53 protein-coding genes are annotated in these 56097 nt (G+C 53.4%); 24 read left to right on the forward strand and 29 right to left on the reverse strand.

Annotation, left to right across the window (positions count from 1 at the left end; translation table 11 throughout):
- Positions 1 to 34 precede the first annotated feature (34 nt).
- From J7J49_RS13630 to J7J49_RS13645, 4 genes are all read left to right on the forward strand, one after another.
- A complete protein-coding gene (locus tag J7J49_RS13630; protein WP_215093320.1) occupies positions 35 to 1516 on the forward strand; it encodes an ATP-binding protein in 1482 nt (493 codons plus the stop codon).
- 179 nt (positions 1517 to 1695) lie between these two features.
- Positions 1696 to 2400: a hypothetical protein gene (locus J7J49_RS13635; RefSeq protein ID WP_215093322.1), complete on the forward strand. Its 705-nt coding sequence runs from the start codon at positions 1696 to 1698 to the stop codon at positions 2398 to 2400.
- 985 nt (positions 2401 to 3385) lie between these two features.
- Positions 3386 to 4495, forward strand: coding sequence for a hypothetical protein (locus J7J49_RS13640; RefSeq protein ID WP_215093324.1), 1110 nt, complete (start codon positions 3386 to 3388; stop codon positions 4493 to 4495).
- A 104-nt stretch (positions 4496 to 4599) separates the two neighbouring features.
- Positions 4600 to 5088, forward strand: coding sequence for a CreA family protein (locus J7J49_RS13645; RefSeq protein WP_215093326.1), 489 nt, complete (start codon positions 4600 to 4602; stop codon positions 5086 to 5088).
- Positions 5089 to 5103: 15 nt separating this feature from the next.
- On the opposite strand, the gene J7J49_RS13650 is transcribed toward J7J49_RS13645, so the two are convergent.
- The 3 genes from J7J49_RS13650 to J7J49_RS13660 all read right to left on the reverse strand — a co-directional run bounded on the left by J7J49_RS13650 (position 5104) and on the right by J7J49_RS13660 (position 6677).
- On the reverse strand, positions 5104 to 5676 hold the full coding sequence (locus tag J7J49_RS13650) for a CAP domain-containing protein (protein WP_215093328.1): 573 nt from the start codon (positions 5674 to 5676) through the stop codon (positions 5104 to 5106).
- Positions 5657 to 6145 (reverse strand): pyridoxamine 5'-phosphate oxidase family protein, encoded by a 489-nt coding sequence (locus J7J49_RS13655; RefSeq protein WP_215093330.1) that lies wholly within the window; start codon positions 6143 to 6145, stop codon positions 5657 to 5659. The genes J7J49_RS13650 and J7J49_RS13655 overlap by 20 nt, the downstream gene beginning before the upstream one ends.
- A 142-nt stretch (positions 6146 to 6287) precedes the next feature.
- Entirely contained in the window at positions 6288 to 6677 is a 390-nt protein-coding gene (locus J7J49_RS13660) for a lysozyme inhibitor LprI family protein (protein ID WP_215093332.1), read from the reverse strand.
- A 141-nt stretch (positions 6678 to 6818) separates the two neighbouring features.
- Here J7J49_RS13660 and J7J49_RS13665 point away from each other — a divergent pair, with 141 nt between their 5' ends.
- The gene (locus tag J7J49_RS13665; protein ID WP_064236433.1) at positions 6819 to 7079 is read left to right on the forward strand and encodes a putative hemolysin; all 261 of its coding nucleotides are present in this window, start codon (positions 6819 to 6821) and stop codon (positions 7077 to 7079) included.
- A 37-nt stretch (positions 7080 to 7116) separates the two neighbouring features.
- Here J7J49_RS13665 and J7J49_RS13670 read toward each other — a convergent pair whose 3' ends face one another.
- From J7J49_RS13670 to J7J49_RS13705, 8 genes are all read right to left on the reverse strand, one after another.
- Positions 7117 to 7434, reverse strand: coding sequence for a hypothetical protein (locus J7J49_RS13670; RefSeq protein WP_215093334.1), 318 nt, complete (start codon positions 7432 to 7434; stop codon positions 7117 to 7119).
- 111 nt (positions 7435 to 7545) lie between these two features.
- Positions 7546 to 7833: an amphi-Trp domain-containing protein gene (locus tag J7J49_RS13675; RefSeq protein ID WP_215093337.1), complete on the reverse strand. Its 288-nt coding sequence runs from the start codon at positions 7831 to 7833 to the stop codon at positions 7546 to 7548.
- Complete coding sequence (locus J7J49_RS13680) at positions 7834 to 9165, reverse strand: metallophosphoesterase (RefSeq protein ID WP_251048310.1); 1332 nt, start codon at positions 9163 to 9165, stop codon at positions 7834 to 7836.
- A gap of 27 nt (positions 9166 to 9192) precedes the next feature.
- Positions 9193 to 9903, reverse strand: a complete 711-nt coding sequence (locus J7J49_RS13685) for a histidine phosphatase family protein (protein WP_215093341.1) — start codon at positions 9901 to 9903, stop codon at positions 9193 to 9195.
- A complete protein-coding gene (locus J7J49_RS13690) occupies positions 9903 to 11012 on the reverse strand; it encodes an HprK-related kinase B (protein ID WP_215093343.1) in 1110 nt (369 codons plus the stop codon). The genes J7J49_RS13685 and J7J49_RS13690 overlap by 1 nt, the downstream gene beginning before the upstream one ends.
- Positions 11009 to 11935 (reverse strand): GAK system ATP-grasp enzyme, encoded by a 927-nt coding sequence (locus tag J7J49_RS13695; protein WP_215093345.1) that lies wholly within the window; start codon positions 11933 to 11935, stop codon positions 11009 to 11011. Before J7J49_RS13695 ends, J7J49_RS13690 begins: the two co-directional genes overlap by 4 nt.
- Positions 11928 to 13454, reverse strand: coding sequence for an aminoglycoside phosphotransferase family protein (locus tag J7J49_RS22810; RefSeq protein WP_215093347.1), 1527 nt, complete (start codon positions 13452 to 13454; stop codon positions 11928 to 11930). Before J7J49_RS22810 ends, J7J49_RS13695 begins: the two co-directional genes overlap by 8 nt.
- A gap of 261 nt (positions 13455 to 13715) precedes the next feature.
- A complete protein-coding gene (locus J7J49_RS13705; protein ID WP_215093349.1) occupies positions 13716 to 13970 on the reverse strand; it encodes a transposase in 255 nt (84 codons plus the stop codon).
- Between J7J49_RS13705 and J7J49_RS22545 the strand changes: the two genes are divergently transcribed.
- From J7J49_RS22545 to J7J49_RS13725, 4 genes are all read left to right on the forward strand, one after another.
- The gene (locus tag J7J49_RS22545; protein ID WP_251048311.1) at positions 13917 to 15053 is read left to right on the forward strand and encodes an RNA-guided endonuclease InsQ/TnpB family protein; all 1137 of its coding nucleotides are present in this window, start codon (positions 13917 to 13919) and stop codon (positions 15051 to 15053) included. The genes J7J49_RS13705 and J7J49_RS22545 overlap by 54 nt on opposite strands.
- Before the next feature lie 10 nt (positions 15054 to 15063).
- Positions 15064 to 16320: a GAK system CofD-like protein gene (locus J7J49_RS13715; RefSeq protein WP_215093351.1), complete on the forward strand. Its 1257-nt coding sequence runs from the start codon at positions 15064 to 15066 to the stop codon at positions 16318 to 16320.
- Between the two features lie 34 nt (positions 16321 to 16354).
- On the forward strand, positions 16355 to 17335 hold the full coding sequence (locus J7J49_RS13720; protein WP_215093353.1) for a GlxA family transcriptional regulator: 981 nt from the start codon (positions 16355 to 16357) through the stop codon (positions 17333 to 17335).
- 107 nt (positions 17336 to 17442) lie between these two features.
- Entirely contained in the window at positions 17443 to 18441 is a 999-nt protein-coding gene (locus J7J49_RS13725) for an ABC transporter substrate-binding protein (RefSeq protein ID WP_251048312.1), read from the forward strand.
- 91 nt (positions 18442 to 18532) lie between these two features.
- Here the strand turns inward: J7J49_RS13725 and J7J49_RS13730 are convergent, their stop codons facing one another.
- The 8 genes from J7J49_RS13730 to J7J49_RS13765 form a co-directional block, all read right to left on the reverse strand.
- Entirely contained in the window at positions 18533 to 19351 is an 819-nt protein-coding gene (locus J7J49_RS13730; RefSeq protein WP_215093355.1) for an alpha/beta hydrolase, read from the reverse strand.
- 14 nt (positions 19352 to 19365) lie between these two features.
- Positions 19366 to 19821, reverse strand: coding sequence for a thioesterase family protein (locus J7J49_RS13735; protein WP_215093357.1), 456 nt, complete (start codon positions 19819 to 19821; stop codon positions 19366 to 19368).
- Positions 19821 to 20774 carry an L-carnitine dehydrogenase gene (locus tag J7J49_RS13740; protein ID WP_215093359.1) on the reverse strand — a complete coding sequence of 318 codons (954 nt, stop codon included), beginning with the start codon at positions 20772 to 20774 and terminating at the stop codon, positions 19821 to 19823. The genes J7J49_RS13735 and J7J49_RS13740 overlap by 1 nt, the downstream gene beginning before the upstream one ends.
- Positions 20771 to 21691 carry a beta-keto acid cleavage family enzyme gene (locus tag J7J49_RS13745; protein WP_215093361.1) on the reverse strand — a complete coding sequence of 307 codons (921 nt, stop codon included), beginning with the start codon at positions 21689 to 21691 and terminating at the stop codon, positions 20771 to 20773. The genes J7J49_RS13740 and J7J49_RS13745 overlap by 4 nt, the downstream gene beginning before the upstream one ends.
- Before the next feature lie 115 nt (positions 21692 to 21806).
- Positions 21807 to 23006 carry a lipocalin-like domain-containing protein gene (locus J7J49_RS13750; RefSeq protein ID WP_215093363.1) on the reverse strand — a complete coding sequence of 400 codons (1200 nt, stop codon included), beginning with the start codon at positions 23004 to 23006 and terminating at the stop codon, positions 21807 to 21809.
- Positions 23003 to 25504, reverse strand: a complete 2502-nt coding sequence (locus tag J7J49_RS13755) for an ABC transporter permease (RefSeq protein WP_215093365.1) — start codon at positions 25502 to 25504, stop codon at positions 23003 to 23005. Before J7J49_RS13755 ends, J7J49_RS13750 begins: the two co-directional genes overlap by 4 nt.
- Positions 25501 to 26166, reverse strand: coding sequence for an ABC transporter ATP-binding protein (locus tag J7J49_RS13760; protein WP_215093367.1), 666 nt, complete (start codon positions 26164 to 26166; stop codon positions 25501 to 25503). Before J7J49_RS13760 ends, J7J49_RS13755 begins: the two co-directional genes overlap by 4 nt.
- A gap of 80 nt (positions 26167 to 26246) precedes the next feature.
- Complete coding sequence (locus J7J49_RS13765; protein WP_215093369.1) at positions 26247 to 27806, reverse strand: sensor domain-containing diguanylate cyclase; 1560 nt, start codon at positions 27804 to 27806, stop codon at positions 26247 to 26249.
- A 369-nt stretch (positions 27807 to 28175) separates the two neighbouring features.
- On the opposite strand from J7J49_RS13765, the gene J7J49_RS13770 reads away from it, so the two are divergent.
- The 8 genes from J7J49_RS13770 to uxuA all read left to right on the forward strand — a co-directional run bounded on the left by J7J49_RS13770 (position 28176) and on the right by uxuA (position 36944).
- A complete protein-coding gene (locus tag J7J49_RS13770) occupies positions 28176 to 28931 on the forward strand; it encodes a GntR family transcriptional regulator (RefSeq protein WP_064236439.1) in 756 nt (251 codons plus the stop codon).
- Positions 28928 to 30139, forward strand: a complete 1212-nt coding sequence (gene manD / locus J7J49_RS13775; RefSeq protein ID WP_064236440.1) for a D-mannonate dehydratase ManD — start codon at positions 28928 to 28930, stop codon at positions 30137 to 30139. The genes J7J49_RS13770 and manD overlap by 4 nt, the downstream gene beginning before the upstream one ends.
- A gap of 64 nt (positions 30140 to 30203) precedes the next feature.
- Positions 30204 to 31226, forward strand: a complete 1023-nt coding sequence (locus tag J7J49_RS13780) for a Zn-dependent oxidoreductase (protein ID WP_215093371.1) — start codon at positions 30204 to 30206, stop codon at positions 31224 to 31226.
- Between the two features lie 106 nt (positions 31227 to 31332).
- The gene (locus tag J7J49_RS13785) at positions 31333 to 32301 is read left to right on the forward strand and encodes a TRAP transporter substrate-binding protein (RefSeq protein ID WP_215093373.1); all 969 of its coding nucleotides are present in this window, start codon (positions 31333 to 31335) and stop codon (positions 32299 to 32301) included.
- Positions 32302 to 32396: 95 nt separating this feature from the next.
- On the forward strand, positions 32397 to 32975 hold the full coding sequence (locus tag J7J49_RS13790; RefSeq protein WP_215093375.1) for a TRAP transporter small permease: 579 nt from the start codon (positions 32397 to 32399) through the stop codon (positions 32973 to 32975).
- Between the two features lie 2 nt (positions 32976 to 32977).
- Positions 32978 to 34258, forward strand: coding sequence for a TRAP transporter large permease (locus J7J49_RS13795; protein ID WP_215093377.1), 1281 nt, complete (start codon positions 32978 to 32980; stop codon positions 34256 to 34258).
- Between the two features lie 3 nt (positions 34259 to 34261).
- On the forward strand, positions 34262 to 35734 hold the full coding sequence (locus tag J7J49_RS13800; protein ID WP_215093379.1) for a mannitol dehydrogenase family protein: 1473 nt from the start codon (positions 34262 to 34264) through the stop codon (positions 35732 to 35734).
- Positions 35735 to 35765: 31 nt separating this feature from the next.
- On the forward strand, positions 35766 to 36944 hold the full coding sequence (gene uxuA / locus J7J49_RS13805) for a mannonate dehydratase (protein ID WP_215093385.1): 1179 nt from the start codon (positions 35766 to 35768) through the stop codon (positions 36942 to 36944).
- A 102-nt stretch (positions 36945 to 37046) separates the two neighbouring features.
- Here the strand turns inward: uxuA and J7J49_RS13810 are convergent, their stop codons facing one another.
- From J7J49_RS13810 to J7J49_RS13825, 4 genes are all read right to left on the reverse strand, one after another.
- Positions 37047 to 38546: a sodium:solute symporter family protein gene (locus J7J49_RS13810; RefSeq protein ID WP_215093387.1), complete on the reverse strand. Its 1500-nt coding sequence runs from the start codon at positions 38544 to 38546 to the stop codon at positions 37047 to 37049.
- A gap of 157 nt (positions 38547 to 38703) precedes the next feature.
- A complete protein-coding gene (locus J7J49_RS13815; protein WP_215093389.1) occupies positions 38704 to 39096 on the reverse strand; it encodes a RidA family protein in 393 nt (130 codons plus the stop codon).
- Positions 39093 to 40580 (reverse strand): N-acyl-D-amino-acid deacylase family protein, encoded by a 1488-nt coding sequence (locus J7J49_RS13820; protein WP_215093391.1) that lies wholly within the window; start codon positions 40578 to 40580, stop codon positions 39093 to 39095. Before J7J49_RS13820 ends, J7J49_RS13815 begins: the two co-directional genes overlap by 4 nt.
- A gap of 1 nt (position 40581) precedes the next feature.
- The gene (locus J7J49_RS13825; protein ID WP_215093393.1) at positions 40582 to 41445 is read right to left on the reverse strand and encodes a MurR/RpiR family transcriptional regulator; all 864 of its coding nucleotides are present in this window, start codon (positions 41443 to 41445) and stop codon (positions 40582 to 40584) included.
- Positions 41446 to 41559: 114 nt separating this feature from the next.
- Here J7J49_RS13825 and J7J49_RS13830 point away from each other — a divergent pair, with 114 nt between their 5' ends.
- A complete protein-coding gene (locus J7J49_RS13830; RefSeq protein WP_215093396.1) occupies positions 41560 to 42768 on the forward strand; it encodes an amino acid deaminase in 1209 nt (402 codons plus the stop codon).
- A 23-nt stretch (positions 42769 to 42791) separates the two neighbouring features.
- Here J7J49_RS13830 and J7J49_RS13835 read toward each other — a convergent pair whose 3' ends face one another.
- The 5 genes from J7J49_RS13835 to J7J49_RS13855 form a co-directional block, all read right to left on the reverse strand.
- Positions 42792 to 43481: an HAD family hydrolase gene (locus tag J7J49_RS13835; protein ID WP_215093398.1), complete on the reverse strand. Its 690-nt coding sequence runs from the start codon at positions 43479 to 43481 to the stop codon at positions 42792 to 42794.
- Entirely contained in the window at positions 43478 to 44452 is a 975-nt protein-coding gene (locus J7J49_RS13840; RefSeq protein ID WP_215093400.1) for a 2-hydroxyacid dehydrogenase, read from the reverse strand. The genes J7J49_RS13835 and J7J49_RS13840 overlap by 4 nt, the downstream gene beginning before the upstream one ends.
- A 105-nt stretch (positions 44453 to 44557) precedes the next feature.
- Positions 44558 to 45541: a sugar kinase gene (locus J7J49_RS13845; protein WP_215093403.1), complete on the reverse strand. Its 984-nt coding sequence runs from the start codon at positions 45539 to 45541 to the stop codon at positions 44558 to 44560.
- Positions 45542 to 45641: 100 nt separating this feature from the next.
- Positions 45642 to 46658, reverse strand: coding sequence for a LacI family DNA-binding transcriptional regulator (locus J7J49_RS13850; protein WP_215093405.1), 1017 nt, complete (start codon positions 46656 to 46658; stop codon positions 45642 to 45644).
- Positions 46659 to 46660: 2 nt separating this feature from the next.
- Complete coding sequence (locus J7J49_RS13855; RefSeq protein ID WP_215093407.1) at positions 46661 to 48391, reverse strand: PilZ domain-containing protein; 1731 nt, start codon at positions 48389 to 48391, stop codon at positions 46661 to 46663.
- A 292-nt stretch (positions 48392 to 48683) separates the two neighbouring features.
- Here J7J49_RS13855 and J7J49_RS13860 point away from each other — a divergent pair, with 292 nt between their 5' ends.
- The gene (locus J7J49_RS13860) at positions 48684 to 49523 is read left to right on the forward strand and encodes a methyltransferase domain-containing protein (protein ID WP_215093409.1); all 840 of its coding nucleotides are present in this window, start codon (positions 48684 to 48686) and stop codon (positions 49521 to 49523) included.
- Positions 49520 to 50524, forward strand: a complete 1005-nt coding sequence (locus J7J49_RS13865) for a methyltransferase (RefSeq protein WP_215093410.1) — start codon at positions 49520 to 49522, stop codon at positions 50522 to 50524. Before J7J49_RS13860 ends, J7J49_RS13865 begins: the two co-directional genes overlap by 4 nt.
- Before the next feature lie 23 nt (positions 50525 to 50547).
- Here the strand turns inward: J7J49_RS13865 and J7J49_RS13870 are convergent, their stop codons facing one another.
- On the reverse strand, positions 50548 to 51303 hold the full coding sequence (locus J7J49_RS13870) for a FadR/GntR family transcriptional regulator (protein ID WP_215093412.1): 756 nt from the start codon (positions 51301 to 51303) through the stop codon (positions 50548 to 50550).
- A gap of 279 nt (positions 51304 to 51582) precedes the next feature.
- On the opposite strand from J7J49_RS13870, the gene J7J49_RS13875 reads away from it, so the two are divergent.
- The 4 genes from J7J49_RS13875 (at position 51583) to J7J49_RS13890 (ending at position 55944) form a co-directional block, all read left to right on the forward strand.
- Entirely contained in the window at positions 51583 to 52323 is a 741-nt protein-coding gene (locus tag J7J49_RS13875; protein WP_064236460.1) for an SDR family oxidoreductase, read from the forward strand.
- Positions 52324 to 52345: 22 nt separating this feature from the next.
- Entirely contained in the window at positions 52346 to 53188 is an 843-nt protein-coding gene (locus J7J49_RS13880) for a fumarylacetoacetate hydrolase family protein (RefSeq protein WP_064236461.1), read from the forward strand.
- 78 nt (positions 53189 to 53266) lie between these two features.
- The gene (locus tag J7J49_RS13885) at positions 53267 to 54310 is read left to right on the forward strand and encodes a zinc-binding alcohol dehydrogenase family protein (RefSeq protein WP_215093414.1); all 1044 of its coding nucleotides are present in this window, start codon (positions 53267 to 53269) and stop codon (positions 54308 to 54310) included.
- Entirely contained in the window at positions 54307 to 55944 is a 1638-nt protein-coding gene (locus tag J7J49_RS13890; protein WP_215093416.1) for a UxaA family hydrolase, read from the forward strand. Before J7J49_RS13885 ends, J7J49_RS13890 begins: the two co-directional genes overlap by 4 nt.
- The last annotated feature ends 153 nt before the right edge of the window (positions 55945 to 56097 follow it).

The raw sequence follows: 56097 nt of genomic DNA on the forward strand, positions 1-56097 counted from the left end.
CACTTAGTTATTGAGCGCGCGAGGTGTGAAATATATGCCTATGATTAGAGATAAAGCCTCTTTGTTAAGTGAGCCAATGGTCGGAAGTATTTATGGGGCGGATATAAGCTCAAGTTTTTCTATTGGATCTATGCTTAAAGAAAATGTGCCAATTAATTTGCCGTGGTCAAGGTTGTTTAATAGTCATCTTGGGATATTTGGAAACACCGGGAGTGGTAAATCAAACACGTTAGCAAAGTTATATACTACTTTATTTAAAGAGAAGCACGTTTTTTTGAAGAATAAAAGCCAGTTTGTGATTATGGATTTTAATGGAGAATACACAGATGATCAGATTATAAAAGGGACGGAAAAAAGAGTAACCAAGCTTAATCAAAGAAGTGAAGGAGATAGATTTATGATTGAATCTTCTCACTTCTGGGATGCCGAGACGCTTAGTTTGCTATTTCAAGCAACTAATAACACGCAACAGCCTTTTATTAGAAGAGTGCTTAATGGGAGAGAACGTTATAAAAATGTACCTGGATCATTAAGAAATTATGTGATTAAAACTTTTGAGAAAGCGTTTAGCTCTGGTGAGCCGAAGCCTGATGCTTTAGAGTTAAGTCGAGAAATTGCAAAAATCATTAAATGTGAGCCATTACAAAATCTTTTAAAAGGCATGGTTTATAATTACCAGCATAAATACTTTAGAGATTCATCTTGGAGATATTATAATTCAAATGGAGACGGGTTTGATGCCTACATGAAGCCAATTATTAATTGTATCGATGTAGATGTGTTAGATGAATTTAGTGAGCTAATATTAAGGTTCTATTTGCAGTTATGTTCAGATGTTGTTTTAGGATATGCCCAGTATGAGCATATCCAGCCAGTGCTTTCAAGAGCAAAATCATCGATTTCTGGACTACGTAATGTTCTTAAAGTTGTAGAGGTTTCACCTCCTCCAGTACTTTTAGATGTAATTTCGTTCAAGAAATGTAAAAGTGATATTAAAAAAATACTACCACTGCTAATTGCTAAAAATTATTATGCTAATCATAAAGATTCTGAGAGCTTAGGAAGTCCACCCACGCGTACACTCCATATAATTATTGATGAGGCGCACAATATTCTTTCTGAACAATCTACTCGAGAACATGAGATCTGGAAAGATTATCGGCTTGAGTTGTTTGAGGAAATAATTAAAGAAGGAAGAAAATATGGTGTATTTTTAACGCTCGCCAGCCAGCGCCCAGCTGACATATCACCTACTATTATCTCTCAAATACACAATTTTTTTATTCATCGGCTGGTCAATGAAAGAGACCTTAATTTAATTGATAATACAATTAGCACCTTGGATTTGTCTTCAAAATCTCTCATACCGACGTTAGCGAAAGGTTGTTGTGTTGTGACTGGAACGGCTTTTGAATTACCGATGATACTAAAGGTTGATCCCCTCCTTAAAGAGCATCGCCCAAGCAGTGATGATGTTGATCTTGAAAAGCTGTGGGCACATCATCCATTGCTTTGAGAGGAAGTTATGACTCAACGAAATTTAATTTTAATGAATTCTCATGAATTAATTTTGATTGGTTTTTTTATGGTAATGGGTGTTGTTATTAATTGCGGCTGGGTTGCATATATGAAGCGTAATAGTGGATTTTTAATGTCATGCTTTTTTATTGATAGAAAGACATGGGATGACGCGAAATGAATGACATCTTGCAAGTAATCGGCTCTTTTGCATCAATACTTGGTGTCCCTTTAGCTGTTTATCTCTATTTAAAGAGTCAGGTTCAAAAGTATGCCCAAGTTAGGAGAGAAATTGTCAAGAGGCTATCTCATCAAATTGGCGAAGGGAGGACTGTGGGGTTGTTTGAGCTAAACGCTGTTATTGATTCACTTGTAAGAGAAAACAGGTTAAGAAAAGAATCTATTACTGGTAATTCAATAATAGAAGATTTAATAGCTGAAACGGTATCATCTCCTCTCCTAGATAGTGGTCGAAAGGAACAGCTTATATCGGAGTTGTCAAAGGTACATTCAATTGGAAAGATTTTTTATACTATACAAAGTGATGATTCTACCTTTGAAAAATTTATAGCGTATCTAAAAGCTGAAAATGGGGATACGGAAGAAGTAGAAAGGGTGCATAATAAAATATTAAGTGTCTCAAGGAGGACGCGTGAATCAACAAAAACACCAGAAATGTTTGCAGTGATCTCTGCAATAATCTCATTAACATTTGCCTTCCTGGCTTCTACAGCTTCACTCACAGATTTAACTGGAAATTTTCGTAACTTGTCTGATTTTTTAGGGAATGATATTTTTATTAACGTCTCGTTGGGAGTTGGTGCATCATTATTGGGTGTTGTAGTTGTTGCGTTAATTGCGAAACTTTCGGCTAAAAAATAAGATAAGCCGAGTCGTTATGAAGTCGTGGGGGTATATGGATACTGAGGATGTTAAGTTGAAATTTTGAAAACGTGATTGAATTCTCAATTTGTTTGAGCAGCGCTAGAGTTTAAAGTGTGATTGATAATATAAAGTAAGAAAAATACATTAGTGAAGAGTAGACTATTGATTTCCTGGGCTAAATTTAAGCGGTGATTACTGCCAGGAGCGATGCCAAGAGAAAGGTTTCTCGGAATGAGGTTATTGCTTTAGGTGTAAAAATTTTGGTGAAACGAACGTGCCTGACGGCAAGCGACTTACATATCCCATAGCCGAAAATACCCATTGAAGAAGGATTTTTGGACCACTATTGGGGATGGAGATCACTTCCGAGGCAGTAGTGAGCGCTACTGCATGCCTTGCTGTTTTACTTTTCAAGGTGTTGTGTAGCCTAATTGTTACAACACACCGATATCGTCTCTATGGCCCTGTAAGGGTGGATATTAATTATTGGTATACAGGCTGGTATACTTAACTGGATGGCTTATGGATAAATTGTTTAAAATTCAGTAAGTTATTTTCTATCTATCGCTCCTGCCAGGGCCATAAATAACAATAAGTTAGTGGTTTATCTGGTTTCGCTTGTTTTTGTTTTCGTTCCCCCCTATTTCAGCGCTAGATTTAGCACTACTTATTAAGCCATTTCTGGTTAAGCATTTACATTTCTGAGTATGGCCTTCCTCCATGAATACCGAAACCGCATTACTTGGCTTGATAATATGCTTTGCCTTGATTTGAAAGGGTTTTCCCCCTATATATGACGGTATACTCGAATGAATGGCAGTTGCGCGCCTAGTGAGGATCTCACCGAGTACTATGGGCTGGGAAGCCTAGCAGGCTTAATTTTCAACTCTGGGCCTTGGTCGCAGCTATAGTGATCAACTTAATTCGCTAATGCCCGCCAGATGAGGCGTTGCCATCTTTTCTTTTGATAATAGGAGTGGACGTGGTAATCCAAGTCGACCGGCTACCCATTAGCTACCCCATTCTGAGCGTTTTAGACTCGCCTGATTCGGCTAGTGCCGCGACAAACGGCAGAATACGCATAGCCGGCTGGGCCTACTGGGAAGGCAAAGATATAGACATCGTTGTCGACACAGGGGCCAATATTTTTACCACCGCCCTCCATCTCAGCCGCAAGGACGTCGCCCAGCATTTGCAGAAACGAGGACTGCCAGTTTCCCAGGATGCGCTTTTAGGGTTCAAATTCGATTTCATGTTTACCGAAAAGCTCCGCATAGGCTTTAAGTGTAACGAAACCATAGCCTGGAGATATGAGATAAGGGAAACGGTGCGTGATCCATTTAGGCCCTATGACTCGCTAGAGCAGTTACTAGACGGCGACGAAGGCGTTTATGGTAACTATTACTTCCACAATTCCAAAGATTGGTCGAAGCTTCTTGTGCTGTTTAATGGTGCTGTAACCCGCGATAAACTAAGACGGGATAGTGCTGTCTTTCAGAGGTGGTCCTGGGCGGACAAATTTAAACACCCCGTCGTGGTCATCGCCGACCCTCTGACTACTGGGGACGATTCTCTTACTTTAGGCTGGTATTTAGGGAAGAGTCAGTCTAGTGATTTGCCTCACCTCCTTAACCCATTGTTAGAGCTGGTTGACCGTAAGCACCCTGGTTGTACAAAAATCGGCGTTGGGTCTTCTGGGGGTGGGTTTGCAGCGCTCAGCGGCGTGCTGTTGGGTCTCTTGAATGACGCCATCGTCATCAACCCCCAGACCGATGTTTTAAAATTCTACAGCCGTAAACATGTTGACGCGTTTTTATCCGTCAGAACAACTGAGCAGATTGACTCAAACCTTATGGCGCTAGGGTGGGATCAGTTGAAAGAGAGTAGCAAAGTGACATTCTTGCAGAACAGCTTTGATACCCATCACTATACCGAGCATTATCAGCCCTTCCTTAAGCATGTCGAGTCCAGCAGGAAGGGCCGACATTTCGATTTTATCGAATACCAGGACGAAGAGGCAGGACATAGTCCCCCAAGCTTGGGGAGGTTAGCCAGGCTCATAGAAGACAAGATCACCTCGCTGCTTAAGTGAGCATCCTCGACCCCCCGGTTTGAGAACCTAACCTCAGCTTTCATCTTGTTCTATCCGATAATTTTAGCCCCTCACGCGGCTGACTATTGCCAAGGAAGTTACCCATGTTGTTATCTAAACGCGTTGCACTTATGTCGCTCATCGCTATGTTTACGCTGATGCCACCCACGCTATTCGCCCAGGATGCCCATATTGGCAGCGTGCGAACGGAGTTCAAGCTGCTGGGCCCTAACAACACCATTGAAGTGGAGCGCTTCGATGACCCGAAGGTTGAGGGCATCTCCTGTTATCTTTCTTACTCACAGATTGGCGGGATTTCCGGTGCGGTGGGGCTGGCTGAGGAGGCCAGTGAGGCGAGTGTGGCGTGTCGGCAGACAGGGGAGATTGTCTTCGACCCCGCAGAAGTAGAGGAGCAAGAGGTGATTTTTAGTCAACGCCGCTCGGCGCTGTTCAAGAATATGCGCGTCGTGCGCATGCATGACGCCGAAACACAGACCTTTGTGTACCTGACCTACAGCACCAAGCTGGTGGACGGCTCGCCTAAAAATGCGATTACGGCTGTCCACTACGGTGAGTTAGGAGGCGGGCAATAATTGACTTGTGGGCGCCTAGCGAGGATGGCCGAGTGTTTGTGTCCAGTAGGACGAATAGCGCGACTCTGAATCCTCGGCTTTCGCCATGCCCATCTCGGTAAAGGCGTCATTCATGATGTTTTGGCAGTGGCCGGGGCTGTCTAGCCAGCCTTCCACCACGGCGGAAACAGAAGTGAGGCCAGCGGCGATATTCTCTCCTACGGCTTGCCACACGTAATCCTGATTGCCCACCCGTTGCTCGATACCTGCGCCATCCGGGTCGGTATGGCTAAAGTAGTCGTTCTCGGCCATGTCCTGGGAGTGGCTCTTGGCCGCTGCTTCAAGCTTGCAGCTCCATGTTAACGGCTCTGCGGCCTCAAACTGCTGGTCACCGCATTGTCGCGCCTGGCTACGCGCCTCGTTGATTTTAGACAGCATTGCCTGCTGCTGATCGTTGAGTTCGCATTCACCCTGACGGCTAGCATCATCATCCTGGGACTGGCTATTGGCCCATGCGCTGCCTGACGCCAGGAGCGTGACGAGCATTAGACTGGAAAGCGCCCCGGCAGCGGGGCGCTTGAGAAGGAAGTTACCCACCGAACTTTTCATTCTCACCAAGGTTCGGGGTGGCATCCTTTTTGAGGTTGGCTTTGGCGATTTCGTAAAGCTGGAACGTCTTGCTCTCTTTGGCTTTCCAGTGTTCGCCCATCTCTACTTTAATTTCCAGCAGGGCAACGTCTGGGTCGTCCTTGCCTTCCGGGAACCAGGCGGCGATGAAGGGGTTCCAGTATTTCTCGATCAATTCGCGGTTATCGGTCAGGTTGGCTTTACCCGATAGCGAGACGTAGACACCATCTTCCTGGTCGGAGAAGCTAAGGCACACATCGTGGTCGCTTTGGGTTTCAAACACTTTTTCGGCACTGCGGCGGGTGAAAAACCACAGGGTGCCGTCGTACTCTTCCTGTACTAGATGCATCGGACGAGCCCGGGGCACGTCGTGATCTAGGGTTACCAGCATGCCGACTTTAATATCTTTGATCATCTTCCAGATCTTCTGCTTATGCTCTGGGCTAGACATAATTTCACTTTCCTTATGAAATGGGTTTTCTATATGAACACAACCATCTTTATGTATATGGCCTGTACAAGGTTAGCTGCCATTCTCGATAACAGCAAACCGAGCCTCCCGCATGTCTCTCGGCAGATGCAGGCTCTTATTCTTAGGGTTGCATGAGTGCTTCGAGCTCATCTGCGCGATTGGTCGTTTCGGTTAGTACGCAAGAGTTGGCACTGATCCGCGCCAAGGTGCCACCTTCTGGGTTGGCATAAAAATCACAGTTAGCCTCCTTATACGCAATCCAAGCTCGCTGGGCGGTTAGCAGTTGCTCTTTACGACTATCACTCAACTGGCTGCGAAGTTGCTGGTAGTTGTCGTTGAGCCGCTTATCTTCGCGTTCAAACTCTTCCGTAATGCATGCCACAATGTCCACGGTGCTGACCGCGCTTTCCAAACAGGCATTATTTGACTGCCGGGCTTCTTCACCATAAACGACAGCACTCGCCAGTAGGGGCGTGCTGAACAGGCAGAGCGGAAGTAGGAGGTGTTTCATTAGGCATTTTCTCTATTTCGGTGCTGACACTGAGCCGACACTGGGTCATTGGGATTGGTAACTTCGTCATTGTTCTACGAATATGAAGGGTAGTCGATGAATGGCTAGGTCAACAGGCCCTAGGGACGAAGGAAGATCACAATGTCGGTATGTATTGGTAACCTATATCGCTACTTAGCAATTCCAGCTGTACTGGTGCTTGCCGGCTGTGCCAGCGGCAGGGGAGGCCCGGATTCAGCCAATCAGATGACGCAATATGCCGCTGAATATTGTAGAAGCCTCGGCGGGGAGAATGTAATTCGCGAAAGCAGCCTGGGCACGGGTCGCTACTGCCGCTTGCCGGATGGCCGGGTTGAAAATGAGTGGAAGCTATACCGCACTGAGCGCCTCGATAATGACTAGCTGGCGCTTTTTATCGCATCCTTGGCGGTCATTGTGATTAACTGTTTTTGGCGGCATGACGTTTTTTAAACCCAATTAGAAACGCTAGCAGCCCGCACGCCAGTGCTGGCAGCAGCACATCAAGCGCTGAGTCTAACGTCCACCCACGCCAGACGCCTTCAAACATACCGACCGGTAGCGTTTCACCCCACTCCCAGCCACGTTGGATGCCTAGCCTGTATTCGTGCTGAGCGATCTCGCGGCCAAGCAGTATCGCCACCGGTATAGCGCCCGCCACGCGAGCAGAAACAAACGGTAATAATGAGAGCTGAATTACCAAAGCGATAATGACGTGCTCTAAATGGGTAATGTCCATTTCCACGCTCCCATAGTCTTTCTCCCATAGCCTTTATTTCGTGAGCCTAAAGGGCTCTGGCGCGAACATGGGCATCATACACCCACTTTCATGTGGGTAGGGCTCGGGGCGTCAGCGCTTAACGTTTACCCGTTTTGTTTTAATTTTGGGAGGCGTGTCGGAAAGCGCTTTCTCTTTGGTGCGCCATTTAATTTTTACTTCTACCTCTTGTTTATCGCCTTCATCGCTGGCGCGCAGGGAGACTTGCAGCAGCTTCTGGGGCGAAAGCACCAGCTCACCGTCGCTTTCCTGGAATGCTAGCTCGCCTTTATTGATGGCATTTGCCAGGGTAGTCAATAACTCTTGGGTTGACTGACGATCCAGCAGAGAGTCGTGACTGAATTTGGTTTTTGACTTCATTTAGCGGGCTCCCACCAGTTTTCCTTTGCGGCCGGGTTTGAACACTTTTGCCTTGGGGTAATCACAGCTAAGGCCGATCACGCCGCGGTTTTTGTCGATTAACGTCACCCCCACACCGTAGCCATCGAGCCCCTCATTTTTACGTGAGTGAGCGTCCAGGGTGATATCGGCTTCGATATGGATAAGCCCGTTTTTGAGCGTTAATCGCTGGCCAAAGTGTTGATTGATATGCCCATGAACCAGTACCTGAATGCCTGCCTGCCGGGCAACGTAAGCACCGCGCGGCGTAAGGGGAAGATCGGCTTTACGGTATTTGGTTCTAAAGGTATTGGCCAGAGAGCCATAATAGAAACTGAACAGGTTTTGGTGCATTAGGTTTTTTTTGAAAGCCCGGTTGGCATATTTCACGCCGTACTTGGCCAGCAGTTCGGCCATGTGGTCATCGAGCCCGGCATGCAGAAACAAAAAAGAACCGCGCTTTTTGACCAGCCGCATACGGCGGAAAAACCAGCTGAACTCCCCCGACTTTTTAAGAAATAGCGAACGGCATTTCATCGCAGCGGCGTAGACTTGGGACAGCGACAGGCCGTTTTTCGCACAGTGCGCCTCAAAGTTCTGCGCCTTGGACGTCATCTTGCTAATTTCACGCTCTATACCCTCGGGGGTGAGAAACCCTGCGGCATAGAAGGGAAAGTTCTCGAACCAGTCGTTGCCTGGGAACAGCGCCTGTCGACACGCCTCTTCGGACGGTAATCCTTTGTCCCACTGAGTATCGGCCAGGTATTGATCGAATACCTCTTTGAACAGCGGTATCACCTTCTTGCCCATACGTACAAAGAGGTGTTGGCTACCGGCGTCAGTGTTGTGTTCCAAGGACAGCAGCCCCATCAGCAGGCGGAGATCATGGTTACCGGCCAGCAGAGTGACATCTGCTTTAAGACGGTATAAGTGGGCCAGGCTGCGCAGCATCATCAGATTGCTGGGCCCTTTGTCCAGGCAGTCTCCGCCCACCACGATTTCGGCTTTTTTGCCAAATTTAGTCAGTGAATACTCACATAAATGGGAGCCGTCACGCTCAATGACCCCAGCGGCAATCAGCGAGGCTTCAAATGCCTCAGCATCCGCATGGGGGTCGGAGATGAACACCACTGGCTTTTTGGGCCAGGCGAAGCCCTTTTTCTGTGAGCGCTTAACAAAGGTGCTTAACGCCTCATCGTGATTGACCGAAGTCGCGTCATCGGGCCAGGGCGCCCACTCTGTCGGAAGGCGCGTCAAGATGGCGTTGTGATACGGTTGTTTGCTTACCTTTGGAATAATATTGCACGCGGTCATAGAAGCCATCTTATTCATCGCTATCGTTTAATCGAGAGGGCCTGCTGGCTGGCGCTGTTTCCAGTTTCCGTACAGTCGGCGCCAGCCTTGGTTATGCCGCTCGAAAACGACCGGATGACCATGAAACATACTTAACCGTTTAATATCGCTGAAGGGTATGACATTTAAATGATAGCTTGCGTGGCGAATGGAGGCGCCGTGGCCCACCACCAGCTGTATTTGATGAAGCTGATTAAGTTGCTTAGCCGTCTCAAGTCGCGGCTGCGGCTCTAAAAGGGCTTGTAAATGGGCAGCGACCCGTTCGCCTGCTTCTAACAAGGATTCCGCGCCATCGAAGGGCAGTTTGAAATCGCTGGCTGATTTCCAGCCTTTAGGCAAGGGCTCAAGGCGAGGATCGAGGGCAACGATGCGCTCTATTTCCTGAACGCTAAGATTGGCCAGCGCCCCAACGCTGCGCTCACAAAGGGCCGAGAAGCTACGCAGGCAGGGTGGTTGTATAAAAAACGTGGCGAGCTCTTCGCGGTAGATGTCGGCCGTCTGCCACGCTCTTAACAGCGTCGAGCAGTGTATCTCCGCATTGAGCTGATAGCCTGACGTGGCAAGCCATTCGCCAAAGCGCCGCGCCTGCTCTCGAACGTCTTTTGTGCCTTTTTCCGTTAGAGGATAGGGCTGCAGGGCGCTGGGGGTATCCGCCAGTTGTGAATACTCACCGTGCCGAATCAGCGCCAGTGCCACCATTAGAGAATGCCTTTGGCTTGGAGTAGCGCAATCGCACGCTCAAAGTCGATGGCGCCAGTAAGGCACAGTACTTTAACGCCCTCTAGATGTTCGGCATAAACCTCGGCAGATTGGGCTTGTTCGGCGGGAAAGCTGCCATCTGCGTGCTGAAAAAACGGCCCTGGGCTTTTGCGTAAACCTTCTAGCGCCTGAGGCGTTTTAGCGATATCCACGCCGCTTAAATCGGTGGGTGCCGACGAGTCTAATGCCCAGTCCAGCAGTATCAGCTGTTTGAGCCTGCCCGATAGGGCGGTTTTATCCTCGCCGTAGGTGTTGGGAATCAGCACATCGTACTTCTGCTCAATATCCCATAGCTGGCTTTTGGGCATGCCGATAAATCGGGGGCGCTCATCAGCGGGCAGTATGTTGATTAATCGCTCAGAATTAATCAGCGTGCCCGGGTTAACGCGGGGATGTTTGGCGACACCGAGAACGCTTACCTGGCCGTTTTCGGGCTTAAACAGAATCCGGTCATTGGAGAGAAAGCGCGCTTTTGCAGCTTCCAGCGCCTTCAGCATCAGGGTGGATTTACCGCCACCGGAACTGGCAGCAATGGCAGTGACATTGCCATCAATATCAAAGGCCGAGGCGTGGCCGAGCAGGTAATCATCGCGCTGATGGTGATTGAGAAACTGGTTGTTAATAAAGTTGATGACTTGTGAAGGGTGCTGGTTTAACTCACCAATCGCGACCGGCTCCGTTAATGACTGGTACAGCAACATCCCCGTGCGTACTTTATGAATCCAGCGCCCTTTAGGCGTATCCACGTAGGCTTCTTTCAGCCCCAGAGCGCTGGTTTTGGCCCGCTTTACCGCTGTCCACTCGCGGCCGCTAATATCCGCTTGCTGATCCAACAGCCATACCGGTAGCTCTGGCTGGTCAATGGTATGGACTTCTTTCGGGAGCAAACCAGACGCCGTTAAACCAGCATAGTAAACCTCAAGATGGTCAAGAATGGCCGGGTGGTCAGTCAGTACGCGCAGTGTTAAGCCATTGAACGTCAGCGGTAGCGCGTAGGTGCAGGCGGCCTTGGCCTGGATGATTTGTTCATCTTCAAAAAGCTTGATCATTCACCGGCCTCTGCTGTTTCTGTCTCTGCGGTCTCTGCCTCAAATTGGCTAAGCACATAATCACACAGCTTCTCAGCGGCATCGATACCACAGCCTTTTTGCGCGCCGCTAAATCCGCCGAAGGCGGAGACTTCAAAGACCACCGGGCCTTCATCGGCCAATGCAATGTCCACAGTGGTAAAGCTTAGATCAAAGCATGACTGGGCTTTTCGGCCAAGCTCAATCAGCTCTGGGCTCGCATCAAAGGCTTGATATTTGCCCCCGCTGTGTATCGTTGTATTCCACGACTTGTCATCGCCGACACGGGCATAGGTGCACAGGTACTCGCCACCTAGAAACACCATGCCTAGATCCTGACCGCCCAGGTTGACGAACTTCTGAAGGTAAAAAAGGCCATGCTTAGCCTTAAATTTATTCAGTATTTGGGTATTGGCTTTAACACCATCTGACGCTTTTAACACTACCATGCCGCGGGCTTTGGTCGAGTAGAGCGGTTTTAAGATCGCCTTTCCGAATGCCTGGATCGCCTCCAGTGCCGCACCAGTGCTCTCGGTTACTCGCGTCGCGGGCAGTGGGACGCCGCCTGATGCCAGAGCGGCGGTGCCCTCAAGACGATTAATTAGGCGCCCCACCTGGCTTGGCGAGCTGAAACAGCGCACCCCGTCCGCTTCAAGGGTTTTGAGCATGCGCAGTCGGTCGTCGGCGGCAGGGGAGTAGGTTTCGCTTATTTTTTTGATGATCACGCCGTCAAGCGTGTTGAGCAGGGTGTCACGATAACGCAACTCGCCGGTTTCAAGTTCCAGCACTACGTCAGCCATATCGATAACGCAGCGGTAACCGGTGCGCTGTTCCAAATGATTCGCCAAGACCTCGGTTGACCATTTGCCAGGTATCCCGATGACCGCAATCCGCTTATTAATCACTAAAAATGTCCTCTAGGGGAAGCCTGTACTTCTCAATTTTTTCAGGGTTTAGAAGCGTTATAGCTTCTAGCAGGTAGCTCGCTCTAAGGGCGAGTCGGTTGGCAAAAGGTTTGTCATAAATAAAGCGCGTGGATGTCGCAAAAGAGCGCCCTAATGCGATGGCTAACCGGGCATCAAAGCTTGCATCGTTATTCTCCTTGGCGAACCGGCGAGCAAACAGATAGAGCTGCCTGATCAATGCCATTAACTCGGCTCTAGGGCCATCATCCATGATGGGCAGGCGATAAATCGACGCCATTAGTACGGATAGATCCTGAACATAGTCAGAATAGGAGGCGCGGTGCAGGTCGATAAAGTAAATGCGATTTTTAAGCTCGTCGTAGATGAGATTGTCGACGTTAAAATCGCCGTGGATCAGCACGGAAAATGGTGCCCTGAGCTGGCGCTCAAGGGGCTCAACGCGATCAATCAATTCATCAAAACTGGGGCGGGGCAGTCCACAAATTGTCTGATGTTCATTAAACAGCGTTGGGTGCGTGTGGCGGGTTTCCGGCATGCGTTTACGCAACTGCTGCATATACTCGGGCTGAGCAGGTTCGTTGGTACGTGACGTCTTCCAGATTTTTCTCAACGTTCGCTGGAGTGTACGGGTAAGTTGCTTGGCTGATCTCCACTGGCCGTTTAACAGCAGTGATTCAAGCGTACGGCCGGGGAGGTGTTCGATCACCATCGAACCCAGCTCATCCCCCTGCTCGACATGATGCGAGAGCACCGTGGGAGCCACCTTGGGGTAGACCCGCTTCCATTGATCAACCCCGTAAAGTTCTTCGATTACTTTCTGACTTTCACCCTCTTTATAGACTGCCATCATTTTGCCAGAGGCGGTGTGCTCGGCTTTCAGTGTGGCGATGGTGCTGCCGCTGCGCGTAAGCGCCAGCCGCTCAACGGTAAAGTCGTCACTCTGGGCGGTCATCGCGTGAGCGGCGTTTTGCAACTGCTTGTAGTTTTGCAATCGTACGGCGGGGCCAAAGTTGGCGGCGAGTAGAGCGTCGGCAAGCTCCGAAAGCAGATGAATCATGCGGCGAAGCTGAAAATCCACCACGGCGCTGTTACGTATGCCTGAAGTGCCAGGCTCAAAAGCAGCGGTTAAGCGGGCGGTTATTTTGGGTATTCGGCGGCCTACTTTCAGGCCTTGGCGAGTGTTTGCATCATCGATATTAATCATCACCAGCTTCAATGATTTACCTATCGACCGAATCAACTTTGTGTACTCTTTTCGCGATTTATCGGGCAGCTGTTTTAGGGCCTTGATGGCGGTGAATTCAAGGCAGCCTTGGCCGAGCTGGTCAAGCAATCGGGCTAAGCGTTCAAGGGATTTGGATTGTTGAAAACCCTGCCCATCGACTTTGCGTCTCTGCACGTCCATGGCAACGGCAAGCTCAACTTTCTCCAACAGCGTGCTTCTATAGCCTTTGCGATTGATCAGGCGTTGAGCAAGAGATTCACTTGGCTGAGTCACATAAACTTCAACTAGCTCGAAGTGATTTTCAACTTCGAATCGTAGAAAATAGAAATGCTCCAAAATCGACGTATTGATACGCTGCCTCACCGGGATAGAGTGCGCTTAACTTACTTGGCCCCACTTGCTTGGCCACACTGTTTTAGTGTCATCATTATAAATAACCGTGTTGTCATTTACGTTACACGTTTCTTACCAATGTTTCGTGGAATGCCCCGTACTTTGAGTGCGGGGATGGATAGCGAGGGCCGCGCAGCGGCCCTAGTGCGGTCTTGCTTGCTGTTCAATGTATTGGCGAACGATGGAGATCGGTGCGCCGCCGACGCTTCCGGTAAAATAGCTCAGGCTCCATAGGGCGTTTTCGAAATCGGCGCAGACGTTGCGGAAAATCCCTTCCAACGATTCAAGGTGCTCGGCGCGGAAGACTCTGCATCTATACTTGGTCACAAAGACCAAGTGAGCATGAAGCATGAATACGCAATGACTTCCGGTTCTGTATGGATGATTTTTGTTCATAGGCCAAATACAATCGGGATCATGAAGCAAACCAAGACCCTCAAGGTTCGAGTGAAGGACAAGCATGTCGCCCAGCTCAATCGTATGGCGCGTAGCGTGAATTTCGTTTGGAACTACCTCAACGAGCTGAGTTCCCGGTCGATCCGTGAGCGTGGCGTCTTTCTGTCTGCCTACGATATGGATCGCTATACCAAGGGGGCCAGCAAGGATCTCGACCTGCATTCGCAGACGCTCCAAGAGGTCTCTCGAGAGTATGCAACACGCCGCCAACAGTTCAGTAAGTCACGGCTTGCCTGGCGGAAGTCCCGAGGTATCCGGCGTTCTCTCGGCTGGGTTCCTTTCAAGACCGGGGCGGCCAAATGGAAGAACGGGCAAGTCTTCCACAATGGCACCTACTTCAAGGTCTGGGACAGCTATGGATTGAGCCAGTACAGGTTCCGCTCCGGCAGCTTCAACGAGGATGCCCGAGGCCGCTGGTACTTCAATGTAGTGGTCGAAGTAGAGGTTCAGCCTTCCGCTGGACAGGGTGCCGTCGGCATCGACTTGGGGCTAAAGGAAGTGGCCACTTGTAGCGACGGTGAGAAGCTGGAGAACGGCCGGTTCTACCGCGACTTGGAAGCCAAGCTGGCCACCGCTCAGCGCGCCCGCAACAAGCATCGGGTGAAGGCCATCCACGCCAAAATCAAGAATCGGCGCAAGGATGCACTGCACAAGTTCACTCGTCGGCTGGTTGATCAGCATGACGAAATTTATGTGGGTGACGTAAGCCCACTGAAACTCGCGAAGACCCGTATGGCCAAGTCAGTGCTGGACGCCGGCTGGGGCCAACTGAAGACGATGCTGGAATACAAGTGCGAACACGCAGGTATCGTCTTCGAAGAGGTTCGTGAGGCGTACACCAGCCGCACCTGTTCGTCCTGTGGCTCGCTCAGCGGGCCACAAGGCGTAAACGGACTGCGAGTAAGAGACTGGAAGTGCGTGGAGTGTGGTGCGCTCCATGACCGGGACGTGAATGCCGCCCAGAATATCCTCAGTCTCGCGGCGGGGCATCGCCGTCCAGAAGTGGAAATTTTCGTTCTTTAAGGCGGAGAGGATGTCAAAGTTCAAAGAGTTGTATGAAAAAAGACGTTTTACCTGTAGCCGGCTGTGTCTGCCCCGTGCGCTTGATAGGGGCTGGGATCTACGCCTAGCCAGATACCAAAAAGCCCCCGAGCTAGGGCCGAAAATACTCTTCTTCAGTGGCGGTACGGCACTGAAAGGCTTTTCAGAAGTATTGACGGACTACACGCACAACTCCATTCATCTGGTTACCCCCTTTGATTCTGGGGGCAGCTCGGCAGAGTTGCGTCGGGCTTTTGCGATGCCTGCCGTGGGTGACCTAAGAGCACGCCTGCTTTCCCTGGCTGATGATTCAGTCACCGGGCACCCTGAGGTGGCTGCGCTTTTTTCACATCGGCTAGCGGTTCAGGGGTTGGAAGACGCGGCGGCAAAGGAAGTACTTGAGCAAAGCCTGCAGGCGCTTGTCAGTGCTAAACACCCGCTACTCAAGGCGATTGCTGAGCCCATGCGGTCGCTGATCCAGAGCTATATCGCCGCGTTCTACAAGCACATGCCCAAGGATTTTAACCTTGCTGGTGCCAGTGTCGGGAACCTCATCTTAACCGGTGGCTATCTGATTCATGATCGCTCTCTGGATCCGATCGCCTTTCTCTTTGGCCAACTGATCAAGACCCGCGGCACCGTTCGGACAACGACCGATGCCAACCTTCAACTGGAGGTATTGTTAGAAAGCGGTCGAACGATTATTGGCCAGCACTGCTTTACCGGCAAAGAGACAGCTGAAATTGATTCGCCTATCAAAGCGATAAAATTATCAGGCGAGGCGGATGATATCGATACCTTGGATGCCTCCAAGGTCTGCAAAGAGACCCGTAAGCTCATTGACTCGGCAGAGCTGTTGGTATTCCCGCCGGGCAGTTTTTATAGCAGTGTCATTGCCAATTTGCTGCCCAAGGGGGTTGATAAGGCATTGGCTAAAAACCCGTCACCCAAGGTCTATGTACCCAGCCTGGGCACTGATCTTGAAACCCTTGGCATGACGTTGGTGGATCAGGTTCAAGTGCTCAACGCGCATTTGTCTGGCACACTCGAGCCTCTATCCGCTAAGCGGTCTTCAATCGATTTTTTACTGTTTGATTCGCAGTTGCTGAGTGTTTCGGCTGATCAGATTGAGACGATAAGCGATGAAATGGGTATTCAAATTATTGATCTAGATCTTGCGCCGGAGAACGCTGACACCCACCGTTATGATGACGTTAAGCTGGCTGAGGCACTGCTTGGGTTGACCTGACGCCGACATACTTTAAATGACATTGGGCATTGCTATGCGTCTTAGTTACCAGGGCCCGCTGCCTGAAATGGTGGGATTTTTATTACTGCCGCAGTTCTCGATGATGGCGTTCTTTGCGGCGGTGGAGCCGCTGCGGATTGCCAACCGCATTGCCCATCGCCCGCTATTCGACTGGACGTTGATAAGTGCTGACGGCGGGCCGGTGACGGCGTCTAACGGCATGACTCTGATGGCCGATCAAGCAACGGCTGAGGTGCACCATCTGCCTTCGCTGGCGGTATGCAGCGGTTTTACTCCCGAGGCGCATCTTACCCGGCCGTTAATGGCCTGGCTTCATCAGTTGGATCAGGCGGGCTGCTGCTTGGGCGGCATTGATACCGGGGCGTTTCTGCTCGCGGCCACCGGTTTGTTAAAGCACGAGCGGGTGGCGCTGCACTGGGAGAGCCTGCCTGCCTTTCGAGAGCGTTTTCCGGGCATTGATACCACCGATGAGCTGTACGAGTTGGGCGAGCGGCGTTTCTCCTGCGCGGGAGGGGCGGCGGCGATGGATATGGCGTTGGAAGTGATTGCCCGGCGGCATGGCGCAAAGTTGGCCATCGATGTTTCCGAGCAACTTATCCATGACCGGATCCGCACTCGCAGCGATCAGCAGCGCATGGCGTTAGTAAAGCGCTTGGGCACGCATAACCGGCGCGTTGTGGAGGCGGTTGCACTCATGGAGCAGAACCTTGAAGAGCCGCTCGCCCTTGACGAGATAGCCCGCCGTGTAGAGGTGTCGGTGCGCCAGTTGCAGCGTTTGTTTGAGCAAGAGCTAAACGTGACTCCGCGTCAATGGTACTTGCAGCTGCGCGTTAAGCGTGCCCGGCGGCTACTGGCTGAGACCGACTTGGCGGTGCTGGCGGTGGGCGTGGCCTGTGGATTTAGTTCGTCGTCTAGCTTTGCGCGGACATTTCGCGCGCATTACGGTTACTCGCCCCGGCATGTGCGTTCTGCCATCGCGGAAAAAGACCTTTAAAGCGCAACAAGTGTCGCTTAATGCCTGATAAGTGTCGCCTGGTGTCTAGTAGTGGGAGGGCAGCCGCGCATACTAGCTAAACCCAACTAATAAAGAGGTTTAACTAAATGTCGGTCACTGCTATTTCTACCACTACCAGCTCTGCCATCACCAGCTCTGTCACCACTAACTCTGCCACCACCAAGACGTTGTCGTTGACCGCGGGCTTTTTACTCGCTGCGTTTGCTGCCACACCCGCCATGGCAGAGCTTGATGAACTGCGCTTTGGGGTGCCGCCGTGGCCTGGGGTGACGGTAAAGTCTGAAGTGGCGGCCCAGCTACTTGAGGCCATGGGGTACGAGACCCGCCAGCAAGATTTAGCCGTGAGCGTGATCCTCGAAGGTTTATCGCGTAACGACCTGGAAGTCTATTTAGGCGGCTGGTATCCCGTTCAGACCGATATGGTCGAACCCTTGGTGGCTGACGGAAAAGTAGAAAAAGTGGTTTCCAATATCCGCGGCGCCAATTCCGGGCTAGTGGTTCCCCAGTATGTTCACGATGCAGGCGTCACCACGGTCGCTGAGCTGGCAGAACATCACGACCGCTTCGATGGTGAAATCCAGGGCATTGAAGCGGGCACCGGTATTAACGATGCGATTCTCAATGCCATCGATAACGACCTTGCGGGGCTGGGCGATTGGCAGCTCCGCGAAAGCTCTACATCGGCCATGCTGGCCCAGGCTGAGCAAAAAATGGCTGATGAAGAGTGGGTGACCTTTGTCGGCTGGGAGCCTCACTGGATGAACGTGAGCTTCGACCTGGCCTATTTAGCCGATAGCGATGACGCGGGCGTGGCCTCCATTGAAAGCACGGTATGGACGATTACGCCTGCCAGCCTGGTGGACGAAGCACCTGACGTTCACCGCTTCCTGTCGCAGTACGTGATCGATATCGAAGATCAAAACGATTGGGTGCATGAGTACAGCTACGAAGAGCGCCCGGCGGATGAAGTGGCTAATGAGTGGATTGGCAATAACTTAGATACCGTTGCCGAGTGGCTGGACGGTGTTGAAACCCGTGATGGCGAACCCGCCATTGAGCAGGTGCGGGCCCAATTCGGTTCTTAATAGTTAAGCTCGGCTCTTAAAAGTTACTAGTACGGCTTTTAATCGCGCGGCTAATAAAGACTAAGCAGCGATAACGCCAAACAGCGCCTTATTAATTAAGGCGCTGTTGTAGTTTTTGGCAAAAGTCCTGCCAAGCCGCACTCATATCGGGTAGCAGCGAGCGGGCGTGAAGGGCGGCATGCACCATGTTCGGGGCGCAGCGATAGCCTACCGAGGCGCCTTCCTCGCGCCAATTGGCTATTGCGGCTTCGATGGGTAGTGTCAGTGGGTCTCTCTCAACGGTCAGCATTTCAATGCTTGTGGCAGGCGGGCGGCGATCCCGCTGAGTAGCAATGATGTCAGGACACTGTTGGCGAATGCTGAGCACGTCGTCGCGTGAAAGCAGCGGTGCATCTTCTCCCAAGCAATCAAGGGAAAGCTCGCCGACCGGCGGGTAGATCAAGCCTAGTGGCGGGGCTTCATTGCGCTGATGGGCAAGGTCGATAGCTAGTCGACCGCCAGCGCTGTCACCCACCAGCGCCACAGGTTGAACCGCTTCTAGTACCGCTTGGCAGTCTGCCAACATGGTGGGGTAATCCACCTCCGGTGCCAGCCGATAGTTAACGCTTACTACTTCACGCTCTAATGCTTGCGCCAGGCTGGCGGCGGGGCCATGGTGGCTCTCTGTTGAGCCGATGGTAAAACCGCCGCCATGGATAAACAGCACGCAGCCGGGTGTTTGCTGCTGGGGAGTAAAACGGCGCACGCTAACACCATCCACAACGCTATTTTCGATCCGCATTCCCGCCGGGTTAGGTGGGGCGAACGTGCGGCAAAGCTTGTCGTAGGCGCGCCGCGCCTGTGGCAATGGCAGATCCTCCATCACGGCCAGCCCGGCGCTAAAGCGCTGGATAAAGGCGTCTACGTTCATCTTTGTTGTGACCCTTAGCGTCGAATGCCGATGGTGCGTCCAGCAAGTTCCGGCCAGGCATCGCTATTTGCCTGAGGTAGTGCTGCCACGCGATTCGCGACCATTTCTGGAAACGGGCTTGGTCGTCCTGACGCTTGTTTCATACCCATCAGCATCTGTTCGCTGGTGGCTAGCAGATTGCCTTCGTCATCGAACATGGCAAAAAACACGTGCAGACGTTTTGTATCGCTATCCAGCAGCGTTAGGTTCACGTTGAGCGCTTGTCCTTGGTGCGCCTCGCGGCGGTAGCAGAGGTGCGTTTCCAGGGTATAGATCGTGTAGCCGTAGTGCTCACGGCCCGCTTCATCTAAGCCTATCTGGTCAATCAGCGCTTCGCAGGCCTGGGAAAAGACGCGGGCGTACTCCGCGTCGTTCATATGCCCGTTGTAGTCGACCCACTCGGGAGCGACGTGGGCTTCATAGATGATCATTAAATACGCCCCTTTAAGCCTTCGGCTTCCGGCCAATATTTGTGCACCACCTCAAGCAGCTCGACTAAAAAGTCATCCCGGCGCCGGTCAAGCGTGGCAACTGATCGCCCCGCGGCTTGATGCTCACAGCCCTCGACGACTTTATCAATCAGTTCGTCGGTGAGTTCGGGGGCTTCCAGCTTGGTCCAGGGCAGTTTTAGCGCTGGGCCGAACTGCTCCAGCATATGGCGCATGCCTGGCTCGCCGCCCGCTAGGTGGAAGGTGAGGAAGGTGCCCATCAACGGCCAGCGGAGTCCACAGCCGTAAACCACGGCGGCATCGATCTCTTCGGTAGTCGCCACGCCATCGTTAACCAGATGCAGGGCTTCACGCCACAGCGCTTCCATTAAGCGGTCGGCGATGTGGCCCTCAATTTCACGGCGAACCACCAGTGGGCGCATGGCGAGCGCCTGATACAGCCCTTGGGCGCTGGTAATCTGCGCTGGCTGGGTGGCCTCACCGCCAACAAGCTCTACCAAGGGCAGTAAATACACCGGGTTGAAGGGATGAGCGACAATCACGCGCCCAGGCGCCTGCTGGCACTGCTGCTGCAAATCGGTGGGCTTAAAGCCGGAGGTAGACGAGCCAATGATGACGTCTGGTGCGGCCGCCGCGTCAATGGCAGCTAAGATCTCTTGCTTAAGTTCCAGGCGCTCGGGGACGTTTTCCTGAATCAGGTCAGCACCGTTCACCGCCTCTTCAATGGTAGCCGCAAACGTCAGTTGGTCTGGGCTAGCATCGGGGGCTAAGCCTAGCTGGGTTAACGAGGGCCAAGCGTTGTCGATAAACGATTGGGTGCGCGCAGGCGCGCTGGGGTCTGGGTCGAAGGCGACGACGTCCCAGCCTTGGGCGAGGGCGCGGGCAATCCAACCGTTGCCAATTACGCCGGTACCAATAACGGCTAAGCGGCTCATGCGTCACCTCCTGCTGAGTTACCCATGATACGTCCGGTCACCGGGTCGCGTAGTTTGAGATGAGCGCGGGTTTCTGCAGGCGTCATTACGCGGGCGCCGAGGTTTTCAATAATGGTTGACGCTTTTTCGACCAGTTGGCCGTTGTTAGCCAGCACGCCTTTCTCTAAAAACAGGTTATCTTCCAATCCCACCCGAGCGTGTCCACCGAGCAGCACCGCCTGAGCGACCATGGGCATTTGATGACGACCAATGCCGAAGGCGGCCCAATTAGCGTTGACAGGTAGTTTGTTGCGCATAGCTAGCATGGTTTCGGTGTCTGCTTCGGCGCCCCAAGGGATGCCCAGGCAGAGTTGATAGAGTGGGTCGCCATCGATCAAGCCCTCTTGCTGAAGCTGCCGGGCAAACCAGACGTGGCCCAAATCAAAGCACTCCAATTCCGGCTTAACGCCAGCGGCTTGTACCAAACGGGCGTGTTCACGCAGCCATTCCGCAGGGTTTACGTACACCATGTCGCCAAAATTGAGACTGCCGCAGTCCAGCGTGCACAGCTCGGGGAGTAGCTCGCCTACCGGGGCATGACGTTCGGCGGGCGTTTGAATATCGGTGCCTGGGCCGCCGCGTGTTGGGTCGGTAGCATCGGGTATCCAGTCGCCGCCGCCGCCAGCGGTGATATTCATCACGATATCCGCATCGGCCTCGCGAACGCGCTCCATCACTTCTCGGAACTGGTCGGTCGAGTGGCTGATGCCGCCGGTTTCCGGATCGCGAACGTGGATATGCGCGATGCTGGCTCCAGCACGCGCCGCTTCGATGCAGGAAGCCGCAATGGCTTTAGGCGTGACGGGAACGTTGGGGTTTTTAGCGGTGGTATCACCTGCGCCCGTAACGGCACAGGTGAGGATGACATTGCGATTCATAGCGCGCTCTCTAGTCAGCAGTTTATTCGCTTACTAGTGTGTCGCGATGGGCAGTAAAAAGTTGTCGAAAAGCGTCAGTCACTATACAAAATAAGCTGTTTTCGATGTTAGCTACTTAATACCCTGTCATTTCCAAATAGCCCTCGCCAAGCGGTTTGCTGCTGGCGCGGTCGTTGACCACCACTTCGCCCTCCCAGTAGGGCACGCTGGTGGTCATCCAGCGATTGGCGTGGGGCGCGTCAACAATGATATCGATCGCCACTGACGGTATTTCCAGCCGCCATTGGGTAGGCACATCGCGCCCTGCGACAGTCGACGTTGCCAGCGGTGTCAGTGTAATGTCATCGGTTGCTAAGGGCGTGGCGTCGCCTTGTGGAGTAATCCATGTACCGGAGCGGTAGTCTGCACTTTGTTCCTGATCTGCTTGGTTGCTATCACCATTACTACCTCCCCGCAGTTGAAACGCCATCAGCTTGTAGCCGTCATCAAGGTGAATCGAGAACCAGTCCCAGCCTGATTGGCGAGCATCAAGCAGTTGACTGCTCCATTCGCGATCCAGCCAGCCGCGCCCGCTAACGGTTTTTGTCTCGCCGTTAATGGTAACTTTGCCGCTTATTTGCCAGAAGGGCTGGCTGTAGTACATGGAGCCCTGGCCATTGGCAGCTTTCTGGCTAAAGCCCTCTTCGCCGTGCAGCACTAGAGGGCCTTCGGCAGTCAGTTCCAGCGTATAGCCAAAACGCGATTCATCTTCACCGATATAAGCGGTTAGCGTGAGATTATCAAAATCGATGCTGTTCGCTTCTTCATTCGCTTTAAGCTGCCAGTCGTCTAGCCAGGCGTGGAACGGACTGGCAATGACGCCGGCCTGGGCATCGTGGGGTTGAGAAGACACAGCCTGTGAGTGGCTGCGCCCAAAGCGTTCGGCCACTTGGTGGTGCTCACCTTGAGAGATAGCCATATGGGCCATCCACAGCTGATCAGCGGCCCAGGGCGCAGGTTCGGGGCGTTCGCTGGGCGGCATTAGGGCTTGACGAAACAGGGTCCACTGCAGGCCGAGGGGCTCGCCGGATTCATCTTCCAAGTTGGCGGTTAAATACCACCATTCGATGCGGTAATCCGGGTGCGCTGAATGATCCGTAGGGAAGGTAAGTGATGAGTTTGACTCGGCGTGTTGGAAACCCGCGGCATCCTGGCCCAATCCGGCAAAGCCTGCACTACTTCCAGGCGCGGGATCTTCTTCGCCGCAGCCTTGAAGCATCAACGCAAGGGTAGCGATCAGCAGAATAGGCAAGTTTGGCAGTCGTCGTATGCTCATTGGTTGGCCTCTTCTGCTAGTAAGGCCCGCGGTGAGGCGCGCCAGAAACGCAGCGTGGGCAGGGCCGCTGCCAGTAGTGCCACAATGACGGCGGTTGCTAGCGTAATGGCCATCTTCCAAGGAAACAGATACAGCGGTAGTCGCCAGCCGAAGGCGGCCACATTAATAATCGCCACTAAGCCCCAGGTAATCGCAATACCCAGTGGAATGGCCAGCAGGCCGGTCACTAATGCCGCACCGCCCAGTTGTGCCAGGTTCAATTGTGCCAGCTGTACTCGGGGCACGCCCAGCGCCCAGAGGGGTGATAACTGTTGGCGTCGGCTGCGCGCCTGGGCCAGCAGGCTGGCGAACAGCGCTAGTGCCGCGACCGCTAGGGTCAATACATTCAGCGCGCGAGTAATGGTAAAGGTGCGCTCGAAAATCTCGGTGGCGATACGCTTGATCTCGGCTTGATCGCTCAGAGCATCGTTGCCGAGGTTAAAGCGTTCGCGCAGGGCAGCCCGAAGGGTATCAACATCGGCGTTTTCATTCAGCACTACTCCCATGGAGCTTGGCGGCGCATTAAAACGTGCGGCAAGCTGAGGCGACGACATTAACACCTGGCCGCTAGGGTTGCCGTAGTCGGGATAAACAGCGGTGATGGTCAGCGTTTCATTGGCGCCCGGCGCGCTTAGGGTTAGGCGATCGCCGGGGGAAAGGTTCTCAGCGGTGGCGAGTTGCTCGTTAACAAAAACTGCGCCATCGTCAAAGGCTGTCCAGGCGGATGAGCGGTCTTGTTGAGTTGCCAGTAGCGGCCAGTGAGGCGTTAGGGACTCGCCTGGGGTAATGCCGTAAAGCTCGATAGGCAGGCCTATCGAGCGACTGCCTTCTGGCGTAGTGGCAGCCTGCAGGGTAGCGTTGCTACGCCGAGTAAGCAGCCGTTCGGATACCTCGGCGCGATTAGCAAGCCAGGCATCAATATCGGCGTATTGTTCGCTGGGAGCATTTAAGTAGAGTGGGGCGACCAGGCGCTGATCAAGCCAGTCTAAAAACGTGAGACGAAAGCCGCCGACCATGCTACCCACGCCAAGATTGGTTGCCAGGGCGATGAGCAAGGCCATCATGGCCAGCGAAAGCTTGGGTAGCTGAAGCTGCATATCCGCGACTGCCCAGTGGATAAGCGGCCGCCGCCGGGCAAAGTGTGCCAGCACTCTCAGTATCAACGCTAAAAAGGGCGGCAACCACAGGGCACTTGCCAGCAACAGCGCGGCAATCAGCCCAAAGCCTGCCACTAATCCATCGCCAGGGGACTGAAGGCGGAGCCAGGCATACAGTGCTAGCGCAATACTCAAAGCGAGTGCGCCGCTGATGCTCATTAGCGTTAATTGCCGACGATAACCGCCTCGCCAGGCCTGCATCTGGCCTAACTCCAGCATGTTTAAACGGGCGGCACGCCATAGCACGCCGCTGCCCGCCAGCAGCAGCCCACCAAGGCTAACCGCAAGCCCGCCGACCCAGTAATGCCAGGGCAGATTGAGCTCTTGCCCCACGCCTGCGCCATAAAGTGAGCCCAGGGTTGCCGCCACATCGGGCAGTAACACACGTGCTAGCCATACGCCGCTGGCTATTCCGGCAAGCGCTCCGATTAACCCGAGCAGGATTAACTCTAAGCTGAGCGCTAGCACTAAACGGCGCCCTGATACACCCAGCACGCGAAGGGTGCGTAGCATGCCCAGGCGCTGCTCCAACGCTAAGCCTAGCGCCGCTTGAACAATGAATAGCCCTACGACCCAGGCTAGTAGCCCCAGCGCGGTAAGGTTGAGGTGGAAGCTTTCCGTCAGTTGACCGGGCGAGGCAAGCGTTGTGGCGCGGGTGAGTGTTAATCCGGGGGGCGCTTCAGAGAGGGTGCCCGCTGCGGTCACAATACGCGTAATCTTTTCGCCGCTTTCAAGCAACTGCGCTGCCGCGGCAATATCCATGATCAGCGTGTCTGGCGGTAGCGCTGGCGACAAAACGAGCGGTGGGAGTGTCTTACCATCTGCCAAGGTCGGGGTAGCGCCCGATGCGTTTGCGCGCTCTATCCCCAGGGCTGCCAAGGCGTCAGGCGCTACCCGTGTTTGCCATGGGGGGGTTAGAAAATCGCTCAACGACGCGGAGGTGTTTGTTTGGGCTAGGGCGTTATCGCTGGATAGGGTCAGTGGGTCAATGCCGATCAGCGTTAGCCGGGTGCCATCTTGGGTAACGACGGCACCCTCTAACATGGGCGAAACGGGCAAGCCTGCTTGGCGCAGGGCGTAATACTCGGCACGCGTGAGGGGCGTGCCATCGCGCCGCTCTAGTTGATCCAGCTGGGTGTCAAACAGCGTATCGGCGCGGGCGTAGCTGTCGCGCGCGGTGGCGTTGATCGCTTGAATACCACTCCATAGGGCACTAGCCACCCATAGGCCGAGCAACAGCATGATCAACTGACCGGGGTGACGGCGATAGTGGCTAAGTAGCGTGGATAGAACCTGGGTCATGGTGCCGCGTCTAGTAGACGACCGTGGCTTAGGCGTAGGCAGCGATCAAGCGGAGCCGCTACTTGGAGGCTATGGGTGACGATTAGCAGAGCACACTGAGTTTCGCGAACCAGGCTCAATAGCAGCTCAAGTACCTCGCCTGCGGTGGTTTCATCCAAATTGCCCGTGGGCTCATCGGCAAGCAGCAGGGATGGGCGCGGTGCCAGAGCTCGGCCAATGGCTAAGCGTTGCTGCTGTCCCCCAGAGAGCTGCTCTGGGTAACGTTTTTCCATGCCCGTCAGACCTAGCCGCTCAATTAAGTAGTCTGCCCAGTCGGCATCGTCGCGTTTGGCTAAGCGCGCCTGCAGGCGCAGATTGTCGATCACCGTTAGGCTGGGGACTAAATGAAACTGCTGGAAGACTAAGCCCAGTTGCTCACGGCGCAGCTTGGCGCGGGCGGGCTCAGCTAATGACGCGACGTTCTGGTCTTTAAAGGTGATCCTGCCTTGGTCGGGAAGATCCAATCCGGCGGCAAGATGCAGTAGGGTGGATTTGCCACTCCCAGATTCCCCCATTAGCGCCAGACTTTGCCCTGCGGCTAAACGTAGGGAGACATCTTCGAGTACCCTTAGCGGGCCTTGCGGCGTCGCGTAGGTTTTATGTACCTGATGAAGTTCCAGCATAGGGAGTACTCATATATTGCTACAGATAGAGCGATAGATAGATATAGAGGGGACTCGAACCAGTCATGTCATGTAAAGGACTAGTCGTTAATAGGCGTTACCGTCGCGCCACGATCTCCGTACACTGCAATACCGCCGCGCCCGGTGTGCTTGATGAAATACATGCTCTTATCGGCGGCATCAATAAGTTCATCAGCACTGCCAAATCCGCCGTCACCTAAACAGGCAATACCGATGGATACAGAAACATGGATGGGTTCCTGGTCATCGTGAGCCATCGGCATTTTTTCTAGGCGCTGGGTAATGCGTTTGGCGAATACCTGGGCTGCCTGTGCATCTTCATCGGGTAAAACGACCAAAAACTCTTCGCCGCCCCAGCGCCCCGCAAGATCGCCGTCACGAATGAGTGACTGTAGCGTTTTACCGAATTTTTGCAGCACATTGTCACCCATTTGGTGGCCGTATTTATCGTTTAGCTTCTTAAAGTGGTCAAGGTCAATAAACACCACTGACATGATACGGGACTGTTCCTGGCACAGGACAAAGCGCTTATGCATCTGCTCTTCAAGCCAGGATCGGTTGGCAAGACCGGTGAGCATGTCTGTTCGTGAGCGCTCTTCTAATTCATCTTGGCGTAGGCGAAGAGAGGCGAGCTCCGATTGGTGCGTATCAAGACGCGCTTTGAGCTGTAGCGTTTGTTGGAATAACAGTTGTTGCGCTTCAGCCAGCAGTGATTCGTTATTTTGCAAAGGAGGAGCCGTCATTTGCAGCATATCCGCCAGTGCTGGCAACTGTTCCTGAATATTCTCGAGTAAGTGCCGTAAAGAGAGCGCGTTGGCGCCCTGATAGGTTTCAAATTCTCGCACCACGGCGACTAGTGACTGCGCTGGGTGGGACGAGAGCCAGGCATCGGCAATGGGCCCCGACAGTTGAATGCATAACCTATCGGGGGCGGTAATGTCGTATTCGCCGTGACTATCACTGATGCGCTGAGCAAGCGGTGTCGGAACCCCCCACTTAGCGGCAAGCCAAGCGCCTACTTGAGAGTGATCGCAGCCAAAAAGCTGTCGTTCAGACTCAGATAACTGCCGATGGGATAGTGCGATTTCCGTGTATAAATGATTGCTCTCTTTAGGGTATGTCGCCCGTAATGCCATGATCCCAATGTCTTGGAGCAAGGCTGCCGTAAATACAGGCCCTGCCATGTCGGGGCAGAGACGGATGGCAAGATGGCGTGCTGCTATAGAGGCAATGATTGAACGCATCCATACACGCTGGTAATGAACGTCAATTCCCCTGTTTTGAAGTAGGCTGAAGCTCATTACCGCTGCTAGCGTGGTGTCTAAACCCAGACGGGCCGTCGCGTCCTGGCACGCGTGCACCTTTGTATGGCTACGCGAGAAAAAAGCACTGTTGGCAAGGGTAATGATCCGCATGGTCAAGGCGGGATCACGCTCTATGGCATTGGCGTATTCGTTTACGGAGGGGTGCTCAGTGCGGGCTATTCTCAAAACGTTGATAGCAACGGATGGCAGCGTAGGCAGTGTCTGACAACTGAGTAGATCAGCTACCAAAAATGTAGGCAATTCAGTCGATAAGACTAGGTCTTTCGAATTATCCTTTGTCTGAATGACCCGCATCCCTCTCTCCTAACTATAATTATCTTGAAGCAGCCCTAAGCCCCAACTGTTTTATAACGCCTGCCACATTGGGCAGTGGCCTTGGTATTCATTCGTTTGTATTAAACCATCTTAGGCGAATAGCTTGCTAAATACCTACATATAAATGCCAACACGCTTAGAGATTGATAGTTAAAAAGTACGCTAAACCAGGCTGTTATGTAAGGTGTATGTTCAAATTAGGTATGAAATTGACGATTGGGAAATGCGCCATGCTGTGCGACTAAAGGGTAAAGCATTTGGCCTTTTTTTATTTTTATCTAACTACCATACTAGTCATATCAGGTCTGGCCGCTACTGCTACGAACTTCTCTATCAGGATTAGGTGCAATGCACACAACATTACAAACGCTATGGCAGGAAACCCACGATGGAGAATCGGTTCGCCAACGGCTATTTCATGTGCTGAGGCAGTCGATTATCCAGATGGTGCTGGCGCCGGGGCAGGCGCTATCGGAAAAGGAGATTGCCGACACCTTTTCGGTTAGCCGTCAGCCGGTGCGGGAGGCTTTCATAAGGCTCTCTGAGGCTGGGCTGTTAGAAGTGAAGCCTCAGCGTGGCACCTATGTGGTCAAAATATCCCAGCGGGCGGTGCTTGAGGCACGCTTTGTACGTGAAGCGGTTGAAGTAGCCGTAGTGAAGTTGGCGGCAGAGAAGGGGATTGAGCCAGCGATGCTGACGGAACTGCATGATCTGTTAGCGCGGCAGCGCCGTTGTATCGAGCCTAACGATACGGACCGGTTTTATCGTCTTGACGAAGCCTTTCACCGAACGCTTTCGCTGGGGGTGAAGCAGCATGCAGCCTGGAAGGTCATCGAAGAAGTCCGCGCTCAGCTTGATCGGGTACGTTACCTCAGTATGCCTCACAGCACCCCGCTGGAACGGCTTGTGGATCAGCATGCAAACATCGTGACTGCCATTGAGGCGCGAGACGTTCAGAAAGCTGAAGAGGCGATGATGCTGCATCTGCGTGAGATTTTGGTCTCTATGCCTGATCTAGTGCGTCGTTTCCCCGCCATGTTTGAGGGCCAAGCAGCGTTTGAAGAACAACAAACCCCAGCTTTGCAGCAGGAGACGATTCAATGAAGATAGAGCAGGCTTATACCATTGTGACCTCGCCAGGGCGCAATTTTGTGACGTTAAAGATTGTGACCGATCAGGGCGAATACGGTATTGGCGATGCCACCCTCAATGGCCGTGAAATGGCCGTTGTGGCTTATTTGGAAGAGCACGTAATCCCGACGTTAATCGGGCGCGATCCTCAGCGCATCGAAGATATCTGGCACTACCTTTACCGCGGCGCTTACTGGCGGCGCGGCCCCGTTACCATGAGTGCGATTGCCGCTGTGGATATGGCGCTTTGGGACATTAAAGCGAAACTGGCGGGCATGCCGCTTTACCAATTGTTAGGTGGTAAGAGCCGTGACCGCGTCATGGTCTATGGCCATGCAACGGGACGCGACATCGAAGCGTGCCTGGAAGAGGTCGCCCGCCATGTGGATGAAGGCTACAAAGCTGTGCGTGTTCAGGCGGGCGTGCCTGGCATTGCGAGCATCTATGGTGTTGCCAAAAAGGAGGGCGAACCTTATGAGCCTGCTGATTCTGACTTGCCCGCCGAGCATGTCTGGAGTACCAGCAAATACTTAAATCATGTGCCCAAGCTGTTTGCCGCCGTACGTGAGCGCTTTGGGGACGACCTACATGTGCTACACGATGTTCATCACCGCCTGACGCCCATTGAGGCTGCTCGCTTAGGCAAAGAAGTGGAGCCCTACCATCTGTTTTGGCTTGAAGACTGCGTACCGGCTGAAAACCAGGAGGCGTTTGGGCTGATTCGCCAGCACACCACCACACCGCTGGCGGTGGGCGAAGTCTTCAACAGCCTGTTTGACGCCAAAGCGCTAATTGAAAACCAGTGGATCGACTATATCCGCGCCACCCTTACCCACGCTGGCGGTATTACCCATGTGCGTCGCATCGCCGATTTGGCGGGTCTTTACCACGTGCGTACCGGCTTCCACGGGCCGACGGATCTTTCACCGGTGTGCCTTGGCGCGGCGATTCACTTTGACACCTGGGTGCCCAACTTCGGTATTCAGGAGTATATGCCGCATACCAGCGCCACTGACGAGGTTTTTCCCCATGATTACCGCTTTGAAGACGGGCATTTCATTGTTGGCGAAACGCCGGGGCACGGCGTTGATATCGATGAACAGCTAGCCAAGCAATATCCCTATAAGCGCGCCAGCCTCCCAGTGAATAGGTTGGAAGACGGCACCCTGTGGCACTGGTGAACTGGGGAAACTGGTGAACTGGGGACATGGGTAATTTAAAGCACGGGTAAGGAGGTTGACGTCAATGAAAGCATTTCAGGTGAAGGCGCCCCACGACTATCAGGTCGCGGAAGTTGAGCCGCCCAAGGTGGCCGCTGGTGAAGCGCTGGTGCGCGTGGCATTTGCCGGCATTTGCGGCTCGGACATGCATATTATCCATGGCGATAACGCTTTTGTGCGCTTTCCGCGCATCACCGGTCATGAGTTTGCCGGGGTAGTAGAAGCAGTGGGGGAAGGTGTGCTCGGCGTTGCCGTCGGAGATCGCGTCTGCGTTGACCCGGTCATTAGCTGTGGTGAGTGCTACCCCTGCCGTATTGGCCGTCCCAACGTGTGCAGTTCGCTTGAAGTGATCGGCGTGCATCGCGATGGCGGTTTTGAGGAGTTTGTTGCCGTCCCCGCGGCTAACGTGCACCACCTACCCGAGCATATTGGGCTAGACGCTGCTGCCTTAGTTGAGCCTTACACCATTGCTGCGAATGTGCTTGATCGTATGCAGCCGCACCCTGGTGACCGGCTGATGATTCTGGGCGCCGGCGTTATTGGTCTGACGATCCTGCAAATGGCCCTGGCTAAGGGTATCGAAGAGGTCATCGTCACTGACGTTATTCATGAGCGGTTAGCGGCGGCAAAACAGCTTGGGGCAACGCAGGTATTTAATAGCCGTGAGCAGGATGTGGAAAAAGAGGTGCTTGCCTTAACCCAAGGGGAAGGCGTGCCGCTGATTGCCGATGCAGCCTGCGTGCCAGCGCTGTTACCGCAAATGCTGCGTTTAGCATCGCCAGCGGGGCGCATTGGTCTGTTGGGCTTCAGCGTTCAGCCCAGCGAGCTTGTGCAGTTAGAGGTTATCAAGAAAGAGCTAACCCTGGTCGGCTCGCGACTTAACAACCGTAAGTTTCCGGAGGTGCTTAAGCTAATGGCAAGTGGGCAGTTGGATCCGTTGGCGTTAGTCAGCCATCGGTTGCCGCTAAGCGACATGCCCAGTGCCATCGACATGCTCGATCACCGACCAGAAGAGGCCCGCAAGGTGCTGATTCAAATCAGTGCTTAAGGGGGCTACTCCCACCCACGCCAACCCACGAGTAATTAAAAGCTGCAATTAATTACGTTCAATCAACAACCAACAATCAATAACACCCATGTGCAGGAGAAATACAATGATCAAACAACTTATTACCAGCGCTGTGCTTGGCGCCGCCATGCTAGGCAGTCACTCCTTAATGGCAGCCGACTTTACCCTGCGTTTTGGCCATTTAGCCAATGAGCAGAATATTTGGCATCAGGCCGCCGAGAAATTTAAACAGGAGGTCGAAGCAAACTCTGATGGGCAGATTGAGGTGCGTCTCTACCCCAGTGAGCAACTGGGTAACGAAATGGACGTGATCAATAGTATTCAGCTAGGCACGGCGGACATGACCATCACCGGTGAGAGCTTACAGAACTGGGCGCCCAAAGCCGCGATGATGGCGGTACCTTACGCCTTTCGCGACTCCGAACATCTCCATGCGGCGGTGAATGGTGACATTGGTGCTGAGATTGAAGCACAAATCACTGAACGCACTAACCTGGTACCCCTGGCATGGTTTGAGCGTGGCCCCCGTGAGCTGACCTCCAATCGGCCTATCCGCACGCCTGATGATCTAGATGGGCTGCGGCTACGCGTGCCGAACGTACCGCTGTTCGTTGATACCTGGCAGGCAATGGGGGCACGTCCAACCCCAATGGCATTTAGCGAAGTGTTTACCGCGCTGCAGCAAAACACCCTGGAAGGCCAGGAAAACCCGCTTAGCCTGATCGAAAGCGCCAGCTTCAATGAGGTGCAGGACTACGTCAACATGACTGGCCATGTGCGCAGCTGGATCTATGTGGTGATTGGCCGTAATCAGTTGGAAAGCATGCCTGACGAACTTCAGCAGGTGGTGCGTGATGCTGCTCAAACAATGCAAACGTATCAGGCCGAGCTTTTCGTGGATGACCAGGCACGTCTTGAACAAGCGCTACAGGAACGTGGTATGGAGTTCGTGGACGTCGATGTCGATGCATTCGCAGAGAAAGCTCGCCCCGCCGTGCTTGAGGCCTTAACCGACGAGCAGCGCGAACTCTTTGACGCTATCCAGGATTTGTAAGGTCGTATTTGCAGTGAATTGGTAATGGCGATGGGCTGGCATCTTGCTGGCCCATCTTCAAACTGCATATGCAGCTTGCCTATAAGGATACGGTGATGAACTCGGATCAAAAAGCGCTTGAACAGGAAGCGTTGGAGAGCCTGGCTTCAATGTCGGCAGTGCCTAAGCTAGAAGGCCCTATCGGGCGCGTGATTGGCTGGGTAGATACGTGCTTTCTGAGCTTGGCCGTTGTGGCACTTGTTGCGATTGCTGCCACGGTACTGCTGCAAATTTGTTCGCGGCTATTTTTGCCGTTTTCAATAGCCTGGACCGAAGAGCTCTCGCGTTATCTGTTTATCTATATGGTGGCGCTATCCGCGGGTGTGGTGCTGCGCCAGAACCGAAACATCAGCGTTGAGCTTTTTCATCACCTGCTGGGGCCGCGGATGCAGGCGGCTTTTCAAGTGTTGATCTGTGCGCTGATTGGTCTATTTGCCTTTCTGGTGCTGCCGTACGCTTGGCAGTATGCACAAAACGGCGCTTGGCAGACCTCGCCAACGCTGCGTGTTCCCATGCTGTATATCTTTTTCTCAACGGTCGTCACCTTTGCGCTACTCCTGGTTTACAGTTTGCTGGGGTGTGTTGAGGGAATTATCGCAATGTGTCGCTCCTCTGCCTCCCATCAGGAGTCGTAAGCATGGAAGTTATTATCCTGTTTAGCGTTTTTTTGGTTTTGCTCTTGGTGGGCATGCCCATCGCATTTGCGTTGGGGTTAGCCTCGCTGTCTTACCTTCTGCTTGAAGGCATTTCATTAACCATTGTGCCGCAGCGTATGTATGCGGGAATCGACACCTTTGTGCTGCTGTGTATTCCCGGCTTTGTGCTGGCTGGCAATTTAATGAATGTGGGCAATATTACCGATCATATCGTGCGTTTTTCCAACGCTTTATTAGGCCATATTCGCGGTGGGCTTGGTTTGGCCAACGTGGCGGGATCGATGATTTTTGGCGGTATCTCCGGCACAGCGGTTGCCGATTCAGCCAGCATCGGTTCGGTGATGATTCCCGGTATGGCGCGCTCGGGTTATGACAAGCCGTTTGCCGCCGCGGTCACCGCTGCCTCGTCTACCGTTGGGCCGATTATACCGCCCAGCGTGCCAATGATTATCGCCGGTTCACTTAGCGGTATTTCGGTCGGGCGAATGTTCTTGGCAGGTGCAGTGCCTGGGCTTCTGATGGGGCTCGCCATGATGGTCACTGTCTACATCTTGGCTGTTCGGCGTGGTTACCCCAAAGAGCAGCGGGTACCTTTTATGCAGTTGCTGCGCGAAGCTAAAACAGCCTTCTGGGCGCTGCTGATGACCGTGATTATTCTCTACGGCATCATTGGCGGCTTCTTTACCCCCACCGAAGCATCTATTGTGGCTTGCCTGTATGCCTTGGTCGTCGGCATGTATGTGTATAAAGGCTTGTCGTGGAAAAAGCTCCCGGCGATTTTGTCAGACACCGTATTAACCTCTTCGGCACTCTTGCTGATGGTAGGCTTGGCGAACCTGTTTGGCTGGATACTCACCAGTGAGCAGATCCCTCAGATGATTGCCGCGCTTATTCTCTCCATTAGCGATAACCCACTCATTGTTTTACTTATCCTCAACCTGATTCTGCTGTTTGTCGGCGCTTTTATGGAGACCATCGCCGCGCTGATTATTCTTTTCCCTGCCCTGGTGGGGGTAGCCACTGGCGTCGGCGTCGATCCGGTGCATTTTGCGGTGATCGCAGTGTTGAACCTGATGATCGGGCTGACAACACCGCCGGTGGGGGTGTGCCTATTCGTAGTGGCGGGGATTGGCAAACTACCTATGTTGACGGTGGCTAGAGCTATCGTGCCTTTTTTGCTGTGCAACCTGGCGGTGCTGTTGTTAGTGACTTATGTTCCTGCGATCTCTCTTTGGTTGCCTAATTTGTTGATGGGAGAGTAATTGATGATGACTCCAAAGCTTGTTGAAGCGAAGCCAAAAAGCGGAAAGATCGGGATTGTCCATCTGGGCTTAGGCGCTTTTCATCGCGCCCACCAAGCGGTCTATTTGGAGCGTTATCGCCAGCGCAGCGGCGATGCAAGTTGGGGAATATGCAGTGCTAACCTACGCTCTAGCATTGGTTTAGTCGACGGATTGAGCGCGGCTGGGCATCGTTATCATGTAGCGGAGTATGCTGATAGCGATAACATCACCCTGCGTGAAATAGGTGTAATTGAAGAGACGCTGTTCTCGGGCCGCGATGGCGCGGGCAACTGGAGTCGCGACAGGGAGGCTTTGCTGGCGCGTATGGCGTCTGCGGATACCCGCATTGTTACTTTAACGGTGACCGAGAAGGGCTACTTTTTAAACCCCGCTAGCGGTGAGTTAAGAGTCGATGACACCATGATCATCGGCGATATTGCCTCGCCCCAACAACCGCGTACTGCCCCAGGGCTATTGGTGGAAGCGTTAGCTCGGCGGCGTGAAGCAGGCATTGCCCCCTTTACCGTGCTCTCTTGCGACAATATGCCGGATAACGGTAAGCGAACACGCCAAGCAGTGGTGCAATTGGCTGAGCAGCGGGATGCTGAACTGGCCAGTTGGATTGCCAATAAGGTGGCGTTTCCCTGCAGCATGGTGGATCGCATTGTGCCCGCGATGACCGATGCCGACTTCGAGCGCTTAGCAGCGCTGGGAGTCAATGATCCTAACGCCGTTGTGTGCGAAGCCTTCGCGCAGTGGGTAGTGGAGGATCACTTCCCGTTGGGGCGCCCACACTGGGAAGCCGAGGGCGTTGAGATGGTCTCTGATGTGGCGCCGTTTGAAACCATGAAGCTACGCATGCTGAATGGCAGCCACTCTTTACTGGCTTACCTGGGTGCATTGGCAGGCATTGAAACGGTGTTTGATGGGGTCAATCACGTCGAGCTTCGGTCGCTGCTGCGCCGCTATATGCTTGAAGAAGCAGCACCTACCCTTGAGATGCCCGCAGGGATCAATTTAGAGAGCTACGCCGACTCGCTGCTGGCACGCTTTACCAATGACAGTTTGCGTCATCGCCTGCAGCAAATCGCCATGGATGGTAGCCAAAAGCTTCCGCAACGCTGGTTCTCCGGCGCGCTGAAACGTAGTGCTGATGGAGACCCATCACCCTGCGTGGCGTTGGGGATGGCTGCGTGGATTCGCTACACCGCAGGGAAGGATCTGCAGGGTAATGAGTATCCCGTCGATGACCCGTTGGCCAAGCGTTTTGCCTCGCTGCACCAAACCCATGGTGCAGATCCCCATGAGCTAGTCGCTGCATTTTTAGCCATGGATGATGTTGTGCCTGGTGCCCTGGCCTTGGATAAGCTCTTTGCTCAGGCCGTGCTGATCGCGTATCAGACGTTGAGCCAAGGTGGGCTTGCTGGAGCGCTCGCAGCGCTTGAGCGCAACTAACAAAACGCAACTAACAAAAAAGGAGATCACGATGGAGCATACTTGGCGCTGGTTTGGCCCAAATGATGCGATTCGGCTGGAAGAAATTCGCCAAACAGGCGCAACCGGCATTGTTACGGCACTGCATGCGGTGCCCAATGACCAAGTATGGCCATTAGCCGCTATTCGTGAACGTAAAGAAATGATCGAAGCCGCTGGTCTGACATGGTCGGTGGTGGAGAGCGTGCCGGTTCATGAGTCGATTAAAAAAGGCCTGCCCGAACGCGATGCACTGATCGAAACCTACTGTCAGACACTGCGCAATCTGGCGGCCTGCGGGATTGATACCATTTGCTACAACTTTATGCCGGTGCTGGACTGGACGCGTACTGATCTGAGCTACCCGTTACCTGATGGCGCCTTGGCGCTGCGCTTTGATCAAGTGGCTTTTGCAGCCTTTGATCTTTATCTTCTTCAGCGGCCAGGGGCCGATGCAGAGTACAGCGAACCAGAAAAGGTAGCTGCTCAGCACTATCTTGAAAGTCTGGATCAGCTAGGGCGTGAAAAACTTATCAATACGCTGATCGCCGGATTACCGGGTGCCGAAGAGCACTACAGCCTGGAGCAGTTTCGCGCTGTGTTGGAAGAGTACAGCGGTATTGATGCAGCTCAGTTGCGAGAAAACCTAGGTTACTTTCTGCAGGCGGTGATTCCGGTAGCGGAAGAGGTAGGTATCCGAATGGCCATCCACCCGGATGACCCGCCGCGGCCACTGCTGGGCCTGCCCCGGGTCGTGTCGACGCGGGAGGATGCTCAATGGATTATCGAACGCGTACCCAGCCCGGCCAATGGCTTGACGTTTTGCACAGGCTCTTACGGCGTTCGTGAAGATAATGATTTGGTGGCCATGTGCCGCCACTTTGCTGCGCATATCCACTTTATTCATCTACGCGCCACGCAGCGGGAAGCGGATACGCTCTCTTTCCACGAGGCGCCGCATTTGGCAGGCGATGTGGATATGGTGGGAGTGATACATGCTTTGGTGGAGGAAGAGCGGCGACGCCAACGAGAGGGCGGGGCGCGCTTACCACTGCGCCCGGATCATGGCCACCAGTTGCTTGATGATCAACGACGCAATACGGCACCTGGATACCCGCTTTACGGGCGTATGCGCGGCCTCGCCGAACTGCGCGGTGTAGAGCTGGCAGTGCGGCAGTTAACAGCTCGATAACCTAATGACCTATCAAGGCACTATCCTTCATATAGAAAGCCCCGCTGATTGATTCAATCAGCGGGGCTTTTGCGCACTAATGGCTAACGATAGCGGCTAACGTTAGCGCGAAGTAGAAGGCGCTTCGGCACCGGTCAGTGTCGGCTCAGGCACTTGCTCCATACGCTTGCGCTCTTGGTCAAGAATTGCCAGTGCCTGGGCTGAGGTAACGCGGGAAGCAGGCGTCACTAGACTAACCACCACACCTGCTACCAGCGCTACTAACACCGCAGGGATACTGGGATTACCCCAGAAGGCCGTCCAATCGCTATTGGCGATAATCGTCAAGGAAGTCGCCGACGCGCAAATAAGCGTCGCGATAGCACCTTGCCAGTTATAGCGCGGCCAGAAGCGGCCCAGCATGGCACTCACAAACAGTCCTGAAAGAATTGTCGAGATCATACGGGTGATGTAAGTGATGACATTGTCTGAGGCCAGCGCGAACAGCAGCGCCAGGCCAATGGTTGCAACGAGCGCAATACGCGAGAAGCGCACTACATTTCGCGCTGAGGGCGTGCGGCCCGTTGCCAGCACATACAGATCGCGGATAAGGGTTGAAACACCGGCAATCGCATCGGAGCTGGCGCTCGACATTGTGGCGGAGAGGCCCGCTACCAATAGCAGTAGTCCTAATCCTAAGGGCATAATTTCAGTGGCCAGGAAAGGGAAGGCGAAGTTGCTATTTTCAAGCCCAGGGTTAAGGGCGTGGGTGGCCATACCAATAATCGCCGGAATGATCGAAAAGCCCAGGTAAAGAACGCCGGTGATTAAGAACGAACGGCGTACCGACTTCACTGATTTACCTGAGTATATCCGTTGACGAAAGGAGGGCGTAGCAAGCACGCCAATGGCAATAACGGCGGCCAGTGAAAGCGCCGGTAGCGTGCCAATTTGACCAATACCTAGAAAGCTAGTAGCGCCTGCATCCATACCTGCCGTAAGGCCGGAGAAGCCACCAACCTCGACCAATGCCAGTACTGCCATCAAGATAAAGCCCGCGAACAGCACGACTGCTTGAATGGTGTCCGTCCAGATAACCGCAAAATAACCTCCCACCACGCAGTAAATGCCAAAGCCTAACGCCACCAGAATGCGCGCAGTGGTTAGATCGATACCTGCCATCCAGGATAGGTAGAGACCGCCGCCAAGAATATGTGCGCCCAGCCAGCCTATACAGGCGATATAGATAAGTAGCGCGACCACATTACGTACTAGCCGGTTGGCGCCCACGTAGTAGGCGAGTTCCTCGCTCATGGTCATAAAGCGCAGCTTACGTACGGGAGCAAAACAGACCGCGAGAAGTAAAATACCCACGGCCCCGCCAAGCCCGTATAAAGCACCTGCCCAACCGTTGGCGTAACCGAATCCAACGGCGCCCATGCTGGAGCCAGTCCCCACCATAGTCGCCACCGTAGTGCCCACGGTAAGAAAGAGCGGCACGCTTCGCCCGCCGAGTAGAAAGTCGTCGCCGCTGCCGCGTTTATGCCTTGAAACCCACCAACCAAACGCGATCATCGCGACGATGTAGAGCACAAAGGTGATAAGGAATATTTGACTGTTCATGTTAACCTCTTATCGTTGTGTATCCGGCCGTTGCCGCGGCCGAAGGTAGACAATGGAAGCGATTGCCGCGGGGCTTTTTTATCCTAATCACGCGGTAATCCGGCGCTGCGCCCTTGCCGGGGTGCGGCGCTTTTTTTTGGTACTTAAAGCTGGATGTCTAGATGCGGTCAGCGCGGAAGCACTTCACGTCAACCTCGACTTTGCAATCCACCACCAAGTCTTGAACGCTGCAGATGCGCGCCGGTGGGTTGTCGCCAAATATCTCCTTAAACACTTTGTTGAAAGAGCTGAAATAGCGCGCATCAGTCAACACTGTGGTGACATGCACGACGTCTTCGGCGCCATAGCCAGCTTCTTGCATGATGGCCAGGCAGTTGTTGAAAGCGAGGCGGGTCTGCTCAACGATGCCGCCTTCAACAACTTCGCCATCGGTCATTGGGGTTTGGCCGGAGACGTATAGCCAGCCACCGGCCTCTACGGCGCGGGCAAAGGGCAGCTTCTGACCGCCGGTGCCTACGCCGCCTTCCGTGCCGTATCGAGTAATGCTCATGGTGTTTGCTCCTGGTTGGTTTGAAAGGTGGGGATGGATTGAGAAATACGCTCTGTTCTGCGCAGCATCCGGCCAGCGCGTTGGTCTGAAATTGCGCCTTGGTGATAGGCGACTTTGCCGTTCACTATGACCATTTCGATGCCTTTAGCGGCCGCGATGGGGGACTCGTAATTGGCCGTATCTTCAAGAATCGTGAGATCAAAAAGGGTGAGATCTGCGTAGGCGCCTATGCGGATTACGCCGCGATCCGTTAAGCCAAAATTAGCCGCTGAAAGGCTGGTCATCTTGCGTACCGCTTCGGCCAGCGGCATTAGCTCTAAATCGCGGCTGTAGTGGGCCAGCACCCGGGGAAAGGCTCCCCAAAGGCGTGGATGGGGGTGCGGGTCGTTCGGCAGACCATCGGAACCCACCATGGAAAGCGGGTGCGCTAATACTAGCTGCATATCCGCTTCGCTCATGTTGTGATAAACCGCGCCCGCAGGCTGTAGCTGTTTGGCAGCCTTTAACAGTGATACTCCCCATTCGGCGGCGATGGCTTTCAGTGGTCGACGCGCCTGCTCCGGGTGTGGTGTCGACCAGGTAATCGTTATCTCAATTTCGTCTGTTACTTGGCCAAGGTCTAGGGTGGAAGAACCCGCCGTATAGGGGTAGCAGTCACAGTGGGCATGCTGGTGCTGGGCGGCAGCTTCCAATTTGCTCAGTGCCTTACCCGCGCCTCCCCAGTTGCCCGCACCGGCGCATTTAAGGTGCGAGATGACCAGCGGTACTTTGCCTTTTCGCGCAGTGGTAAAGGCTTCATCCATGGCTCCCAGTAAACCCGCAAACTCATCGCGAAGATGGGTGGTATAGACCCCCCCTGAATCCCCAACAGCCGCCACCAGTGGTGCCATCTCGCTGGTGGGTGCCTGAATCGCATTGCGATAAGCAAGCCCCGAGCTAAGCCCTAACGCGCCCTCATTTAGCGCTTGGCGTAGCAGAGCCTCCATCGCGGATATTTCTTGCTGTGTGGCGGGGCGGGCAAAGCTGTCCATTACTTGGCTGCGTAGGCTGGTATGCCCCACCAAGGCGGCGACGTTAATACTTGGCGTAGCGGCGTCTACGGCATTGGCATAGTCGGCGAAGCTTGGGTAGCGAAAGTCGTCTAGATTACCCAATAGGTTCATTGGGTCGGGCACTTCGCCAGTGAGTGACACAGGGCTTGCGCTAATACCGCAATTACCCACCACCACTGTAGTGATGCCCTGGGTCAGCTTTGGCAGCATCTCGGGGGTACGAATCACATTGGTGTCGTCATGGGTGTGGACATCGATAAAACCAGGGGCCAGATAACGCTCTTGGGCGTCAATGATGGTAGTGGCTGTGGCGTAGGGCATATCGCCGATGGCGCAGATACGCTCGCCCTGAATAGCCACATCGGCACGAAAATGGGCAGCGCCTGAGCCATCCAGCACGTTGGCATTACGAATCAGTAAGTCGTAAACCATCTTAATCTCCTAGAGGCTGGCGATTATCACCACCGCGATGATCATCGAGGCTAAGCTTGAGTCGCCGCAATTTAGTCCGCGAGCGCTCGCGGTGGCGCATGGCGAGTTCAAGCGCTAATACATCGATAACGGCGAGCATGGCGTAGCGGGAGGCGGAAGGGTGAAAAATGAAATCGGTTTCGCGAGAGGTCACCGGCAGCACGATGTCGGATATGTCGGCTAACGGAGAATTCATTGCGGTGATGGCTACCACCTTTGCGCCGTACTGTTTGGCAATCTGTGCAGACTCCACCATCTCTGGGGTGTAGCCAGTGACAGATAGCACGACGACCACGTCATCTGGTTCAAGGGTTGACGCCACCATGCGGGGCAGCAGCGCTTGGGGGTAAGCGCAGACCGCATAGCCAAGGCGTACCAAGCGAAACTGAAACTCTTGGCAGAGAATGCTGGAACCGCCACCTGCACCAAATACCAATATCTGGCGGGCTTTATCTAGCTGTTCGACCGCGCCTGCCACATCGGCCTGGGCGAGTAGGTCACGGTTAAGCGCGAGGGTTTGCGTGGCAATGTCATACACCACGCTTGAGCTGTCTTCTGGCGTCGCTTCTTGTATAAAGCGGCGGCCTGCTGCTAAAGCGCGTGTTAAGCGCGTTTTTAAGTCGCGCACGTTAGTACAGCCGATAGCGCGGGCAAATCGGGTGACGCTGGCATCGCTAACCCCGGCGCGCTGGGCGATCTCACCGATACTCGCTTCGGTAACAAACTCAATGTCAGCAAAGATCAGCTCGGCGACTTTTTTCTCAGCGTCGCGCAGGGCAGCAAAGTCAGTGGTAATACGTGACAAGATGTCGATTTCTTGGCTCACCGTGGACTCCTATTGGTTGCCTTACCTAAAAAATATGTTAGTTTCTAACCTGAAGTCAATATTTGTGAAAATAACTAACATTGATGCTTATACATAGAGAGAGGAAATGGGCAAATGCAGACAATGGCGTTAGCGATGGATAAAGGCGGTGTGGAATTGGGATCAAACCTTCTGTCAGGTGTCAGCCTGCCCGCCGCCGTGGTGCATGAAGGCCCGCTGACCCATAACGTAGAGTGGATGCAACGATTCGCAGAAGCTCACGGAGCACGCTTGGCGCCCCATGGCAAAACCACCATGACGCCTGCACTTTTCCATCGTCAGCTTCAGGCGGGGGCGTGGGGTATTACCCTCGCGACCGCGCCTCAGTGTCGTGCGGCTTTCGCCAATGGCGTCACTCAGTTGTTAATGGCCAACCAACTGGTCGGCCAGGCCAATATGGCCATCATCGCCAGCCTGATCGAGCAGGGTGCGACGTTTTACTGTGTGGTCGATAGCCAGGAGAACGTACGTCAGCTTGGTCGTTTCTTTGCTAAGCGGGGACTGACGCTGGCGGTACTCATTGAGGTGGGTGTCACCGGTGGTCGTTGTGGCTGCCGCAATAAGCAGCAGATTCTCTCGCTGGCAGAGGCCATTGCTAATGAGCCAGCGCTCTGTCTGGTAGGTTTAGAAGGTTATGAAGGTGTGGTTCACGGGGGCGACCCCGAATCTGGCATTCGTGCTTATGCTCAATACCTGGTGGATGTTGCAGTCGAGCTCGAAGCTGCTGGCCGCTTTGCGGAGGCAAACCCGATCGTAACGGCCTCAGGCTCTGCCTGGTACGACTTGATTGCGGAAGCCTTTCAAGGCGCACCGCTTCAAGGGCGATTTACCCCTGTGCTACGCCCAGGTTGCTATGTCGTCCACGATCATGGGCTTTATCGTGAAGCGCAATCAGCGGTATTAGGCCGCCGTCCTGATTTACAGCAGGGGCTTGAGCCTGCCCTGGAAGTCTTTGCCCAGGTGCAGTCGCTGCCTGAATCTGGGCTAGCCATTGTCGCCCTGGGTAAGCGCGATATTGGCCATGACCAGCTGCCTATTGCCCTGCGTCGGTTCCGGGAAGGAGGTGATCCAGCGCAGACGTTGTCGGTTGCAGGCTGGGAGGTAACGAAAATAATGGATCAGCATACGTTCGTGAGACTCCCCGAAGACGCTTTGGATGTCGAGATTGGGGATATCATTGCGTTTGGCGCCTCTCACCCGTGTCTGACCTTTGATAAGTGGCGCCAGCTATTGCTCGTCGATGACGAACTAAACGTGAAACAGCACTTGGTGACCTGTTTTTAAACATCGCCCGCGCCTTCCCGCCGCTATGTGTTCGCGGTGTTCGATAAGCGTAAGATTGCCGCTGGTAGCTCGCTGGCGTGGTGAATACCCACCGCGCCTTCGGGGGTGCTTTCCTCGTTGGGAAAGTGGTTGAGATGAATCACATGCATGCCTGCTGCCAAGCCAGCTTCCACACCCACTGCCGCATCATCGATCACAACACATGCTTGTGGTGAGTAGCCCATGGCAGTAGCTGCTTTTCTATACAGTTCTGGGTCGGGCTTCCAGACGTTGAGGGTATAGGCGCTAAACAGCCTGTCGGCAAAATGGTGGCCGAGGTCAGTGCTTTCCAGCGCGCAGCGAATTTTTTTCTCGGGGCCATTGGAGACCACGGCCATAGGGTGGTTGCTTAACTGTTCAAGAGCCGCAGGCATGCCGGGGATTGCCACAAGTTCGGCACGCATACGGGCCTCCATACGTGCCCGCATGCCCGCTTCAAGTTGGGAAAAGGTGTCTTTTGCCAGCGCCTGAAAACGGCTTTCTAGCGTTTGGACGATAGTCTGGAAACGTACTCCCCGAAATTCATCCATATATTGCCGTGCTGAGAAAGGTAAGCCGAACTCGGGAAGGATATCGCCCATCACCTCGGCGAGCAGTATCTCGCTATCCACCAGGGTGCCATCGCAGTCAAAAAGCAGGCAGAGAGGCGTGGCCGTGTTCAGCGCAGAATTCATTGATAGGTTTCCTCGTTGACTAGGCTAATCGGTCGCTCGCCCTGGAGAGCTAGGCGAATATTATCCACCGCCCGCTGGGCCATGGCCTCGCGGGTTTCATGGGTGGCAGAGCCTATATGCGGCAGGGCGACCACATTGGGCATCTTCGGTAGCGGTGACGAGGCCGGTAGCGGCTCCTGCTCAAAAACATCCAGCCCGGCCGCGTGAATAACCCCATTTTCCAATGCATGTATCAAGGCGCGTTCATCGACCACTTTGCCGCGGGCGATATTGATGAAAATGCCTGAGGGCTTCATCAGCGCGAATTCCTGGGCACCGATCAGGTGTTCGGTCTGCGCATTAAGTGGCACCGTAACACATACAAAATCGGCCTCGGCCAACAGCGCGTTGAGTTCGCGGCGCTGCGCGCTAAGCTCTTTTTCAAGAGCGGGTTTAGGGGCGGCGTTGGAGTAGAGCACTCGCATGCCGAAGCCCAGCGCACCGCGCCTAGCAACTGCTTGCCCAATGCGTCCAAACCCCACCATACCTAGGGTTTTACCATGCACATCGCTGCCAAACAGGGCGGGCCCGACGCTGGCCTGCCACTTGTCAGCCTTGACCCACTCGGCTAATTCCACCACCCGGCGGGCGGTGGCCATGATCAGGGCAAAACCAGTATCAGCGGTGGTTTCGGTAAGCACGTCTGGCGTATTGCACAGCATAATGCCGCGCTTAGTCAGTTCATCAACGGGGATATTATCGTAGCCAACCGAGACAGTGGCGATGACCTTCAAGTTGGGGGTAGCGTCCAACAACTGGGGCGTGATCGCCAAGCCGGAGCCGATAATGCCATGAGCATCAGCTAGCAGCGCGCGATTTTCAGGGGCATCAAGCGCGTTGGTCTTCGGCAGTATGTCTACCTCAAATACGTCATTCAACGACGCTAGCTGGGCGTCGCTGAGTCGTCCTTGAACCACTAGGCGTTTTTTCATTGTTATCTCTCCTTGGTGAAAGCCGGGTGTTAAAAGCCGTATGTAAAGAGCTGTATGTTAAACGCTGTATGTTAACAGCAGCATGTTAAGAGCATCGGAGGCGAGTTAGGCAGAGGAGTGATCAGCTTCAAGCGCTTGTAGTTGCTCGCGATTAGGCAGGCCTTCCATATCACCCACTACTTGGATGGCTTGAGCGCCAATGAGGTTGCCGCGTTGGGCTGCTTGTCGCGCTGTACAGCCGTCAAGCAGGGCGCTAATCACACCGACGGCGAAGCCATCGCCTGCGCCCACGGTATCCACCACCTCAGCGACAGGGCAACCGCTTACTGTAAAACTCTCCTCTTGCCCATCCAGGTTGCCACGATAATAGCTGCCTTCTGGGCCCAGTTTGATAATCACCGCGGTGGCGCCTTGATCCAGATAGTAGCCTGCTATGTCGTAAGGCGTCTTTTGCCCCGTTAGTAGCTGGCCCTCGGAAAGGCCTGGTAGCACCCAGTCGGCACGGCCGGCGAGCTCGTTGAGGGTCGATCGCATAACATTTTCGCTGGGCCAAAGTGACGGCCGCAAATTGGGGTCAAATGAAATACTCGCGCCATGGGCGCGGGCCTGTTCCATCAAATGATGGCTAAGCTGGCAGGCGCTTTCAGATAACGCCGGGGTAATACCCGTCGCATGGAGGTGATTAAGCGCCTGGAAGTCGACATCCCGGGCGTCCTCAATCGCGAGATGGCTAGCGGCACTGCCTCGTCTGAAATACTCTACTCGCGGGTCGGCGCCGTCCTGGGCGCGCTCTTTAAAGAGCAGGCCGGTGGGGTGCTGTGCATCAGTGTGGATATAGCGGTCATCGATACCTTCCGCTGTTAACGCCGCCTGGATAAACCCTCCAAAACTATCGGTGCCCACTCGGCTTAGCCAGCCGACGTGAAAACCTAGCCTTGAGAGGCCAATAGCGACATTGTTATCGGCGCCGGCCAAGCGCCGGTGAAAACGCTCAATGCTGTCTAAACCGCCTGGAGTTTCCGCCACAAACATGGCCATGGCTTCGCCAAAGGTGAGAATTTCGGGTGGGCTGGAGATGGAGTGGGGCATGGGCAATACTCTCTTCCTTTGTGCTGTCTTTGAGCTGTTTATTATCATTCAATGGGAACGATACCATTTTTGCGGCTCTTTTCTAGCCGTGGCTTAAAAATTAGCGCTGGGTGGAACCTCGTTCAATCAGGCTAGGGGCAAAGCTTACCGTGGTCGGCATTGCCGATGTATGCGGCGCAATGCGATGCATCAAGCACTCCACCGCCGTTTTGCCGATCGCATCGGTGGGTTGGGCAAGGGTGGTAATGCCGGGGGAGACTAAGGCGCACCAATCGAGCTCGTCGATCCCCATCAAGCCTACCTTGCCAAGCGCTAAGCCCAACTGCTGAAACAGGCGGGTCACTGCTAGGGTGGCATTGCCGTTACCACACAAAACGGCGCAAGGTTGCTGTTGATGGGCGGCTAAAAAGTCGCTTAGCGTTTGCTGCGATGCTGAGCCATCTGAGGCAGCAAGCAGTAATGTCGCGTGATACAGACCTCGCTGCTCGGCAGCTTGGTGAAAGCGGGATAAACGCCTTTGTCGTGTGCTTGACTGTTCAGGCGCTTCGCTAACATACAGCACGGCTTGGTAGCCCTGAGCGAGCAAGTGCTCGAGCGCCATATCAATCGCTAGGTGATTATCGAGCCCGACCACTTCTGCCTCCACATGGTCGACTTCGCGGTCTAGCAGCACGATGGGCGTTCCCAAGCTAATGAAGGTGTGCAACTGGCGTTCAGGGTTGCCGGACGCATTCACTACGAGACCTTCTACTTGATAGGCGCCCAGTAGGTCTAAATGCTGGCGCTCCTGTTCCGGGTCATTGTCGGTATTACACACTACCAGCGAATAGCCGTATTGGCGGCACGCTTGTTCGACACCGTGTGTGATGGCCACTGAAAATGGATTACGGATATCGGCGACCAACATACCAATCAATTTAGAACGACCACCTTTTAGGCCGCGTGCCATTTGATTCGGCTGGTAGCCAAGGGTGCTTGCCGCATGGGCGATGCGCGCTTGAAGTGAGGGCGAGAGCCGGTCACGCTCTTCGCCAAAATAGCGTGATACGCTGGTTTTAGAGGCACCTGCGAGGCGCGCTACTTCGAGAATGGTGGAACGGCGTGAGCTAGAAGACATAGCTATGCTTTTTTCATGCTTACATTATAGTCGCTGGGGTTGACCGTCCCTTCTAGTCGACCGATCTGGTTAAAATCGTTACTAAACAGCACTGTATCAATTGAAGTGTCCTTAAAAGCCAAATTTTTAACAACGTCTACTTTGCACGGCATTCCCTTTGCGTCTACATCCACAATCCAGGCTAGAAAACCGTTTGAAAACTTAGCTAAGCTGCCGATAGGGTAAAGGCCAAAGTGTTGGATATACTCGACTAGCAATGACTTTTCATATTTCTCTGGTCGACTATTGACCCACCGGTAAGCATCTAAAGGTTGCTGTGGGTGTTGTCCATTGCGTTCATGGGTTAGCTTGTTGATTATTTTGATCACACTCACTAATCGAACAACGTCTGATAATGCTTCTGTTTGCTTTCCCACCGGATAGCCACTGCCGTCGAGCCGTTCGTTTGCATTGAGGATAATGTCGCTGCAGGTTGGGCTAGGTGCCCAGTCGAGAACCGACAGTTTTTTGCTCAGGGCATGTACATGCTGCTTGAGCATCTCCCGTTGTGACGGCGACATGTGAATTTTTAGTGAGGGCAACTGTTCACTAACGAGCAGTGGTTTGCCCATGGTATGAAGTAAGGCGCCGGCTACCGCTTCGCGCGTTTTGTAGGCGTGGGGGTCGCGGCTAATCAGCATCATGGCAAGCTGGCCACCCACTTGGATGGCGTGGCGTACCCACTCCGGCTCATCGTGCAAATACGTCAGGGCATACTGTAGGGCTTTGCGATCATGGTTAACCATATACAGAATGCTATCCACGCACTCGTATAGAATTTCAGCGGGTAATAAATGTTTATTTTTCATAAACATCAACATGATTTGGAGCTGCTGGGCTATTTCGAGAACGCCCCGCAGCAAGGGGGTATTTTGCGAGCTTATTAGATGGTCTTGCTCTTCTTGGCGCTGCATTTTTTTCTCTTTCGCATCGGCAATAAACAGTTTTGATCTTGCCCGCGCGTTATGTTGGGTGCCCGAGCGTAAAGCAGCCTCGAACTCAGCTTCAGAAACGTAATGGAATAGCGTTTCCGTTGAGGCAGGGCTCATATCAAGGAACTCTATGCCAATGGCGGCATGGCCATGATTGCCAAAAGGGCGCATATGCCGTATGCGGCCTTGGGTATTAAATGCCTCTCCATTGGGAAATTTTAGCGTTACACCTGGAAGTATCTGATCGACAGAAAGCGCAATGCTGTCTTCGAGGCGCACATCCACCATACAGCCGCCCACTGAAAGGTTGCGTACTTTTCCCTCTATATTGAGCTCGTGGGCAAACACTTCCAGGTACACACGGGCGTGCATGCCAAGAACAAAAGGAACCCTCAACGCACCACGGTTATCAGAGGAAAAGATGGAGTTGGGTAGTTGGCACTCTAGGTGGTAAGTGTGGGTGTCTATGTGAATGATATGAGCAGGAACGTGCTCAATGTTATAAATTTCTTCAGCGTCATGCCCATGCCGCGAAGCCTCTATATCAAACGATATGGTGTCATTATTTAGGTAGGGAGACAGCGAAAGGCCCGTGTACTTTATTTCTAACGTGATTTTCCTGTTATCAGGCTCAACCTTAACTGCTGTCGCCTCGATAGAGTGAGCAGCTTCTTTAGAAAAAATGGTAATGATGTGATCTTTATTGAACAACGATTTAATTATTTGGTTGGTAGTATTTTGAATAGTTGTGTCGATAAGCATATAAAATCCACCGTATTTATTTTGTTATAATTTACATCTACTTGGTGGTAACTGTCATACCTTTCTATTCACCTTACTAGTGCTTGTCACTGCTACTTTGATAGAGCGCTATCCCTATGTCGATTAGCTATCATTTTGCGCCTATTTGCAAACCTATTTATATTTATTTTAAGTGTCATTTGTAATGATTTGCTAATTTTTGTTTGTGTTTGATACGGGCCAGATTGTCGTTCGGTTGAGTAGAAATAATCAGTTAAACTGACCATTTCCTTGTTACAGCGATGCTCGCGGCATGCAGCAAAAATCTAAATTAATAAATCCTAAATTGGCCAGCTATGACTTAACCCAAGCAGGCGATCGCTATTTCGACGGTCTGGCAGAGAAGTTCTCCCGTTCGCTCTACCAGGCGCCCAGGGGTGAGCTGCGTTTAGCCATGCTCGACTACCTGCTACCGGAAATGCTGCAACTAAAAGGCCAGAGGTTGCTGGATGTGGGCGGTGGCCTGGGCCAGCAAGCGGCATGGTTCGCTGAGCGGGGGCACAGAGTAACGATGACTGAGCCCTCAGTGGATATGCTCAGCTATGCAAAAAACTGGCATCGGGATGCTAAAACGTTACCGGAAGAGTCTATTACGTATTTGCAGACCCCGCTGCAGCGTTTAACGGAGCATGCCCCAGGCCCATGGCCTCTTATTACTTGTCATGCAGTGTTGGAGTGGCTGGGGGATCCTCAAGCGGCGCTAAGTACCTTGAGTAATCTATTGGCACCTGGCGGCCAGCTTAGCTTGATGGTGTTCAACCGCGACGCCCTGCGCTTCTCGAATGCGGTCAAAGGAAATTTAGAGAAAGCCTTGAGCGATCGCTTGGCCGGTAAGGGCAAGCGCCAACGATTGACGCCTATTTCGCCCGTTAGCCATGCGGAAATTGAACAGTGGAGCGCAGAGAGCGGCTTGCGAATAGACGCCGTCGCCGGTATCCGGGTCTTTCAAGATTACTTGCGCCACCCGCCCGCCACTCCAGCAGAAAGTGCCACGCTGCTGGCGCTGGAGAAACACTACTGTCGCCATGACCCTCATTGGCGCTTGGGTCGCTACCTGCTTTATACATTAACTAAACCGGAGTTCATTGAATGAGTGCCCAAGCCCCAGCTTGCCAGCTGTTAGAGCGCCAAAAAGATAACTACGCATCGCTGTGGGTCGTGGGCCCACCGGTTGATAGCTGGCTCATTGACCAATCGACGGGGGTGGTAAGTGGCGATTTTGACGCACTGCGCGAATGGCAGACGAAAGGCAAGCAGGCTCGAACGCCTTTTGACTTAGCCGCAGGCGAGCTCTTTGGTAAAGAGTTTGTGCTGTTTTGGCCGAAGGCACACCAGTTAGGTATTTGGTGGCTCAAATGGTTATGCGAGCAGCTTCCTGAAGGGACACCCATTGAAATTGTCGGTGAGCATCAAGGCGGCATTAAGCGTGTCCCTAAGATACTTGATGAGCTGGGCATGCCCTGGGATAAACGTGACAACGCGCGGCGCTGCTCTTTATTTGCTACACATACCGTCGCGTTGGATTCCTCCAGCGACACCGCTTGGCAAACGTTTGAGACGCTGGATTTAACATTAGCCAGCCATCCAGGTGTATTTGGCCACGGCAAAGTTGATGAAGGTACGCTATTACTGTTGGAGAGCTTGGAAAGTAGTTTGCCCAAAAAACCACTTAAGGTGCTGGATATGGGCTGTGGCGACGGCATTATTAGCGCCTGGTTGGCCCTGCGTGGTCACCATGTGACAGCGGTAGACGTCAGCGCGTTTGCGGTAGAGGCGTGCAAGCGAACCTTAGCGGCCAATGGGCTAGAAGGGCGGGTGCTCTGCAGTGATGTATTCAGCGCCCTTGAAGGCGAGCAGTTTGACTGGGTTGTCAGTAACCCGCCGTTCCATAAAGAGCGCGATATTAGCTATGGCCCCAGCCAGCGTTTGATTAGCCAAGCGCCCGAGCACTTAAACACAGGCGGCCGTTTGATCATTGTAGCGAATGGATTTCTACCGTACCCCGACCACTTACAGCGCGCTTTTCAAGACTTCCAGACCCTGGCGGATAATCGCCGCTTCAAGGTCTACAGTGCGACTAAAACACAGCGCTAGGCCCTCGGCTTTTGATTAGACGCTTACTCTGCAAAGAACACATTAAGTACGTGATCCAGATGCACTTCCATGGCGCGGCGAGCAGCAGCTGGGTTACGTTCTTCAATGGCCTCAACGATGCGCTTGTGGTCGTCCTGAGAGCGCTGGGGCATATCTGTTTCCATAAATAGTTCCTGGAGCCGACGAAACATGGCGCCGTACTTGTGGCCAAGCAGATGCTTGATAACAAGCGCGTAGGCGGCGTTGCCTGAGGCCTCAGCAATACGAATATGCAGCAATCGATCTCCGGCGCAGTTGCGTCCGCCATTGGCGTTATCAGAGATATTCCGCTCAAATGCCAAACGGATTGCTTTCATATCCTCTTCGGTGGCATTCATGGCTGCTAACGCGGCAATTTCAGGTTCCAGATAACGGCGCGTTTGGAGAAGTGAAAAGGGCGGGATCTCTTCGTCCAGATTGAGCTCAATTTCGCTCTCGAACTCTGGGTCTATTGCCCAGGGCTCCGTGCGAGCGGCCGCGCGCATCACCGACTCCATTGGCGTGGGGCGTGACTCAAGAACCACGACACCATGACCGACCCGAACAGCTACCTGCCCAACCACCTCGAGAGCAATCAAAGCCTCTCTTACCGAAGCCCGACTGACGCCGAGAGATTGGGCAAGTTCTCGCTCGGGGGGTAAGAGCGTGCCTGGGGGGAACTCACCATCATTGATTAATTGCTGTAACTGATCAGCAATCTGGCGATAAAGGCGCTGCGAGCGGATGGTTTGAATCGGCATTCAGAGTATTTCCTATCCGTTTCATTGGCGAGTTTTGGCTGAAGTTTATAGCTACTAAAGTTTATAGCTACCAAGGTTTATAACTACTAAAGTTTATTCTCAAAAGCTGCTATTCGGTCTTTTGAGGCTTGCCAGTGCCAAAGTTTTCCGATCATACTCGGTTTATTGGTCAGGCCATTGGATGGCTGGATGTTTGAACCTGATGTATGTTCCCATTCTTTTCAAGGCCGTGCCACCGCTTTTAGGGACGCGCCATAGCCGTTAGGGATGTGCAATAACATGAGACTCAAGAACAAAACTGCACTGATCACCGCCGCTGCAAACGGCATTGGGCGTGCTAGCGTTGAGCGCTTTGTTGCCGAGGGCGCTCGCGTATTCGCGATAGATATTGATATTGCTAACTTGGAGGGGATGCCGGGCGTTGAAGCTTATCGCCTGGATGTCACGGATAGCCAAGCGATCCACCATTTAGCCGATGCATTGCCGGCCTTGGATGTACTGTTTAACTGCGCCGGTATGGTGGCAGGTGGCACGGTGCTTGAGTGTGACGAGGCCACTTGGCAGCGATCGATGGATCTTAATGTCACTTCAATGTTTCATACCTTGCAGGCTTTTTTACCGGGCATGTTGGCAAAGGGAGGTGGCAGCATCATCAACATGGCTTCCCTGGCCTCTAGCATTAAAGGAGTGGCTAATCGCTGCGCTTACGGAACCTCTAAAGCTGCGGTGATCGGACTGACCAAGTCGGTAGCAGCAGACTTTATGACCCAAGGCATTCGCTGCAATGCGATCTGCCCTGGCACCGTTGAGTCACCCTCTCTTAAACAGCGTATTGCTGAGCAGGCACGTAAAGAGGGGCGCAGCGATGCCGAAGTGTTAGCCTCTTTTATTGCCCGCCAACCGATGGGTAGGCTGGGGCGAGTGGAAGAAGTGGCTGCACTGGCGGCTTTTCTGGCCTGTGATGAGTCGCAGTTTATTACCGGCACCACGCAATTGATCGATGGTGGTTGGGCTAACTGATTACTTTAGAAGGAATAACAATATGAAACTTTTACGCTTTGGAACGCCGGGCCAGGAAAAACCGGGCATTGTCGATAGCCAGGGTAAGGTGCGTGATCTTTCCTCCATCGTTAGCGATGTGGCCAGTGATGTGTTGAGTGACGAAGGGTTGCAGAAGCTTCGCGATGTGGATCTCTCTTCATTGCCAGAAGTCTCGGCTGATGTACGTCTAGGGCCTTGTGTTGGCCAGGTGGGCAAGTTTATTTGTATTGGTCTCAACTACTCCGATCATGCAGCAGAAACCGGCGCCGAGGTTCCCCCAGAGCCAGTCATTTTCAATAAGTGGACTAGCGCTATCTGTGGCCCCAATGACAACGTGGAAATCCCCCGTGGCTCCAAAAAAACCGATTGGGAAGTAGAGCTTGGGGTGATTATTGGCAAGGGTGGCCGTTACATAGATGAAGCCGAGGCCATGTCCCATGTGGCGGGTTTCTGCGTGGTTAATGATGTATCCGAGCGCGAGTTTCAACTGGAGCGCAGTGGTACTTGGGACAAGGGCAAGGGCTGCGATACGTTCGGCCCCTTGGGCCCCTGGTTGGTAACCCGTGATGAAGTGACGGATCCACACCAGTTGAATATGTGGCTGGAGGTTGATGGCCACCGTTACCAGGATGGCAATACGCGCACCATGGTGTATCAAGTGCCTTTTCTGATCAGTTACTTGAGTCGTTTCATGAGTTTGCAGCCTGGTGATGTTATCTCAACCGGCACCCCTCCCGGTGTGGGCATGGGCCAGAAGCCCGCTGTTTACCTCCGTGATGGGCAGCGAATGCGTTTAGGTATTGATGGCTTAGGTGAGCAGCTGCAGCGTGTTGTGCAGGCTTAAAGTCAAAGGCATTGGTGGGTAATAGGCTCGCTAGTAGCTTGCGCTTGGCAACCAGGGCTTGGTAGAAGGAGCGCGTTAATGCAAGTTCTCGTCTGTTCAAAACCACACCATTTAGAGCTGCGTAACACTAGCCGCCCTGAGTGTGTCGCTGGTTACGCTATTGTGCGTATTCGTCGTATCGGTATCTGTGGAACGGATATTCATGCTTATGGTGGTAATCAGCCCTATTTTGAATATCCCAGGGTATTAGGCCATGAGCTTGCCGGTGAGATAGTCGAGGTCGCTGATGGCCATGCCCAGCACTTACTGGGTAAGCAGGTTTATGTCATACCCTATCTGCATTGCGGTGAATGCCGTGCCTGCCAGCAGCATAAAACCAACTGCTGCCAGAACATGCAGGTGATTGGTGTGCATCAAGATGGCGGCATGGCGGAGTACTTAGCCGTTCCCACTACTCACTTGGTGGTGTCGGAAACACTGTCTATCGATCAGCTGGCCCTGGTTGAGTGCATGGCGATTGGTGCTCACGCGGTAAGGCGTTGCGCGCTACAGGCAGATGAGCTGGCGGTGATTGTGGGCGCAGGCCCAATTGGTATGGGCGTGCTGCAGGTAGCTAAAAGCCGAGGTGCACGCACACTGATGGTCGATACCAACGCTTCCCGGTTGGCTTTTTGCCGTGATGTACTCGGCGCCGATGCGGTGGCGAACCCTCAGGACGTTGATGTGGCTGAGCTAATAAGCCAATTGAATGGGGGCGCATTAGCAGACGTAGTGTTCGATGCCACTGGAAGCCCTCGTGCCATGCAGGCAGGGTTCGATCTGGCAGGCCATGGCGGGCGCTATGTGCTGGTAAGTGTGGTGAAAGCCGATATTACCTTTTGCGATCCAGACTTTCATAAGAAAGAGCTAACGCTGATGGGTAGCCGCAATGCCACTCGCGAAGACTTCGATACCGTGGTGGCGCTGATGGAGAGCGGCGGTATTAACGCTGAAGCCATGATTACTCATCGGGCACCGCTCGCCGATGTGCCCACCCAAATGCCCCAATGGTGTGACCCGGTCAATCAGGTTATTAAGGCCATGATTTCGATTGATGCTGAAGCTGAAGAGGTACACGCATGAGTGACCTAATAGCTATTCAAACTCCCCGTCTCACGCTGCGAATCCATGCACTGGATAATGTGCGTGTTGCCTTGACCGACCTGCCAGCGGGTACGGTGATCGAGGATCAAGGGTTGGTGATTACGCTCCCAGGGCCTGTGCGCCATAAGCATAAGTTCGTGCTTAACGATATGGCTGTTGGCGATATGGTGATTATGTATGGCGTTAGGGTCGGTAAAGTGACGCAGCCTATTGAGGCGGGTGGGGCTATTACGACTGAAAACTTGGTGCACTCAACGGAAGATCTACCTGCCAATACCCGCCAGCCAGCGTGGCAGCCCCCAGAAGTGACCGCGTTTGAGAACACAACGTTTGACGGGTATCACCGCCCGGATGGGCGAGTAGGAACCGCTAATGTCTGGTTGGTGGTGCCTTTGGTGTTCTGCGAGAACCGCAATATTGAGGTGCTGCGTCAGTGTGTTGCGGATGCTTTGGGAGACGACCCGTTTTATGACTACAAGCGTATGGCAAGACAGTTATTGCATGGTGAAGACGCTGCAGAGACAGCGGTGCCCGTTGGTGAACGACTATTCCCCAATGTGGATGGTGTACGTTTTCTGATTCATCAGTTGGGGTGCGGCGGAACGGATGACGATGCTGAAGCGCTATGCCATCTGCTCGCAGGCTACATTTGCCACCCCAACGTGGCGGGAGCAACGGTGCTCAGCCTGGGTTGCCAGAAGGCGCAGATCACAATGCTGCAAGATGCTATCGCAGAGCGTGATCCGAATGGCTACAAGCCTGTCAGCTATTTCGAGCAGCAGCGCTCTGAAAGCGAAGAGATGTTGATTCGTAATGCGCTGACAGCCATTTTTGATGGCCTTAAGCAGGCCAATCAGGTGACGCGGCAGCCAGCGCCTCTCTCTGAGCTAACGCTGGGCGTTGAGTGCGGTGGCTCGGATGGTTTTTCCGGGCTTTCCGCCAATCCTGTCGTCGGTGCGGTGGTGGATCGACTTGTAGCGCTAGGTGGCAGCGGTATTTTGAGTGAGTTCCCTGAGCTGTGTGGTGTTGAGCATGAGTTACTAGCCCGCTGCAGTGATCCGCAAGTGGCCGAGCGGTTTACTTCATTAATGACGGCTTATCAGTGTCACGCCCACGCAGTGGGGGCTGATTTCTCTATGAATCCATCACCCGGGAACGTTCGTGATGGCTTGATTACCGATGCTATGAAGTCGGCCGGGGCCGCTAAAAAGGGTGGGGATAGTCCCGTGGTGGATGTGCTTGATTACACTCAGCCCATGACACGCAAAGGCCTTAACCTGCTATGCACGCCTGGCAATGATGTGGAATCCACTACGGGGCTAGTCGGTTCAGGCGCCAATCTGGTGCTATTTACAACCGGCTTGGGTACGCCCACCGGTAACCCTGTGACGCCCGTCATCAAAATCTCCAGTAACAGCGAACTGGCACGCAGAATGAGCGATGTCATCGACTTTGATGCTGGCCCGATCATTCGCGGTGAAAGCGAGATCGCTGAGTTAGCGGATCAGTTGCTGAGCCTGTGTATTGAAACTGCGTCGGGCCGCTATGTGACTAAGGCAACACGTTTGTCGCAGATGGACTTTATTCCTTGGAAACGAGGAGTGTCACTGTGAAAGCGCCGCTATCTCAAGCCCTTTTACAATGCGACCACCACTGCATCCTCGCTAATCAATTCAGCGATCCCAACCGGGATTACTCCGGTTGTGCAGGTTTACGTACGTCAATAATTGTACTTGCGGTATCGCTGGCGTTGCCCGCACTCTTTT

The organism is Halomonas sp. ISL-56, assembly GCF_018612805.1.
Classification (GTDB): domain Bacteria; phylum Pseudomonadota; class Gammaproteobacteria; order Pseudomonadales; family Halomonadaceae; genus Vreelandella.

What these genes read in the sequence shown, in the direction of transcription:
- J7J49_RS13840 (WP_215093400.1), bottom strand. Translation starts at nt 44,452, where the DNA reads ATGAAAAAACGCCTAGTGGTTCAAGGACGACTCAGCGACGCCCAGCTA.
- J7J49_RS13740 (WP_215093359.1), bottom strand. Translation starts at nt 20,774, where the DNA reads ATGAGCCGCTTAGCCGTTATTGGTACCGGCGTAATTGGCAACGGTTGG.
- J7J49_RS13655 (WP_215093330.1), bottom strand. Translation starts at nt 6,145, where the DNA reads ATGTCTAGCCCAGAGCATAAGCAGAAGATCTGGAAGATGATCAAAGAT.
- J7J49_RS13860 (WP_215093409.1), top strand. Translation starts at nt 48,684, where the DNA reads ATGCAGCAAAAATCTAAATTAATAAATCCTAAATTGGCCAGCTATGAC.
- J7J49_RS13685 (WP_215093341.1), bottom strand. Translation starts at nt 9,903, where the DNA reads ATGGTGGCACTGGCGCTGATTCGGCACGGTGAGTATTCACAACTGGCG.
- J7J49_RS13880 (WP_064236461.1), top strand. Translation starts at nt 52,346, where the DNA reads ATGAAACTTTTACGCTTTGGAACGCCGGGCCAGGAAAAACCGGGCATT.
- J7J49_RS13815 (WP_215093389.1), bottom strand. Translation starts at nt 39,096, where the DNA reads ATGAGCATTACTCGATACGGCACGGAAGGCGGCGTAGGCACCGGCGGT.
- J7J49_RS13875 (WP_064236460.1), top strand. Translation starts at nt 51,583, where the DNA reads ATGAGACTCAAGAACAAAACTGCACTGATCACCGCCGCTGCAAACGGC.
- J7J49_RS13760 (WP_215093367.1), bottom strand. Translation starts at nt 26,166, where the DNA reads ATGCTGGAACTTCATCAGGTACATAAAACCTACGCGACGCCGCAAGGC.
- J7J49_RS13750 (WP_215093363.1), bottom strand. Translation starts at nt 23,006, where the DNA reads ATGAGCATACGACGACTGCCAAACTTGCCTATTCTGCTGATCGCTACC.
- J7J49_RS13800 (WP_215093379.1), top strand. Translation starts at nt 34,262, where the DNA reads ATGATGACTCCAAAGCTTGTTGAAGCGAAGCCAAAAAGCGGAAAGATC.
- J7J49_RS13680 (WP_251048310.1), bottom strand. Translation starts at nt 9,165, where the DNA reads ATGACCGCGTGCAATATTATTCCAAAGGTAAGCAAACAACCGTATCAC.
- J7J49_RS13720 (WP_215093353.1), top strand. Translation starts at nt 16,355, where the DNA reads ATGCGTCTTAGTTACCAGGGCCCGCTGCCTGAAATGGTGGGATTTTTA.
- J7J49_RS13665 (WP_064236433.1), top strand. Translation starts at nt 6,819, where the DNA reads ATGTCGGTATGTATTGGTAACCTATATCGCTACTTAGCAATTCCAGCT.
- J7J49_RS13735 (WP_215093357.1), bottom strand. Translation starts at nt 19,821, where the DNA reads ATGATCATCTATGAAGCCCACGTCGCTCCCGAGTGGGTCGACTACAAC.
- J7J49_RS13745 (WP_215093361.1), bottom strand. Translation starts at nt 21,691, where the DNA reads ATGAATCGCAATGTCATCCTCACCTGTGCCGTTACGGGCGCAGGTGAT.
- J7J49_RS13765 (WP_215093369.1), bottom strand. Translation starts at nt 27,806, where the DNA reads ATGCGGGTCATTCAGACAAAGGATAATTCGAAAGACCTAGTCTTATCG.
- J7J49_RS13795 (WP_215093377.1), top strand. Translation starts at nt 32,978, where the DNA reads ATGGAAGTTATTATCCTGTTTAGCGTTTTTTTGGTTTTGCTCTTGGTG.
- J7J49_RS13850 (WP_215093405.1), bottom strand. Translation starts at nt 46,658, where the DNA reads ATGTCTTCTAGCTCACGCCGTTCCACCATTCTCGAAGTAGCGCGCCTC.
- J7J49_RS13690 (WP_215093343.1), bottom strand. Translation starts at nt 11,012, where the DNA reads ATGATCAAGCTTTTTGAAGATGAACAAATCATCCAGGCCAAGGCCGCC.
- J7J49_RS13865 (WP_215093410.1), top strand. Translation starts at nt 49,520, where the DNA reads ATGAGTGCCCAAGCCCCAGCTTGCCAGCTGTTAGAGCGCCAAAAAGAT.
- J7J49_RS13890 (WP_215093416.1), top strand. Translation starts at nt 54,307, where the DNA reads ATGAGTGACCTAATAGCTATTCAAACTCCCCGTCTCACGCTGCGAATC.
- J7J49_RS13730 (WP_215093355.1), bottom strand. Translation starts at nt 19,351, where the DNA reads ATGAACGTAGACGCCTTTATCCAGCGCTTTAGCGCCGGGCTGGCCGTG.
- J7J49_RS13845 (WP_215093403.1), bottom strand. Translation starts at nt 45,541, where the DNA reads ATGCCCCACTCCATCTCCAGCCCACCCGAAATTCTCACCTTTGGCGAA.
- J7J49_RS13645 (WP_215093326.1), top strand. Translation starts at nt 4,600, where the DNA reads ATGTTGTTATCTAAACGCGTTGCACTTATGTCGCTCATCGCTATGTTT.
- J7J49_RS13810 (WP_215093387.1), bottom strand. Translation starts at nt 38,546, where the DNA reads ATGAACAGTCAAATATTCCTTATCACCTTTGTGCTCTACATCGTCGCG.
- J7J49_RS13670 (WP_215093334.1), bottom strand. Translation starts at nt 7,434, where the DNA reads ATGGACATTACCCATTTAGAGCACGTCATTATCGCTTTGGTAATTCAG.
- J7J49_RS13755 (WP_215093365.1), bottom strand. Translation starts at nt 25,504, where the DNA reads ATGACCCAGGTTCTATCCACGCTACTTAGCCACTATCGCCGTCACCCC.
- J7J49_RS13725 (WP_251048312.1), top strand. Translation starts at nt 17,443, where the DNA reads ATGTCGGTCACTGCTATTTCTACCACTACCAGCTCTGCCATCACCAGC.
- J7J49_RS13835 (WP_215093398.1), bottom strand. Translation starts at nt 43,481, where the DNA reads ATGAATTCTGCGCTGAACACGGCCACGCCTCTCTGCCTGCTTTTTGAC.
- J7J49_RS13660 (WP_215093332.1), bottom strand. Translation starts at nt 6,677, where the DNA reads ATGAAACACCTCCTACTTCCGCTCTGCCTGTTCAGCACGCCCCTACTG.
- J7J49_RS13715 (WP_215093351.1), top strand. Translation starts at nt 15,064, where the DNA reads ATGTCAAAGTTCAAAGAGTTGTATGAAAAAAGACGTTTTACCTGTAGC.
- J7J49_RS13790 (WP_215093375.1), top strand. Translation starts at nt 32,397, where the DNA reads ATGAACTCGGATCAAAAAGCGCTTGAACAGGAAGCGTTGGAGAGCCTG.
- J7J49_RS13780 (WP_215093371.1), top strand. Translation starts at nt 30,204, where the DNA reads ATGAAAGCATTTCAGGTGAAGGCGCCCCACGACTATCAGGTCGCGGAA.
- J7J49_RS13770 (WP_064236439.1), top strand. Translation starts at nt 28,176, where the DNA reads ATGCACACAACATTACAAACGCTATGGCAGGAAACCCACGATGGAGAA.
- J7J49_RS13830 (WP_215093396.1), top strand. Translation starts at nt 41,560, where the DNA reads ATGCAGACAATGGCGTTAGCGATGGATAAAGGCGGTGTGGAATTGGGA.
- J7J49_RS13675 (WP_215093337.1), bottom strand. Translation starts at nt 7,833, where the DNA reads ATGAAGTCAAAAACCAAATTCAGTCACGACTCTCTGCTGGATCGTCAG.
- J7J49_RS22545 (WP_251048311.1), top strand. Translation starts at nt 13,917, where the DNA reads ATGAAGCATGAATACGCAATGACTTCCGGTTCTGTATGGATGATTTTT.
- manD (WP_064236440.1), top strand. Translation starts at nt 28,928, where the DNA reads ATGAAGATAGAGCAGGCTTATACCATTGTGACCTCGCCAGGGCGCAAT.
- J7J49_RS13635 (WP_215093322.1), top strand. Translation starts at nt 1,696, where the DNA reads ATGAATGACATCTTGCAAGTAATCGGCTCTTTTGCATCAATACTTGGT.
- J7J49_RS13885 (WP_215093414.1), top strand. Translation starts at nt 53,267, where the DNA reads ATGCAAGTTCTCGTCTGTTCAAAACCACACCATTTAGAGCTGCGTAAC.
- J7J49_RS13785 (WP_215093373.1), top strand. Translation starts at nt 31,333, where the DNA reads ATGATCAAACAACTTATTACCAGCGCTGTGCTTGGCGCCGCCATGCTA.
- J7J49_RS13650 (WP_215093328.1), bottom strand. Translation starts at nt 5,676, where the DNA reads ATGAAAAGTTCGGTGGGTAACTTCCTTCTCAAGCGCCCCGCTGCCGGG.
- J7J49_RS13855 (WP_215093407.1), bottom strand. Translation starts at nt 48,391, where the DNA reads ATGCTTATCGACACAACTATTCAAAATACTACCAACCAAATAATTAAA.
- J7J49_RS13820 (WP_215093391.1), bottom strand. Translation starts at nt 40,580, where the DNA reads ATGGTTTACGACTTACTGATTCGTAATGCCAACGTGCTGGATGGCTCA.
- J7J49_RS13630 (WP_215093320.1), top strand. Translation starts at nt 35, where the DNA reads ATGCCTATGATTAGAGATAAAGCCTCTTTGTTAAGTGAGCCAATGGTC.
- uxuA (WP_215093385.1), top strand. Translation starts at nt 35,766, where the DNA reads ATGGAGCATACTTGGCGCTGGTTTGGCCCAAATGATGCGATTCGGCTG.
- J7J49_RS13705 (WP_215093349.1), bottom strand. Translation starts at nt 13,970, where the DNA reads ATGAACAAAAATCATCCATACAGAACCGGAAGTCATTGCGTATTCATG.
- J7J49_RS13870 (WP_215093412.1), bottom strand. Translation starts at nt 51,303, where the DNA reads ATGCCGATTCAAACCATCCGCTCGCAGCGCCTTTATCGCCAGATTGCT.